Origin of the sequence: Halobellus sp. LT62, from assembly GCF_037031285.1 — an archaeon.
Classification (GTDB): Archaea; Halobacteriota; Halobacteria; order Halobacteriales; family Haloferacaceae; genus Haloquadratum; species Haloquadratum salinisoli.
In genome coordinates, this window is the sequence record NZ_JAYEZO010000001.1 from 508,808 (window position 1) to 563,915 (window position 55,108).

Annotated in this window: 59 protein-coding genes, 1 tRNA gene and 1 pseudogene (2 of these 61 cut by a window edge); 36 read left to right on the forward strand and 25 right to left on the reverse strand. The window is 66.2% G+C overall.

Annotated features, from left to right (window positions below; genetic code table 11):
• On the reverse strand, window positions 1-506 hold the 5' end (the start) of the coding sequence (locus U5919_RS02495) for a monovalent cation/H+ antiporter subunit E (protein WP_336021934.1). Its footprint begins 592 nt before the window's first position; 506 of the gene's 1,098 nt are visible here — the first part of the coding sequence; its start codon is at window positions 504-506; the stop codon falls past the left edge of the window.
• A 250-nt stretch (window positions 507-756) separates the two neighbouring features.
• Between U5919_RS02495 and U5919_RS02500 the strand changes: the two genes are divergently transcribed.
• The 8 genes and pseudogenes from U5919_RS02500 to U5919_RS02535 all read left to right on the forward strand — a co-directional run bounded on the left by U5919_RS02500 (window position 757) and on the right by U5919_RS02535 (window position 9,474).
• Entirely contained in the window at window positions 757-1,188 is a 432-nt protein-coding gene (locus U5919_RS02500; RefSeq protein ID WP_336021935.1) for a type IV pilin domain-containing protein, read from the forward strand.
• A gap of 139 nt (window positions 1,189-1,327) precedes the next feature.
• Complete coding sequence (gene hpt, locus U5919_RS02505) at window positions 1,328-1,894, forward strand: hypoxanthine/guanine phosphoribosyltransferase (protein WP_336021936.1); 567 nt, start codon at window positions 1,328-1,330, stop codon at window positions 1,892-1,894.
• Between the two features lie 157 nt (window positions 1,895-2,051).
• The gene (locus tag U5919_RS02510) at window positions 2,052-3,917 is read left to right on the forward strand and encodes an ABC transporter substrate-binding protein (RefSeq protein ID WP_336021937.1); all 1,866 of its coding nucleotides are present in this window, start codon (window positions 2,052-2,054) and stop codon (window positions 3,915-3,917) included.
• A gap of 36 nt (window positions 3,918-3,953) precedes the next feature.
• On the forward strand, window positions 3,954-4,937 hold the full coding sequence (locus U5919_RS02515; RefSeq protein ID WP_336021938.1) for an ABC transporter permease: 984 nt from the start codon (window positions 3,954-3,956) through the stop codon (window positions 4,935-4,937).
• Window positions 4,937-6,247, forward strand: coding sequence for an ABC transporter permease (locus U5919_RS02520; protein WP_336021939.1), 1,311 nt, complete (start codon window positions 4,937-4,939; stop codon window positions 6,245-6,247). Before U5919_RS02515 ends, U5919_RS02520 begins: the two co-directional genes overlap by 1 nt.
• Window positions 6,248-6,250: 3 nt before the next feature.
• A pseudogene (locus tag U5919_RS02525) lies at window positions 6,251-7,105 on the forward strand (ABC transporter ATP-binding protein); the annotation flags it as partial.
• A 35-nt stretch (window positions 7,106-7,140) separates the two neighbouring features.
• Window positions 7,141-8,499, forward strand: a complete 1,359-nt coding sequence (locus tag U5919_RS02530) for an ABC transporter ATP-binding protein (protein ID WP_336021940.1) — start codon at window positions 7,141-7,143, stop codon at window positions 8,497-8,499.
• Between the two features lie 147 nt (window positions 8,500-8,646).
• A complete protein-coding gene (locus U5919_RS02535) occupies window positions 8,647-9,474 on the forward strand; it encodes an alpha/beta fold hydrolase (protein ID WP_336021941.1) in 828 nt (275 codons plus the stop codon).
• Between the two features lie 41 nt (window positions 9,475-9,515).
• Here U5919_RS02535 and U5919_RS02540 read toward each other — a convergent pair whose 3' ends face one another.
• Window positions 9,516-9,818 (reverse strand): transcriptional regulator, encoded by a 303-nt coding sequence (locus U5919_RS02540; RefSeq protein ID WP_336021942.1) that lies wholly within the window; start codon window positions 9,816-9,818, stop codon window positions 9,516-9,518.
• A 154-nt stretch (window positions 9,819-9,972) separates the two neighbouring features.
• On the opposite strand from U5919_RS02540, the gene U5919_RS02545 reads away from it, so the two are divergent.
• Complete coding sequence (locus tag U5919_RS02545) at window positions 9,973-10,932, forward strand: nucleotidyltransferase family protein (RefSeq protein WP_336021943.1); 960 nt, start codon at window positions 9,973-9,975, stop codon at window positions 10,930-10,932.
• Between the two features lie 41 nt (window positions 10,933-10,973).
• Here U5919_RS02545 and U5919_RS02550 read toward each other — a convergent pair whose 3' ends face one another.
• From U5919_RS02550 to U5919_RS02565, 4 genes are all read right to left on the reverse strand, one after another.
• Window positions 10,974-11,705, reverse strand: coding sequence for a diphthine--ammonia ligase (locus U5919_RS02550; RefSeq protein WP_336021944.1), 732 nt, complete (start codon window positions 11,703-11,705; stop codon window positions 10,974-10,976).
• Window positions 11,706-11,779: 74 nt separating this feature from the next.
• Window positions 11,780-12,136: a DUF8066 domain-containing protein gene (locus U5919_RS02555; RefSeq protein WP_336021945.1), complete on the reverse strand. Its 357-nt coding sequence runs from the start codon at window positions 12,134-12,136 to the stop codon at window positions 11,780-11,782.
• A gap of 98 nt (window positions 12,137-12,234) precedes the next feature.
• Window positions 12,235-12,966, reverse strand: coding sequence for an HD domain-containing protein (locus U5919_RS02560; RefSeq protein WP_336021946.1), 732 nt, complete (start codon window positions 12,964-12,966; stop codon window positions 12,235-12,237).
• A gap of 290 nt (window positions 12,967-13,256) precedes the next feature.
• Window positions 13,257-15,719 carry a BGTF surface domain-containing protein gene (locus tag U5919_RS02565; protein WP_336021947.1) on the reverse strand — a complete coding sequence of 821 codons (2,463 nt, stop codon included), beginning with the start codon at window positions 15,717-15,719 and terminating at the stop codon, window positions 13,257-13,259.
• A gap of 1,169 nt (window positions 15,720-16,888) precedes the next feature.
• Here U5919_RS02565 and U5919_RS02570 point away from each other — a divergent pair.
• From U5919_RS02570 to U5919_RS02580, 3 genes are all read left to right on the forward strand, one after another.
• Complete coding sequence (locus tag U5919_RS02570) at window positions 16,889-17,200, forward strand: DUF7344 domain-containing protein (protein WP_336021948.1); 312 nt, start codon at window positions 16,889-16,891, stop codon at window positions 17,198-17,200.
• A 134-nt stretch (window positions 17,201-17,334) separates the two neighbouring features.
• A complete protein-coding gene (locus U5919_RS02575) occupies window positions 17,335-18,501 on the forward strand; it encodes an NAD(P)/FAD-dependent oxidoreductase (RefSeq protein WP_336021949.1) in 1,167 nt (388 codons plus the stop codon).
• 64 nt (window positions 18,502-18,565) lie between these two features.
• Window positions 18,566-19,831 (forward strand): metal-dependent hydrolase family protein, encoded by a 1,266-nt coding sequence (locus U5919_RS02580; protein WP_336021951.1) that lies wholly within the window; start codon window positions 18,566-18,568, stop codon window positions 19,829-19,831.
• Here the strand turns inward: U5919_RS02580 and U5919_RS02585 are convergent.
• On the reverse strand, window positions 19,828-20,688 hold the full coding sequence (locus tag U5919_RS02585; RefSeq protein ID WP_336021952.1) for a VOC family protein: 861 nt from the start codon (window positions 20,686-20,688) through the stop codon (window positions 19,828-19,830). The two genes, U5919_RS02580 and U5919_RS02585, sit on opposite strands and share 4 nt — an antisense overlap.
• A gap of 154 nt (window positions 20,689-20,842) precedes the next feature.
• Between U5919_RS02585 and U5919_RS02590 the strand changes: the two genes are divergently transcribed.
• From U5919_RS02590 to U5919_RS02600, 3 genes are all read left to right on the forward strand, one after another.
• Window positions 20,843-21,307 (forward strand): hypothetical protein, encoded by a 465-nt coding sequence (locus U5919_RS02590; RefSeq protein ID WP_336021953.1) that lies wholly within the window; start codon window positions 20,843-20,845, stop codon window positions 21,305-21,307.
• A 90-nt stretch (window positions 21,308-21,397) separates the two neighbouring features.
• The gene (locus U5919_RS02595) at window positions 21,398-21,655 is read left to right on the forward strand and encodes a hypothetical protein (protein ID WP_336021954.1); all 258 of its coding nucleotides are present in this window, start codon (window positions 21,398-21,400) and stop codon (window positions 21,653-21,655) included.
• Window positions 21,656-21,657: 2 nt separating this feature from the next.
• Window positions 21,658-23,073 carry a sodium:solute symporter family protein gene (locus tag U5919_RS02600; RefSeq protein WP_336021955.1) on the forward strand — a complete coding sequence of 472 codons (1,416 nt, stop codon included), beginning with the start codon at window positions 21,658-21,660 and terminating at the stop codon, window positions 23,071-23,073.
• Window positions 23,074-23,225: 152 nt separating this feature from the next.
• Here U5919_RS02600 and U5919_RS02605 read toward each other — a convergent pair.
• The 4 genes from U5919_RS02605 to U5919_RS02620 all read right to left on the reverse strand — a co-directional run bounded on the left by U5919_RS02605 (window position 23,226) and on the right by U5919_RS02620 (window position 24,641).
• Window positions 23,226-23,298: transfer RNA gene (locus tag U5919_RS02605), tRNA-Gln, on the reverse strand.
• 68 nt (window positions 23,299-23,366) lie between these two features.
• Entirely contained in the window at window positions 23,367-23,600 is a 234-nt protein-coding gene (locus U5919_RS02610; RefSeq protein ID WP_336021956.1) for a hypothetical protein, read from the reverse strand.
• Window positions 23,601-23,665: 65 nt separating this feature from the next.
• A complete protein-coding gene (locus U5919_RS02615) occupies window positions 23,666-24,115 on the reverse strand; it encodes a metal-dependent transcriptional regulator (protein WP_336021957.1) in 450 nt (149 codons plus the stop codon).
• 31 nt (window positions 24,116-24,146) lie between these two features.
• Window positions 24,147-24,641, reverse strand: coding sequence for a ferritin-like domain-containing protein (locus U5919_RS02620; RefSeq protein ID WP_336021958.1), 495 nt, complete (start codon window positions 24,639-24,641; stop codon window positions 24,147-24,149).
• A gap of 174 nt (window positions 24,642-24,815) precedes the next feature.
• Here U5919_RS02620 and U5919_RS02625 point away from each other — a divergent pair, with 174 nt between their 5' ends.
• The 4 genes from U5919_RS02625 (at window position 24,816) to U5919_RS02640 (ending at window position 28,653) form a co-directional block, all read left to right on the forward strand.
• Window positions 24,816-25,247 carry a DUF5791 family protein gene (locus U5919_RS02625; RefSeq protein ID WP_336021959.1) on the forward strand — a complete coding sequence of 144 codons (432 nt, stop codon included), beginning with the start codon at window positions 24,816-24,818 and terminating at the stop codon, window positions 25,245-25,247.
• Entirely contained in the window at window positions 25,247-26,158 is a 912-nt protein-coding gene (locus U5919_RS02630; RefSeq protein WP_336021960.1) for an SDR family oxidoreductase, read from the forward strand. The genes U5919_RS02625 and U5919_RS02630 overlap by 1 nt, the downstream gene beginning before the upstream one ends.
• Window positions 26,159-26,295: 137 nt before the next feature.
• Window positions 26,296-27,489: a DHH family phosphoesterase gene (locus U5919_RS02635; RefSeq protein ID WP_336021961.1), complete on the forward strand. Its 1,194-nt coding sequence runs from the start codon at window positions 26,296-26,298 to the stop codon at window positions 27,487-27,489.
• A 69-nt stretch (window positions 27,490-27,558) separates the two neighbouring features.
• On the forward strand, window positions 27,559-28,653 hold the full coding sequence (locus tag U5919_RS02640; RefSeq protein ID WP_336021962.1) for an aldo/keto reductase: 1,095 nt from the start codon (window positions 27,559-27,561) through the stop codon (window positions 28,651-28,653).
• A 98-nt stretch (window positions 28,654-28,751) separates the two neighbouring features.
• On the opposite strand, the gene U5919_RS02645 is transcribed toward U5919_RS02640, so the two are convergent.
• Window positions 28,752-28,922, reverse strand: coding sequence for an HVO_0758 family zinc finger protein (locus U5919_RS02645; protein ID WP_336021963.1), 171 nt, complete (start codon window positions 28,920-28,922; stop codon window positions 28,752-28,754).
• Between the two features lie 159 nt (window positions 28,923-29,081).
• Between U5919_RS02645 and U5919_RS02650 the strand changes: the two genes are divergently transcribed.
• The 4 genes from U5919_RS02650 (at window position 29,082) to U5919_RS02665 (ending at window position 32,925) form a co-directional block, all read left to right on the forward strand.
• On the forward strand, window positions 29,082-30,209 hold the full coding sequence (locus U5919_RS02650; RefSeq protein ID WP_336023853.1) for an MFS transporter: 1,128 nt from the start codon (window positions 29,082-29,084) through the stop codon (window positions 30,207-30,209).
• 400 nt (window positions 30,210-30,609) lie between these two features.
• Window positions 30,610-31,755 carry a glycosyltransferase family protein gene (locus tag U5919_RS02655; protein WP_336021964.1) on the forward strand — a complete coding sequence of 382 codons (1,146 nt, stop codon included), beginning with the start codon at window positions 30,610-30,612 and terminating at the stop codon, window positions 31,753-31,755.
• Window positions 31,752-32,228 (forward strand): DUF7109 family protein, encoded by a 477-nt coding sequence (locus U5919_RS02660; protein ID WP_336021965.1) that lies wholly within the window; start codon window positions 31,752-31,754, stop codon window positions 32,226-32,228. Before U5919_RS02655 ends, U5919_RS02660 begins: the two co-directional genes overlap by 4 nt.
• 97 nt (window positions 32,229-32,325) lie before the next feature.
• Window positions 32,326-32,925 carry an NUDIX hydrolase gene (locus U5919_RS02665; RefSeq protein WP_336021966.1) on the forward strand — a complete coding sequence of 200 codons (600 nt, stop codon included), beginning with the start codon at window positions 32,326-32,328 and terminating at the stop codon, window positions 32,923-32,925.
• 30 nt (window positions 32,926-32,955) lie between these two features.
• Here the strand turns inward: U5919_RS02665 and U5919_RS02670 are convergent, their stop codons facing one another.
• From U5919_RS02670 to trpC, 6 genes are read right to left on the reverse strand one after another with little or no spacing between them, the layout of a single operon-like run.
• The gene (locus tag U5919_RS02670) at window positions 32,956-33,384 is read right to left on the reverse strand and encodes an Hsp20/alpha crystallin family protein (RefSeq protein WP_336021967.1); all 429 of its coding nucleotides are present in this window, start codon (window positions 33,382-33,384) and stop codon (window positions 32,956-32,958) included.
• Window positions 33,381-33,539, reverse strand: a complete 159-nt coding sequence (locus tag U5919_RS02675) for a DUF7559 family protein (protein ID WP_336021968.1) — start codon at window positions 33,537-33,539, stop codon at window positions 33,381-33,383. The genes U5919_RS02670 and U5919_RS02675 overlap by 4 nt, the downstream gene beginning before the upstream one ends.
• A gap of 57 nt (window positions 33,540-33,596) precedes the next feature.
• The gene (locus U5919_RS02680; RefSeq protein WP_336021969.1) at window positions 33,597-34,391 is read right to left on the reverse strand and encodes a 2-amino-3,7-dideoxy-D-threo-hept-6-ulosonate synthase; all 795 of its coding nucleotides are present in this window, start codon (window positions 34,389-34,391) and stop codon (window positions 33,597-33,599) included.
• A 27-nt stretch (window positions 34,392-34,418) separates the two neighbouring features.
• A complete protein-coding gene (trpA, locus tag U5919_RS02685; protein WP_336021970.1) occupies window positions 34,419-35,297 on the reverse strand; it encodes a tryptophan synthase subunit alpha in 879 nt (292 codons plus the stop codon).
• Between the two features lies 1 nt (window position 35,298).
• Window positions 35,299-36,597 (reverse strand): tryptophan synthase subunit beta, encoded by a 1,299-nt coding sequence (trpB, locus tag U5919_RS02690; RefSeq protein WP_336021971.1) that lies wholly within the window; start codon window positions 36,595-36,597, stop codon window positions 35,299-35,301.
• A gap of 38 nt (window positions 36,598-36,635) precedes the next feature.
• Window positions 36,636-37,451 (reverse strand): indole-3-glycerol phosphate synthase, encoded by an 816-nt coding sequence (gene trpC / locus U5919_RS02695; protein ID WP_336021972.1) that lies wholly within the window; start codon window positions 37,449-37,451, stop codon window positions 36,636-36,638.
• Window positions 37,452-37,566: 115 nt separating this feature from the next.
• Between trpC and U5919_RS02700 the strand changes: the two genes are divergently transcribed.
• A complete protein-coding gene (locus U5919_RS02700; protein ID WP_336021973.1) occupies window positions 37,567-38,028 on the forward strand; it encodes an MGMT family protein in 462 nt (153 codons plus the stop codon).
• Between the two features lie 38 nt (window positions 38,029-38,066).
• Here the strand turns inward: U5919_RS02700 and U5919_RS02705 are convergent, their stop codons facing one another.
• From U5919_RS02705 to lonB, 3 genes are read right to left on the reverse strand one after another with little or no spacing between them, the layout of a single operon-like run.
• Window positions 38,067-38,414 carry a hypothetical protein gene (locus U5919_RS02705; RefSeq protein ID WP_336021974.1) on the reverse strand — a complete coding sequence of 116 codons (348 nt, stop codon included), beginning with the start codon at window positions 38,412-38,414 and terminating at the stop codon, window positions 38,067-38,069.
• Between the two features lie 54 nt (window positions 38,415-38,468).
• Window positions 38,469-39,497 (reverse strand): CPBP family intramembrane glutamic endopeptidase, encoded by a 1,029-nt coding sequence (locus tag U5919_RS02710; protein ID WP_336021975.1) that lies wholly within the window; start codon window positions 39,495-39,497, stop codon window positions 38,469-38,471.
• A 6-nt stretch (window positions 39,498-39,503) separates the two neighbouring features.
• Window positions 39,504-41,672 carry an ATP-dependent protease LonB gene (lonB, locus tag U5919_RS02715; protein ID WP_336021976.1) on the reverse strand — a complete coding sequence of 723 codons (2,169 nt, stop codon included), beginning with the start codon at window positions 41,670-41,672 and terminating at the stop codon, window positions 39,504-39,506.
• 166 nt (window positions 41,673-41,838) lie between these two features.
• Between lonB and U5919_RS02720 the strand changes: the two genes are divergently transcribed.
• From U5919_RS02720 to U5919_RS02735, 4 genes are all read left to right on the forward strand, one after another.
• Entirely contained in the window at window positions 41,839-42,366 is a 528-nt protein-coding gene (locus tag U5919_RS02720) for a nicotinamide-nucleotide adenylyltransferase (protein ID WP_336021977.1), read from the forward strand.
• Window positions 42,367-42,379: 13 nt separating this feature from the next.
• A complete protein-coding gene (locus U5919_RS02725) occupies window positions 42,380-43,213 on the forward strand; it encodes an SAM hydrolase/SAM-dependent halogenase family protein (protein WP_336021978.1) in 834 nt (277 codons plus the stop codon).
• Between the two features lie 151 nt (window positions 43,214-43,364).
• Entirely contained in the window at window positions 43,365-44,438 is a 1,074-nt protein-coding gene (pdhA, locus tag U5919_RS02730; protein ID WP_336021979.1) for a pyruvate dehydrogenase (acetyl-transferring) E1 component subunit alpha, read from the forward strand.
• A complete protein-coding gene (locus U5919_RS02735) occupies window positions 44,431-45,402 on the forward strand; it encodes an alpha-ketoacid dehydrogenase subunit beta (RefSeq protein WP_336021980.1) in 972 nt (323 codons plus the stop codon). The genes pdhA and U5919_RS02735 overlap by 8 nt, the downstream gene beginning before the upstream one ends.
• Before the next feature lie 48 nt (window positions 45,403-45,450).
• On the opposite strand, the gene thsA is transcribed toward U5919_RS02735, so the two are convergent.
• Window positions 45,451-47,019, reverse strand: coding sequence for a thermosome subunit alpha (gene thsA, locus U5919_RS02740; RefSeq protein WP_336021981.1), 1,569 nt, complete (start codon window positions 47,017-47,019; stop codon window positions 45,451-45,453).
• Window positions 47,020-47,197: 178 nt separating this feature from the next.
• Between thsA and U5919_RS02745 the strand changes: the two genes are divergently transcribed.
• The gene (locus U5919_RS02745) at window positions 47,198-48,031 is read left to right on the forward strand and encodes an amidohydrolase family protein (protein WP_336021982.1); all 834 of its coding nucleotides are present in this window, start codon (window positions 47,198-47,200) and stop codon (window positions 48,029-48,031) included.
• A gap of 24 nt (window positions 48,032-48,055) precedes the next feature.
• Here the strand turns inward: U5919_RS02745 and U5919_RS02750 are convergent, their stop codons facing one another.
• Both U5919_RS02750 and U5919_RS02755 read right to left on the reverse strand, forming a co-directional pair.
• Complete coding sequence (locus tag U5919_RS02750; protein ID WP_336021984.1) at window positions 48,056-48,958, reverse strand: glycosyltransferase family 2 protein; 903 nt, start codon at window positions 48,956-48,958, stop codon at window positions 48,056-48,058.
• A gap of 103 nt (window positions 48,959-49,061) precedes the next feature.
• Complete coding sequence (locus U5919_RS02755; protein ID WP_336021985.1) at window positions 49,062-49,784, reverse strand: class I SAM-dependent methyltransferase; 723 nt, start codon at window positions 49,782-49,784, stop codon at window positions 49,062-49,064.
• 225 nt (window positions 49,785-50,009) lie between these two features.
• On the opposite strand from U5919_RS02755, the gene U5919_RS02760 reads away from it, so the two are divergent.
• The 5 genes from U5919_RS02760 (at window position 50,010) to U5919_RS02780 (ending at window position 53,122) form a co-directional block, all read left to right on the forward strand.
• Complete coding sequence (locus U5919_RS02760) at window positions 50,010-50,282, forward strand: MarR family transcriptional regulator (protein WP_336021986.1); 273 nt, start codon at window positions 50,010-50,012, stop codon at window positions 50,280-50,282.
• Between the two features lie 123 nt (window positions 50,283-50,405).
• Entirely contained in the window at window positions 50,406-51,209 is an 804-nt protein-coding gene (locus U5919_RS02765) for an MBL fold metallo-hydrolase (protein ID WP_336021987.1), read from the forward strand.
• A 70-nt stretch (window positions 51,210-51,279) separates the two neighbouring features.
• Window positions 51,280-52,083: a YkgJ family cysteine cluster protein gene (locus U5919_RS02770; RefSeq protein WP_336021988.1), complete on the forward strand. Its 804-nt coding sequence runs from the start codon at window positions 51,280-51,282 to the stop codon at window positions 52,081-52,083.
• A gap of 111 nt (window positions 52,084-52,194) precedes the next feature.
• Window positions 52,195-52,584 (forward strand): hypothetical protein, encoded by a 390-nt coding sequence (locus tag U5919_RS02775; RefSeq protein ID WP_336021989.1) that lies wholly within the window; start codon window positions 52,195-52,197, stop codon window positions 52,582-52,584.
• A gap of 94 nt (window positions 52,585-52,678) precedes the next feature.
• A complete protein-coding gene (locus tag U5919_RS02780; protein ID WP_336021990.1) occupies window positions 52,679-53,122 on the forward strand; it encodes a TIGR00725 family protein in 444 nt (147 codons plus the stop codon).
• A gap of 27 nt (window positions 53,123-53,149) precedes the next feature.
• Here the strand turns inward: U5919_RS02780 and dph2 are convergent, their stop codons facing one another.
• On the reverse strand, window positions 53,150-54,184 hold the full coding sequence (dph2, locus tag U5919_RS02785) for a diphthamide biosynthesis enzyme Dph2 (protein WP_336021991.1): 1,035 nt from the start codon (window positions 54,182-54,184) through the stop codon (window positions 53,150-53,152).
• 168 nt (window positions 54,185-54,352) lie between these two features.
• On the opposite strand from dph2, the gene U5919_RS02790 reads away from it, so the two are divergent.
• Window positions 54,353-54,727: a YlbF/YmcA family competence regulator gene (locus U5919_RS02790; protein ID WP_336021992.1), complete on the forward strand. Its 375-nt coding sequence runs from the start codon at window positions 54,353-54,355 to the stop codon at window positions 54,725-54,727.
• A gap of 252 nt (window positions 54,728-54,979) precedes the next feature.
• Window positions 54,980-55,108, forward strand: partial view of a nucleotide-binding protein gene (locus tag U5919_RS02795; RefSeq protein ID WP_336021993.1) — the start only. The gene runs 636 nt beyond the window's last position; the window shows 129 of its 765 coding nt (coding positions 1-129); it begins with the start codon at window positions 54,980-54,982; its stop codon lies beyond the right edge, outside the window.

The window sequence follows — 55,108 nt, forward strand, 5'->3', positions numbered from 1 at the left end:
CGCGCAACGAGGCGCGTGCGCGTCGTCTGCCGCTCGACGGGTGCCTCTTCGACGGCGAGCTCCGAGCGGGTCAGTTCGACCTCGAACGAGCGGAGCATCGGGGCGTTGCCGCCGGGCTGAAACTCGGGGTCGACGACGACGCGGTCGAGATCGTTCCGCCTCGCGTACTCGGCGAGTTCGTCGGCGAAGTCGCCGGGACTGAACAGGTAGCGATCCGCGCCGACGATCGCGGTCTCGACCTCGACGTCGGTCTCCTCTTCGTCGTCGTATTCGAGGTCCTCTTCGGCCCACACGGACACCCGTTCGAGGAGGTCAGTCGCGGCCGCAGACTCGTCGACCGCGTTGCCGTCGAGGGCGCGCCACCGCGCGGGGTAGACGAAGTGGACGGCGGCGGGTTCGCCCGCCTCCGCGCCGGCCTGCGCCTCTCGCAACGCGTATGCCACCGTGTTGCGGAACGTGGAGGATTCGCCGACTGGAACGAGAATGCGAGAACTGTCGGCCCCCATCAGCCACCACTCACCTCGATAGATACCGAGCGATACCCGTCTGACTCACGACTCATACGTTACTGTATCGTTTACTAAGGGGGTCAAATACGTCTTCCGCTCTCGCGTTACGGCGCTCTCGAAGCGAGACTCCACTTTTAAGGGGAACTGACGATCTGTCCGCATATTCGCGGAATCGATAGCGGGAAGCGTGCGCTATGCTACGTTACCTCTAAATACTATTATACCCTCATAAATTGTATAACTTACTATGAAGATAATTCGATTATTCAACGACGAGAAGGCGGTGTCTCCGGTTATCGGTGTCATCCTGATGGTCGCGATAACCGTCATCCTCGCGGCCGTCATCGCTGCGTTCGTTCTCAACCTCGGACAGGGGCTCCAGCAGATCACCCCGCAGGCGAGCTTCGGGTTCGATTACAACAGCGACACCAACGTCACGATCACCCACGAGAGCGGTGACTCGATCGACGCCGCGCGCCTGAGCACGAGCGGCCTCGAAGCCGGATCGGCCGAGTGGGACGGGCACAACGGCCTGACCGGAACGGTTTCGGCGGGAACGAGCGCGGAGTTCAACAACACGGCGGACTGGAACGGTGAAACCGTCCGCGTCGTCTGGGAATCCGCCGACGGATCGTCCTCGGCGACGCTGAGCCGATCGACCGCGCCCACGATCAACTGATCGTAGCGAGCGGTGAACCGACGCTGATTTTTCGCGGTAACCACTCGCAAGTGCGACCCGATGACGCACACCGTGCGCCGCCGTGTACAGCCGCGCGCCGAACCGCCAGTTTTTATTTTCGACCCGGAGAACCGTCGACATGGATAAACTGCGGCAGTCGCTCCTCGAAGCGCCGATCATCGAGAAGGGCGAGTACGAGTACTTCGTCCACCCGATCAGTGACGGCGTCCCGATGCTCCGGCCGGAACTCCTTCGCGAGATCGTCATCAAGATCATTCGAAAGGCCGAGATCGACGACGTCGACAAGATCGTCACCCCCGCGGCGATGGGGATTCACATTTCGACTGCCGTCTCACTGATGACCGACATCCCGCTGGTCGTCATCCGCAAGCGGCAGTACGGGCTGGAGGGCGAACAGCCGCTGAGTCAACAGACCGGCTACTCGGAGAACGAGATGTACATCAACGACGTCGAGGCGGGCGACCGCGTGCTCGTCCTTGACGACGTGCTCTCGACGGGCGGCACGATGCGCGCCGTGCTCGACGCGCTCGATCACATCGACGCGGACATCGTCGACACCGTCGCCGTCATCAAGAAGGCCGGTCCCAACGAACTCGACGACAGCGGACACCACGTCAAGACGCTGATCAACGTCCGCGTCGAGGACGGCGAGGTCGTCATCGTCGACGAGAACGGCGACGACTGAGACGGACGAACAGCCAACGACACCGTAGCCCGCTATCAAAATTGCGACCGCGAAGTCTGCGATGCTGTCCCGATATCCGCCCGATACGACCGGTATTGTCCGCGATTTTCACTGTATGATCGAAGAGTATTTCAGCGGATAGTCGCACGTAGACGCTATGCCATCCGGTACCAATCTCGACGGCCTTCGGTCGACCGCGCGGGGTCGGTCCCGACGGTCGTTTCTCGAACTCCTCGGTGTCGGCGGGGCGGCCTCGCTGGCGGGCTGTAACGCCCCCAATGAGACTGACGCATCCACCGTGACTGAAGACCCTTCTGGCGGTGACGGTGCGTCTACAGACCGCGCGGAGTACGTCGAAGGGACGGCGACGGGCACGCGGACGCTGAATTTTCTGAGCGTCGACGACACCCCGTCGATCAACCGAGTACAGTTGGCGCTCGACGGCGCGTACGCGATCACGCCCGAACAGGAGGTGTTCCCGCTGTGGGCCGACATCTCCACCGACGAGGGGCGGGTCTACACGGTCGAACTCAGAGAGTCTCTCGAATGGGGTGCCGATTACGGATCGATGACGGCCGAGGACTGGGTCTATATGATCACTGAGGTCTTCCAAGCCGAATCCAACTGGGCGGGCTTTCCGAACGCGGGTGACTGGCAGCAGAACGGAGAGCCGATTCCCGTGGAGAAGACCGGACCGCGGTCGTTCGAGATCCGGTTGCAGTCTGTCGACCCCGCGTTTCCGCTTCGTCCGATTATGTGGGGCGCGTTCTGTATGCCGAAGGCGCTTATCGAGCAGTACAGACCCGACGAGGACCAATCCGGTCTCCAACAGGACGAGGAAGTGCAGACGCTCGCGTACGCGGGGAACCTCGGGCCGTATCGCTTCGAGCGGTGGAACCGCGAGTCGGAGTTCGTCGCCGTCAGAAACGACGAGTACTACCTCCGCGACGTCGACGATGTCCCCGAGCAGTGGCGGGACGCGCCCTATTTCGACTCCTACACCTACGAGGTCGTCCCCGAGGAGAGCACGCGGCTGTCGGCGTTGCGAACGGGAGAACTCACGGCGACGGACGTTCCCGAGACCCAAGTCGAGCAGTTCGAGGGCCTCGACGACGTCGACGTGAAGGTGTTCCCGCAGCCGTATATGACGTCGCTCATCTACAACCAGCGGGCGAACGGGGCGTTCTACGAGGCGCTGCGCACGCCCGCGGTCAGACGTGGACTCGCACACGCCGTCGACAAGCGGGCCATCGTCGACGACATCCTTCGCGGGTACGGGAACGTCGCGCACACGTTCCAGCCGACGTTCTCGAAGTGGTACGACGACAGCGAGGTGACCGAGTACGGCGTCGGTGACGCCTACAGCCACGAACGGGCGCGTGAACTCCTCGATTCGGGGCTCGACTCGACCCCGTACGGATACGACGGCGACCGCGTCGTCGACGCGGACGGCGAACAAGTGACGCTGCGCCTCGTGTTCGCACAGGGGGCGCAGTCCGTGCAGACGACGGCGCAGTTCGTCGCCCAAGAGTACGACGCGATCGGGCTGGACGTCGAACTGGTCGGCAAAGAGTACGGCACGCTCGTCGAGCACCACCTGTTCAACAGTTGGCAGGGCGACGGTGACCCGCCGTGGTCTGCCGGGCCGTACAACAGCGGCCCACGAGACGGCGCGGTGAGCCAAGAGCCGTGGGATCTGATACTCGGCGTCACGTTCAACACGTACCCGCGGACGCCCTCGGCGACGCGAGGGTTCACGATCGAGCGCGGCGGTATCAACTTCTACGGGTACGTCCCGGAGACGGATTTCGCGTCGCTGTTCGAGACGGCCACAAGCACCGTCGACGAGACCGAGCGCAGGGAGACGCTCGCCGAAATCTTTGGGGCGCTCTCGGCGGAACAGCCGTTCAACTTCCTCAATATGGGGGTCGATATCGTCGGCTACGACAGCGCGGTCCGCGGTCCCGAGGAAGTGTTCGGGTATACGTGGGACCGAAACACGTGGCGGCTCGGAACGCCGTGACTCGCGGGTCGAACACCTGAGGTGCACCACTCATAGATGGGGCTGAAACGGTACACTGCGAGCCGGGTCGCGTGGGCGGGAGTCGTCGCTGGCGTGATTTTGACGGTCACCTTCGTCCTCCTCGAACTCGCCCCCGACGCGCAGCTGGCGCGAGTGCAGTTCCAAGCGGCCGCGAGCGGTGGGAACGCGGAGGCCGCCGCGGAGGCGTACGCGCAGCGGCGCGGGCTCGACGGACCGCTCTGGGAGCGTTACCTCGACTACCTCGCGAACCTCGCGACGGGCGATTGGGGGTGGTCCGACACCCGTTCACAGCCGGTCAGCGAGGCGATCCTGACCGCGCTTCCGTACTCGCTGCTGTACACCGTTCCGGCGGTCCTCGTGTCGACGGTCCTCGGCGTCGCGATCGGCCTGTACTCGGCGTTCAACCAGTACACGAAGACCGACTACGCCGCCACGTTCGTCGCGTTCTTCGGGATCAGTATCCCCAACTTCTGGTTTGGGATCGTACTCCTGCTCCTGTTCGCGGTGCATCTCGGCTGGGTCCCCGTGCTGTTCGACGCGGAGTTGGCACGGACGCGCACGTTCTCGCTTGCGAACGCTCGCCAACTCGTGCTCCCGGTGTTCGTCCTCGCGACGAGCGCCATCGCGGGCACGATGCGCTACACGCGCGCGGAGGCGCTGGAGTACGTCCGCGCGACGTTCGTCAAGACCGCGAGAGCGAAGGGGGCGAGCGAGCGTCGCATCCTCGCTCGGCACGTCTTACGTCCGACGCTCGTCCCGCTCTCGACGATCCTCGTGGGCGACCTCCTCGGCGTGGTCCTCTCGGCATCCTACCTCGTCGAAGTCGTCTTCGGGATCCCCGGACTCGGCCGCCTCAGCCTCGATGCCATCCGGCGGCAGGACACCGCCTTGGTGCTCGGCACGACGCTCGTGCCGGTGTTCGTCGCCGTGATCGGAAACCTCCTGCAGGACCTCGCGTACGCGGTTCTCGACCCCCGAATCGACTACGGTGATCGCTGATGGTCGGCGAACGCGACCCGAACGGCGACGGGCAAGGAGGACACCGAACCGACGGGGCGGGACGGGGTCGAGGCGGGACCGATGGCGACGACCGAGAACGAGCCCAAACCGACGGCGAAACGGAGGAACGAGAACGCTTCGAGGACGTCGACTGGGACGCGATCGACGCGGACGGGAAGCGACTGACGCTGACCCGACTCGCGGCACTCGCGGTCGGCGTCGTCTACGCCCTCGCGCTCGCTTTCGATCTCTTCGTCGCGGGCGACGATCCGACGGTCGACGTCGCTCTCGACGTCCCGTGGCAGCCCGCGGCCTCGACCGTCGTCTGGGACGTGACGGCCGTCGACTGGCTGTTCGTCGCGACGCTTCTGGTCGGCGGGTTCGCGCTCGTTCCGCTGGCACGAAACAGCCGACTCCGCGAGTACTACTGGCGTCGGTTCCGACGCCACACGCCCGCGGTACTCAGCGTCTGGTACCTCCTCGGTATCTTCCTGTTCGGTACGGTCGGCACGCTCTTCGTCGAGCAGCCGGGACTGAATCTCGCGGCCGCCTACCAGCCGCCGGTCTTCGCGAGCGTCGACGCGTCGGTCCCGACGGAGTGCGTCGGCCCCGTCGTCGATGGACGGTGCCACGGCACGTGGGAGTATCCGCTGGGAACCACAGGAGAGGGCAAGGGGCTCTTGACGCTCGCGATGTTCGGGATGCGCGTCAGTATGCAGGTCGGCCTGATCGCCACGCTGCTGTCGATCGCGATCGCGACGTTCGTCGGGACGACTGCCGCCTACGCCGGCGGATGGATCGACGAGGCGCTGATGCGCTACGTCGATGTCCAGCAGACGTTTCCGACGTTCTTCCTCTTTCTCTTTCTCGCGTATCTCTACGGCGGGAGCCTGTTCGTTCTCATCGTGATCTTCGGCGTGACCGGCTGGGGCGGGATCGCCCGCATCGTGCGGAGCGAGGCGCTCCAGCGTCGCGAGGAACTGTACGTCGAGGCCGCGCGGGCCTCCGGCGCGTCGACGCTGTCGGTCGTCCGGCGGCACGTCGTCCCGAACGTCTCGAACTCGATCGTCACCGCGGCGACGCTGAACATCCCCTTTCTCGTCCTCTCGGAGGCCGCGTTGTCGTTCATCGGACTCGGCGACGTGACGCTGCCGTCGTGGGGGCAGACGATCGCGGCGGGGCGCGGCGACCTCGCCACCGCGTGGTGGATCTCGACGGTCCCGGGGCTGTTCCTCTTCGCGACGATTCTCGCGTTCAACTTCCTCGGCGACGCGCTCAGGGACGCGCTCGACCCGAGACAGGAGGTGTGATCGATGGGGAATCGAGACGCCGACGCGACGAATGTTTCGACCGGCGACGCCACGGATGCTTCGACCACCGGAGAGCCGCTGCTCCGCGTCGAAAACCTGCAGACGCGGTTCCACACCGAGGCCGGAACGATTCGCGCGGTCGACGGCGTCTCCTTCGCAGTCGATCGCGGCGAGACGGTCTGTCTCGTCGGCGAATCCGGAAGCGGGAAAACCGCCGTCTGCGAGTCGATCACGCGGCTGCTCTCGGAGCCGCCGGGGGAGATCGCCGGTGGATCCGTCGTGTACGACGGACGTGACTTGCTCTCGCTCTCGGCGTCGGGGCTGCGGGAGATCCGCGGGAACAGGATCGCCCATATCTTCCAGAACCCCCAGGGCGCGTTCAACCCCGTCTACTCCGTCGGCTGGCAGCTGATAGAGGCGATTCGGCTCCACGGCGAGTACTCGAAGTCGGAGGCGCGGGCGCGCGCGATCGACCTCCTCGATCGGGTGGGGATTCCGAACCCGGGACATCGAATCGACGACTACCCGCACGAACTCTCCGGCGGGCAGAAACAGCGCGTCGCGATCGCGATGGCGCTGGCGGGCGAACCCGACCTCCTGATCGCCGACGAGCCGACGACCGCGCTCGACGTCACGATCCAAGCGCAAGTGTTGGACCTTCTCGACGCCGTGCAGTCGGAGTTCGAGATGGGTGTGCTCTTCGTGACGCACGACCTCGGCGTCGTCGCGTCCGTCGCCGAGCGCGTCGTCGTGCTGCGCGAGGGCCGAGTGGTCGAACGCGGTGACGTCGAAGCGATCTTCGAGCGGCCGTCGCACCCGTACACGCGGCATCTCATCGATTCGATTCCCGGTGGGACGAAGCGGTTCGCTTCCGATTCGACGGGTGAAGAGCGATGACCGGCGACTCTCGGGACGACGCGGCGTCGGATCCGCCGCTCCTCGCGGTCCGGGGACTGGTGAAACACTACCCGGTCACCGAGGGGCTATTGAGGCGCGAAGTCGGCCGCGTCCGCGCCGTCGACGGGATCGACCTCACCGTCGAGCGCGGCGAGGTCGTCGCCCTCGTCGGCGAGTCCGGATGCGGGAAGTCGACGGCGGCCCGCGCGGCGCTTCGGCTCGACGAGCCGACCGAGGGGACGGTGCGCTTCGACGGCGAGGACGTCACGGCGTACGACCGAGCGGCGTTGAAGCGGTTCCGGCGACGGGCGCAACTGATCTTTCAGGATCCCGATTCGAGCTTCGACCCGCGGCTGTCGATCGGCGAGTCGGTCGCCGAACCGCTCTCGATCCACGGAATGGCCGACCGCAATCGTCGACGAGGACTCGTCGAGGGGACGCTCGAGCGCGTCGGCCTCGACGCGAGCGACGCCGACCGGTTCCCTCACGAGCTCTCGGGAGGTGAGAAACAGCGCGCCGCCTTGGCCCGCGCGCTCGTCACGGACCCCGACCTGCTCGTCGCCGACGAGCCGGTCTCCGCGCTCGATATGTCCATCCAAGCGGACGTGTTGTCCCTGCTGGACCGGCTCAGCGGGAACCTCGGTCTCGGCGTTCTCCTCGTCACCCACGACCTCGCAGTCGTCAGCGAGTTCTGCGATCGCGTCGCGGTGATGTACCTCGGTGAGATCGTCGAGTCGGGACCGGTCGACGCGGTGTTCGACGACCCGCGGCACCCCTACACCCGCGCGCTCCTCGCGTCCGTTCCCGTGCCCGATCCGAGCGTGCCTCGCAAGCCGGTCGACCTCGTCGGTGAGGTCCCCGACGCCGCCGACCCGCCCGCTGGCTGCCGATTCCACACGCGGTGTCCCGAGGTGATCCCACCCGATGCCTACGACCTCGAACAGGACGTCTGGCGGCGGCTCTTTCGGTTTCGACTGCGCCTCGAAGGGGACGCAAACGCCGATTGCGACGACCTCTTGGACCTCGCGTCGGCTGAACTCGACTCCGCGGTCGCCCCCGACGACGCCGGGGACGAAGCGCTCCACGAAGCGATCAGGCGCGCGTTCGATCTCCCCGAGCGGGTCTCCGACCCCGAGGCCGAGTCGGTTCTCTCCCGGGCCGTCGGGTTGCTCGTCGCGGACGAGCGCGACGCCGCGGCGGACTTGCTCGCAGCCGAGTTCCGGACCGTCTGCGAGCGCGACTCGCCGACGACCCGTCCGGTCGGTGCCGACCACGAGGCGGCGTGTCACTTCGTCGGCGAGGCGGGCTCCGCGTCGGACAACTCTCTCGGAGGAATCGGCGTCGGAGACGAATAGCGGGTGAGATGCGCGTCTCTGTGCGCGCGGATGAGCTATCGTAGCGTTTGCAACAGATTACACACCCGATCGTACGCTGTCTGTACGATCGAGTGCGTGAAGACTTGCAAACGCTACTATATCCCCGCGGCCGACGTAGGAGCGCGTATGCCGACTGTCAGGACCAACGGCATCGAGACGTACTACGAGCGTCGCGGCGAGGGGCCGCCGATCGTGTTCGTCCACGGCGCGGTGGTCGATCACGGTCAGTGGCTGCCGCAGGCCGAAGCGTTGAGCGACGCGTACACCACGATCGTCTACGACGTCCGCGGCCACGGCCGGACCGGCGGCTCGGCGATCGATCGGTACTCCTTCGACCTGTTCGTCGAGGATCTCGACGCGCTCATCGACGCGCTGGAGCTTTCCGCGCCCGTCCTGTGCGGGCTCTCCTTAGGCGGTTGTATCGCACAGGCCTACGCGACGACGTATCCGGACCGGATTTCGGGGCTCGTTCTCGCGGACACCTTTACACCCGGCGACTGGCGCTGGCCCGAGCGGTTGCAGTGGGGAGTGTTGGGAGCGACGATTCCGCTCGCTCGGGCCTTCGGCTACCAGCGGATCGAACGGGCGATGGTATGGGGACAAGAGCGGATTCGAGGGGACGAAGCCAGCGGCGACTACGAGGCGATCCGACGGCTCCGCAACACGGGGCCGACGATGTCGACCGACGAGTTCGCGAAAGTGATCCGGGCGCTTCGGAGCGTCCCCGAAATGCGAGTCGACTTCACGGCGCTCTCGGTGCCGACGCTGATCCTCTACGGCGAACACGAGATGGGATTCGTCAAGCGTCACGCGGCGAAACTCGCCTCTGAGATTGACGACGCGAACGTCGTCGAAGTTCCCGGCGGCGCGCACGCGTCGAATCTCGACGAGCCCGAGTTCGTGACCGAGGAACTCCGCCGGTTCCTCGCAGAGCGCGTCTTTCCCGGTCGGTGAGCGCACGGAACGGCACCGGAGGTCCAGGCGGTTCCGGCCGGCTATTCGATCAGAAACCGCGGCTCGGCGATCCGCTCGGAACGACAGTCCGGGCATCGCGAGGGGTCGTTCAGGGGGTCGTCGAAGCCGTCGAATCCGCACGCGCGGCACTCCGGCGGCGCGACCAGAAACTGCTCGTCGCTGCCGTCACTTCTGACCGTCTGCGCCACGTGATCGAGGTGCCGATACACCGCCGAGCGCGGGATCCCGACCGTCGTCGAGAGCTCCGCCGCATCGTGCGGTTCCGCCCGCAGAGCGTCCGTGATTCGCTGTCGCGCTGTCGAGTCCTTGCCCGATTCGGACATACTTCCAGCAGGCGTCGAATCCGTATATACCGTCCGCTCCGGCGCAGTCGTGGGCCGTTTGGTTCGATCACTCGGGCCGTTCGACAGCCGTCGGCAACTCTCAAATACCACGCGTTGGGAAACACACTTGAGACTCCGGTCAGACAGTACGAATATGAAGGCAGTCGTCCTCGCAGGCGGGTACGCGACGCGGATGTGGCCGATCACCAAACACCGGCCCAAGATGTTTCTCCCCGTCGGGGAGGGGACGGTCATCGACGTCATCTTCGAGGACCTCGAAGCCGACGACCGGATCGACGAGGTGTTCGTGAGCACGAACGAGCGCTTCGCGGAGACGTTCGAGACGTTCCTCGACGACGCGCCCTACGCGAAGCCGACGCTCTCGGTCGAAGAGACCGTCGAGGAAGACGAGAAGTTCGGCGTCGTGGGCGCGCTCGCCCAGCTCATCGAGCGCGAGGGCGTCGACGACGACCTCGTCGTGATCGCGGGTGACAACCTCCTCTCGTTCGACGTCGGAGAGTTCGTCGACTTCTTCGAGTCGAAGGGGACTCCCTGTCTCGCCGCCTACGACGTCGGATCGAGAGAGCGCGCGAAGTCCTACGGGCTCGTCCAGCTGGACGGCGACCGCGTCGTCGACTTCCAAGAGAAGCCCGACGACCCCCAGAGCACGCTCGTCTCGATCGCGTGCTACGCCTTCCCCGCGGAGACGCTCCCGGACTTCGAGACGTATCTGGCCGACGGCAACAACCCCGACGAGCCGGGGTGGTTTATGCAGTGGCTCCAAGACCGCGGCACCGTCCACGCGTTCACGTTCGACGGCGCGTGGTTCGACATCGGCACGCCCGAGAGCTACCTCGACGCCGTCTCGTGGTATCTCGACGGCGAGACGTACGTCCACGAGAATGCGACCGTCGAGAACTCCGATCTCGGAGAGAACGTCCACGTGATGGCGGACGCGTCGATCTCGAACTCCAGCCTCGAACGGTCGGTCGTCTTCGCGGACGCGGTCATCCGCAACGCCGACATCCGGAATACCATCGTCGACGAGGACACCCACGTCGAGAACCTCGATCTCTCGAACGCGCTGATCGGCGCGCACTCGCACCTCGAATAGCGGGGCCCGTCTCGGACGGGCGCAACACCCCTTCGACGTGCCTACGCAGCGTCGCCGAGCCACGCGTCGGTCACGCGGATGTGCCCCCGCGTTCCCTCCCAGACGGTCTCGTATTCCAACTCGATCGGGCGGGACATATGCGGACCGTCGGTGACGAGCGTCTCGAACTCGCCACCCTCCCCGAGGACGTGGACGCCGTATCTGTCGTTTAATTCGACCAGCTCCGCGACGGCGTCGGCGTCGAGCGTCCGGCCGAGCCACGACTCGTCGAGTCCGCGCGCGGCGACTTGAACGATCGTGATCTCGAAGCCCGCATCGAGCATCTCCGCGGCCAACTCGCGCGGATCGCGCTGCCACAGCGGCGCGAAGAGGTCGATTCCGAGTCGGTCGCACATCGCCCGGATTCGCGAGGTCTGAAACTCGCTCTCGACGGCACCCGCGGTCACGCCCGCGATGTCGCCGTCGAGGTCGGACTGGAGCTCCGAGAGCGCGGCTTCGAGCGGCTCCAGCTCGCGGTCGCCCTGCGCGCCCGCGTCGTCGACGTCGTCGGCTCCGAGGTCGCCGGGTTCGACTTCGAGGAGCTCGATTCCGAGGCTCTCGGCGGCGAGCCCGGCGAGCCGTGTCTCGGGGACGTGATACATATACGAGTCGTCGCCGGGATGCACCGTCAGGAGGTGTGAAACGTCCAGCCCCTCAGCCAGCGCGCGATACAGCGCCCACGAGGAGTCTTTGCCGCCGGAGAAGAGGCTCACCCACGAACCGGACTCGGTCATTGGGGGCGCTACGTCGTCGTCGTACAAACGGCCACCGGTTCAGGCGTCGTCAGTGCTCACGTGACATCGGCAGGTTAGGCGTCATCGGAGCGAGTCGCTCCGTCCGCAGAGTGAGTTGGTCCATCATCGGATCGGGTCGCCTCGTCGACGGCGACGCTGTCGACATCGACTCGTTCCGTCTCGGTCGGTCGGTCACCGCGTCCGACCTCCGTCTCCTTCGCCGCGGCGAGGCGCTCGACCGCCTCGACGAGTCGGAACACCGCGAGCACGAGCAGCCACGCGATGTAGACCCCGGCGACGATTCCGACGAAGAGGAACCACAGCAGGAGCTGTCCGGCGATGACGAAACTGTACGCCATCGTTACGAGCAAGAGGACCGCGACGGCGACTTTCGTTCGACGTGACAGCGTTGGAGGGTATTCGGGGGGCACGTTCGGACCTCTCCAGCGGCAGTTGTAACTCTGTCGACGAACGCATCCGCCGTCTATCGGTCCGAGGGCTCACACCGGAGCGACGTTCGGGGCTCTCCTCAGTCGTCCTGACCGACGTCCGACTCGTCTCGGGCGATGTCGGATTCGTCGTCGATCGCGTGGTCCATCTCGGGGACCTCGCTTTCGAGCCACTCGCGGAACCACTTGACGCGCGTCAGCCGTTTGTGTGCGATGGTTTCGGCGGTGTCCGAGTTGACTCGGTCTGCGGCGTCGTGACCGCGCTCGAGGACTCGTTCGACCATCTCGGCGGCGTCCATATGCGTCCGGGCTTCGTACCCCATCCGAAGCAGCATCAGCGCCGTGCCGTTCGCGCCGACTTTGTCGAGGATGTCGGCCTCGATGAGGCTCTGGGTTTCGAGTGACACGTCCGAGAGCGGACCCTGATAGGAGTGGTCGGCGACGACCTGACACACCTGCTCGACGAACGACTGTGGGAAGTCCCCGTGGGCCGTCAGGTACTCGCGGGCGACGCGCGCGCCCTCCTCGGCGTGGACCTCTTGGTCGGCTTCGAGCTTCGAGATGTCGTGAAAGAGCGAGGCGACGCGGACGACGTCCGTATCCGCCCCCTCGCGCGCTGCGATGTCCGTCGCGAGCTCGACGACGTTCAGGATGTGGTTGAACCGGTATTCGGCGCTGTGCCACGGGTACCACCGCATCCGACCGCCGTCGTCTTCGCCCTCGACGCTCGCCGCGAGGTAGTCGCGGACGAACCGCTTCATCTCTTCGAACTCCGCGTCGCTGACCGTCGATTCCTTGATCTCAACGCCCACGGAACCACCTCTCGTTTCCGTCGGTGGGGGGCCCAACGACGTCCGCGTTCGACTTCGAATTCATTACCTGATAGAATGGTTCTCCGGTTCTTAGGCGTTACGACGGCCGAGGCGATACCGCGTCGGCGGAAACCGTCCGACGCCTCGGCCCCTCCGATTTCGCGTCGAATCTATCGTAGCGTTTGCAAGTCTTCACTCACCCGATCGAACGCTGTCGTGCGATCAGGTGAGCAATCCGTTGCAAACACTACGATATGCGCGCCGACTCCGTGCGCGTCGTCGATGCGCTCTCACTCCCGCCGAGCGGCGAACAGCGCGACCGTCGTCAGCGCACCCAACGACACGAGCACGTCGAATCCGAGCAATCGGCTCCGGAGCGATTCCTCGTCGGAATCGTCGATGAACGTCCCGAGCACGCCACCGACGAAGTCCCTCGTCGAGTTGAGCACTGAATCGTCGGAGTCGGCGTTCGAATCCGGCGTTTCCGTCGGCGTTTGAGTGGTCTCTCGATCTGATCCCCCAGATCCGCTCTCGGCGCTGCCGCTCGCGCCAGTCTGGCCTCCTGCTCCGCCTTGTCCACCGGCACCACCGCCCGACGTATCTGTCGTTACGTTCACTGTAACGGGCGTCACCGCCGGAGCGACCGCGCGGACCGTCCCGTCCACGAGCAGTTCGTCAACCGGAGCCACCACGTCGACTGCGGACGTCACGACGAACTCGTCTCCGACGCGCTGCGCGTCGAAATCGACCGTCGCGGACCAACTCCCGTCGGAGTCGACGGTCGCGCTGGCGGTCTTGAGAAACGCCGGATCGGTCTCGTCCGTCGAGCGGAGTCGAAGGTCGAGTTCGGTTCCGGGCGCGGCGTTCGTCGTTCCCGTAATCGACTGGTTGGTCGCGTTTGCGACGACGACGGGGTCTGCAACCGTCGAAATCGCTCCCTCGACGAGCGCGTACTCGGCCGTGAGCGTTCGGACCTCCTCGTCGAGACCGTCGTACGCGCCGGTCTCGTTCGCCGCGAACGACGCGGTGATCGAATCGTCGGCCTCGAATCCGGACACGCCGTCACTGCCGTACGTGACGTAGTAGGTGTCGTTCGCGAAGTCCGCGACAACGGTGGCGTTTTCCTCCGTCAGTTCGAGTGAGTGACCCGCGTCGTTCTCGGCGTCCGATGCTGTGAGGTCGATCGCGTACCGCGAATCGGTCTCCACCCCGGCCAGCGCGAAGAACGCTTCGGTCGGCGTACCGGTCTGGTTGGCGAACGCGCCCGCGAGCCCGGGGCTCACGATCCGATGGACGACAACGTCGCCGACTGCGACCGTGGACGCCCTCGTCAGCCGTCCGGAGTCGAGCGCATCGACCAGGTCCTCGCGCGTCGAAACGTCGGTCTCCATCGGTGCGACCCAGTTTGTCAATTCGGTCGGTGCGGCCTCCCCGACAACGACCGATCCGGTGTGCTCGGCCGGGATCGTCGGGTCGTCGCCGGTGCGCACGGTGAGCGGATATTCGCCGGGGTCGATCGCCTCCGAGAGCGACTGCTCCCGGTCGATGTCGGCTGCGACGACCGCATTGTCGGAACCGTCGCCCGCTTCTCGTGGGTCGCCCACGCCGAAGACGTCGCCGCCGTCGGCCGGGAGGTCGCTCGCACCGACCGCCGCGGCGGTGTTGAACCACACGTCGACGGTCCCGTCGCCGCTCTCGTCTGCGACCGTCACGTTGGCGCGGAATCCCACGTCTGGGCTTCCGATGGTCACGGTCGCCGTGTCGGCGTACCGTAGATCGACGCCGAATCGCACGACGTCGCCGGCGTGTTCCTCGACGGTCGACGTTCGGAACGCCGCGGTCCGCTCGTCGGCGTCGACGGCGCGGATTCGCTCGGATTCGACCGCCGCGCCGCTCCCGGCGTCCGTGACGGTGACGGTGTAGTTTCCGGGACCGGCGGACGCGATGGTCGGCGAGGCGAACGCGAACGGCGTCTCCCCGTTGCCGTCGAGCGTGAGGTTCTCCCGTTCGACGACCTCGCCCTCCGCGTCCTGAAGCGCCGTTTCAACGACTCGCCCGCCCGTGTTCGCGGTGATCGTCCCCTCGATTTCGTCCGCTGTCGTGACGTTTCGATTCTCGACTTCTACGCCCAACGCCAGCGTTCGCATCGTCACGTCGAGCGTCCGATCGCGCGTCCCGTCGTCGAGCAGCGTCGTGAACACGTAGCCGTCGCTCCAGTTCCGCGCGGCGGTGTCGACGGCGAACACCTGACTTCCTTCCCCGGTCGCGCCGGCGAAGACGAACGATCCCGACTCGTCTTCGACCTCGAAGGACTGATCGAGGTCTGCGGATCCGTCGGTGGCGAGGAACGCCAGCGTCTCGCCCTCGTAGACGTTCGAGGCATCTTCGTCCTCTGGGACGGTCGCACTCGTGGTTGTCACGTCAACGACGCCCGGTTCGATCGTTTCGGTGTCGAGCGAGTCGTTCACGGCGTTGATCTCGACGCGGACCGTCGCTCGGGGGTCGACCGCGGTCGACGAACTCAACACCACCTGCCCGTCGTCCGATCCGTCGGCGTCGAGCGAATAGCGGTCGGTCACGTCCTCGCCGTCGACGGAGACGGTGACGTTCTCCGGCAGCGTCAGACCTCCGGATTCTCCGCCCGCCTTCGAGACGTCCTCGCTGAACGGGATTTCGATGACGCTCTCGCCGTGCGTCAGCGTCGTTCCGGCGATTGCGTCGGCTTCGAATTCTGTGAGCGGGCCGAGCGTCAATGGTTCGGGGTCTTGATCGACAAGTGCAGATTCCGTTCTTATTGAGTTTGAACTCTGATCAAAATACTCTGAAATAACTGTGTCTCCATCCGCGACTTGTAATCTCCCTATCTTATCGTTACCGCTGATTTGCTTTGTGCCTGTAAATATTGAACCAGAATTGTGTGTTAATAAAACAGTTTCTCCTCTCGTATAATACAGTGCATCTTTCGATGCGGGTGGATTTTCGAATATTATCGTAACTGTCCCATTCTCATTTCGTTGTAAACTTTCTATTTTGTTGTCCCCTCCGTCACTATCTCTGTATTCAATATCTGATTCTGTAATTCGATTATCTGAATCTTCATCGGCAACACTCGTGTTTGTAGTGTACGTAGTTGAGGTGCCTGGACGTTCTCCAAAGACAGATAATTGTGACTCCGTATCCGACTCAATATTGACGACGTAGTCCTCGCTCGTCGCTAGATCATCGTCATCGACGGTGACCGTAACCGTGTCTTCCTCTTCATACGTTGATGCATCAAAAGAGATCGACCCCTGTGTCGCCACGACAGGCGTTACTCCTGTGCCCGCGAGAAGGCTGAGTAGGAGAAGTACTACGAGAGAGACCGCTCGGACGTGGGTTGTATCGTCTATCATAGAGCAAGTGGTAGAAAATCAGCAGTTCGCGGATCGAACTATCGTGCGCAGCATCGAAAGCAAGTGACCGTTCGAGCTGATCGCTTCGTCTGAACGGGACGTTTGGACCGTCACACCGCTTTCGCTCGTGTGCCGTAACTCGAGAGTGAGTCTGTCGCCGAGATCTCTGCGGGTGATTCCGCAGCAGTCTACCGATCTTCAACCTACGTATGACGTGCGAAATTTGTTATAAGTATCCTTGTGTTCAATTCTCAACACAGATAATTCCACAATATTTTTCACTATTTTAACATTAGTTTTATTGAAATTATCACTGAGGTCAGAGGTCGACGAGTTCTCGTACAGTCGAGGAACGGGACTTCAGCAGAGCGTAGTAATTCGTAATGATCTACAAATAACGTGGCCCATAGTTATGTAGCTGCAAAAACATTAGCAAGACTATGACTCGATCCCCGAGAGAGTACGGTTCGAATGTCGTCGAACGGTGGAACTGCATCTTCAGGTGCGTCTCTGCGGAACCTCGACGACAGGTGATCACTTCGCTATTGGACATCGCACCGGGCGAGTCCGTGTCGCTTCCCGAGGCGGCCGTCAACCCGAACACCGCCACCGACCGTGATTCGCTACGAATTTCACTCTGTCATCAGCACCTTCCGCTGATGGCGGAGATGGGGTTCATCGAGTGGGAGAAGGATCCACTAACCGCGACTCACGGCCCACAGTTCGAGGAAATCGGCGTCCTGTTCGAGGCGCTGTTCGAGTATGCGGAGCAGTTGCCTACTCCGCTCGTCAACGGTTGTCAGCGACTCGAAGTCGAGCGACAGCCCTCATCATCTGACTGATCGATCCTTCGCAGCGATAGTTCCTAGTCGCGTTCGACGTCGAATGTTCGAATCTCGTCGTCCGAGGGCCGTCGTCCGGGAGATAGTTTAGCGTTAGTCGACAGAATATTTTATCGATAGTTCGTAATCCGACTATGGGGAGCCCTCATTTCGAGGTCGGAATCGTCGGTGGCGGCGCGATCGGCGTGAACCTCGCGTATTTTCTCGCCGAGAGAGGGATCAGCGTGGGACTGTTCGAGGCCGACCGTCTGGGTGGTGGATCGACCGTCCGCTCGGCGGGCGGGATCCGACAGCAGTTCGGGAGCGAGCGGAAAATCAGGCTCGCGATGAAGAGTCGGGAGCACTTGGGCGAGTATGCCGCCGAGAGCGATTCCGTGGAAATCCGAGAGAACGGCTATCTCTTTCTCGCCCGTACGGAGTCGGAAGCAACGGGGTTCGAGACCGACGCGGAACGGCAGCGCGACCTCGGGCTCGACGTGGAACTCCTCGACCCCGAAGAGTGCGAGCGCTTCGTACCCGACCTCGTCACTGACGATCTCGTCCTCGGTAAGTACTGTCCGACGGACTGCCTCGTCGATCCGGCCGCGGTCACGGATTGGCTCGGGGACCGCGCAGCCGCGATGGGCGCACAGATCTCCGAGGGCGAACCGGTGACCGACGTTCGCGTATCCGACGGTGCAGTGACTGGAATCGAAACCGAGCAGGGGACGTACGACTGCGACGTCGTCGTCGATGCCGCCGGCGTCTGGGCCCCGACTGTCGCGGCGACCGTCGACGTCTCGCTCCCGATCACGCCGTCGCGAATCCAACTGTTGTTCACCGAGGAGGCGCACGTCCCCACGGACGCCCCGTTCGTCGTCGATATTCACGAACGGAGGTACTTCCGACCGGCCGACGGCCCCGGGGCGACGATGTTCGGCGGCGCGAACGTCGACGACGACGACACGGCAGATCCCGATTCCTACGACACGGACTACGACGATGCTTTCGTCGACCAGACTGTCGATTTCGCTCGGAAGCGGCTTGGAACCACCGACCTGTCGGTCATCGATGGGTGGGCCGGCCTAAAGGGACTCACCCCGGACGGCAATCCGCTCGTCGGCGAGGTAGACGGTGTCAACGGGTTCTACGTCGCTGCCGGGTGCAACGGACACGGACTTATACTCGCGCCAGCCATCGGCGAGATACTCGCGGGCTATCTCGACACCGGATCGTGGGGCGAGATCAGCCTCGCACCGTACGATCCCGACCGCTTCGATGGGGACGAGACCAACGCCGCTGGGTTTATGGATGTCTCCTGACGTAGCCTTCTTGACCTCGCGCGTCCCATCGCGGGTATGGATCGCACACGCCTCGTGATGACCCGTGTCTGACTCGATAGCATTCACCGACGCTCGACTCGTCGATGGGACCGGAGACGACCCGGTCACCGACGCGACGGTCGTCGTCGAGGGCGGCGAAATCACGGCCTCGGGCCCGAGTGAGGGGATCTCCCCGGATGCCGATCGAACCGTCTCCTTGGGCGGACGGACCATTATGCCGGGGCTCATCGACGCGCATCTCCACCTCACGCTGCCGGAGACGCTCCCGTTCCACTTGGAGTGGGCGGATATGTCGCCGGCCGAACACGCGCTGCGCGCCGCCGACGCTGCGCAGCGATGCGTTCAGGCCGGATTCACGACCGTCCGAGACGTCGGTGCGACAAGCTACATCGACGTCGACGTCCGCGAGTCCATCGCTCGCGGCGATCTGGTCGGCCCTCGGGTGCTCGCGAGCGGGCCGGGGATCTGTCAGACGGGCGGTCACGGGAACTACGAACCGCCGTGGCTCACCCTCCCGGCCGGCAGTATCTCCGAACCGGCGGACGGAACCGATGGCATTCGCGTCGCCGTCCGCGAGCGCCTCGAACGTCACGTCGACAACGTCAAGACGTTTCTGACGGGCGGTGCCTCGGACGCCGCCGAGAAGCTCGATACGCGGGAGTTCACCGACGAGGAGATCGCCGCGCTCTACGACGAGAGCCACGCGGCGAACAAGCCCGTGGCCGCCCACTGTATGACCCCGGACCCCTGTCGACGAGCGATGCAACAGGGGCTGTCCGGCGAGCACGGCGACACGGTCGAGCACGGGATCTTCTTCCATCGCGACACCGAAGTCCTCGATCTGCTCGCCGAGAACGACGTGCCGCTGATCCCGACGCTCACGGTTTATCGATGTATGGCTGACGGGCTCGGATCAGGCGTCCCGGAGGAGGCTGCACTGAACGCGAAAGAGAGCCGCGAAGATCACGTGAAGTCGGTGCAGGCTGCGCTGGACGCGGGCGTTACGGTCGCCTGCGGGACCGATATGGGCGGTCCGCAGGCCTACCACGGCGAGAACGCGCAGGAACTCGTCGAGTTCGTCGAGGCGGGGATGTCACCGCTGCAGGCGATCACCGCCGCCACGCGCGACACCGCGCGCGCGCTCGGCATCGAAGATACCGTCGGGACGCTCGAACCCGGAAAGGAGGCCGACCTCCTCGTCGTCGACGGCGACCCCACCGACGACGTTCGCGTCCTGCGGCGGACGGACGCCATCGAGCTCGTGATGCGGGGCGGCGATCCTGTCAGCGGCCACTTGGAACTGCTCTAACCATCAACCTCGACGATTCCGAAGCGCCCGCCGATGTCGTCGGCGACCGGGAACCAGCCGACGCGCTGGTCCCGCCACACCTCCGTCTCGGCGATCCCACACCGATCGACGCTCGCGTCGAAGTCGGTCGTCCCGATGAGAAACGCACACACGAGGTCGCCGAAACGACGGGTTCGCTCGGAAAGCCAGCCGGTTTCGGCCGTCGCGATCACCAGCGGTGTTTCGGGGAACACCGCGACCGTCGCCTCTAACGCTTCGGAACGCTCGCGGACGGGCTCAGGAAGCGCGAACGCTCGCCTGAAAGTCGAGATCGCTCCCGACGGGTCGGCGGAACCGACGATGACGCGATCGATGCCCGTGAGTTCGGTGCCGGTGATGCCTTCCGTCGGTTGGATGCGAGTCGAGCGCGGCGTCACGTCCTCGATGAGAAACGGGAGCGCCGCGCCGGGTTCGCCCGTCCCGAGGTAGACGAGGTTCCACTCCGTCCTCGTCCCGTCCGGTCGCTCGCGACCGAGACTGACCGGCCCCTCGACCGTCACGCCACGACCCCTGAACCGGTCGGCGGCCTCCTCGGCGTCGGCGGTCTCCAGCGCCCAGCCGCAGGGTCCGACGTTCGACCGGAGGTACGCGTTTCGGCGCGGCGACTCCCGTTCGGCATCGTAGAGGGCCAACAGTTCGGCATACGAGCCGTCGTCGAATCCGACGACGGCGTTGTGGGTGACGCGGTTCCCGTGAACGCCGCCGTAGTCGGGGGGCAGTTCGACCGACTCGAAGATCGCTTCGAGCCGATCGAGGTCCCGACCGGCGTACAGCACGTGATCGAGTCGGATCCCGTCGAGTCGCACTCGCTCGGTCATAGCTCCCATTCGACGCCGTGGATAACGACTCTTGCCCTCCGGTGCAGTATCGGAGTCCCGCCTCGCGGCAACGACACGTCTTTGTCCTGATCGGTTCAGTATCTAGTATGAGCGGAACGGGTAGCTGGCGGCGCGCGGCGGTGGTGGTTGCGTGATGAGCCTCCTCTCCTCCGCCAAGACGTGGAGTGCCTTCTGCGGCGTGAGCCAGTCTGTGTTCGAGACGCACCTCTCGAACGCCTTGCAAGCGACGGAGTATGCCCACCGACGAAGCGAGGGGGACGGATCGTTTATGCTCGGACAGGAGCCGTCGGTGATCTACGCCGTCGACACCCCCGATGGGGAGGCCACGATCACCGTGTTCTTCGCCTCGGGCGACCCGATGCTTCGATTTTTCTCCTCGTTTCGGACCGGTGGAGAGGAGTCGCTCGGGAACGTCTGCGTGGTGAAAGTGCGGTACGAGGATCCCGACGTCGAACGACACATCCGCGACGTCTTCGCGCGGACCGCCGAGTCGCTCCCGAAGGACCCCGCGGCCGTCGGACACCATCCTCGATTCCGACTGGCACCGATCGCCCGCTGGCGGACGAAGCGGAAGTGGCGACGGTGGCTCGATAACTAATCAATATTTGACAGTATTTCGTCATAGTTACCGGCATTATAGCGGGCGAATGCGCATTTTTATGCGTGTTCTATGAAATTTCCACCGACTATGACAGCAGATGACACTACCGATCGATTCGCGGCGATGGAGGACGTCCGTGTCTCGAAGTTCGGCTTGATCAACTTCTTGGTTGTTCACGCGATCGTCCTGGCCATTTTCGGCTTCTGGTACGTCAGCAGAGGCGGCGCGGAGTTCGCCGGCCTCTCGGTATCGGTGTGGGCGATGCTACTGGCGCTTCCGATCGTGTGGCTTCAGTTCTGGTACTTCATCCGCAACTCCGAAGCCCGACTCGGCGGAGGTGCGTGACAGTGGTCCGTTGGCTCGAATTCTCCGTGGTCCTGGCCTATATGCTGGGAATGCTTGCGATCGGAGCGTACATCTCACAGCGCGCTCGCGAGTCGGAGGCGATGTTCTGGGTAGCCGACCGCTTCTTGGGGAAGTTCGGCGGTGCGTTCGCCATCTTCGCGGTCATCGGGAGCACGAGTACGGTGCTGGGTGCGGCCGGACTCACCTACGCGCTCGGGATCCCGGTAATGGCGATGGTCGCCCTCGGATTCTCCCTGCAGTTCCCCATCTTGGGATACGTCATCCTCAATCCGATGATCCGCGGGAAGTACTTCACGCTCGGCGACTTCTTCAAGCGCCGCGGCGGACTCGATTCGACAGTTGCCGTCTACTCGGTTCTGACAGCCGTCTTTATGACGGCGTACGTGATTCCGCAGTTCGTCGCGACCGGACTGCTCGGACAGCGCGTCCTCGGCATTACCACGACGCAGGCGATCGTTCTCACCGGCATTATCATCGTCCTCTACGGCGCTTTCGGCGGGATGTGGGCGATCACGTGGACGGACATCATCCAAGGCGTCCTTATGATTCTCCTCCCGGGGATGCTCGCCGTTGCCGCCATCGTCAGCAGCGGCGGGCCGATCGGACTCCTCCAAGAGGGACTGGAAGCGAACTCCGCGATGGCGACATCCGCGTGGACCGCTCCCTCTGTCCTCGGACTCGCGCTTACGTGGGCGTGGTTCTCGATGGGTAACCCTCAGTCGATGCTCCGCGTCTTCACCTTCGAGAACGACGAGTCGGGGCGACGGTCGCTCTTACTGGCATCGATCCTCGCCGGTCTATCGGTCGTCATCGCCATTATCATCGCCCTCGTCGCCGCGTCGGCGACGCCAAGCGGACTCGACAACCCCGACCGGGCCTTCCTCGTCGCTATGGACGCCCTCTTCCCGCCGATCGTCCGCGGCGTCGCCGTCGCCGCGCTCTTTGCCGCCGCGATGTCGACGACTGACTCGCTTCTCATCACCGCGAGTTCGGCGATCTCTCACGACGTGTACAAGAACATCTACAATCCCGACGCCCCCGAGAAGCGCGTCACTCGACTCGGATCCGCGTCGATCCTCGTCCTCGGCGCGATCACCGTCGCGATCGCCGTCACGCCCGGTCTCCCCCTCATCTCTATTCTCACCGGCATCGCCGCGGGTGCTATCATCTCGGCGTTCAGCGGCCCCGTCGTCCTCGCGCTCCACTGGCGCGCGGTGACGAGCCACGGGATGACTGGCGGGATGATTGCGGGCGCTGGCGTCTACATCCTGCTGTTCCTGTTCGGCAACCTCCCGCCGCTCTCGCCGATTCTCATCGGCGTCCCCGCGTCGTTCCTCGGCACGGCGCTGGTGAGTCTCGCCACGGATCACGTCAGCGCCGAATCCGTGCCTGCGTAGCTCCTCGTCCGTTTTCGCGTTGACGCCGGAGATTGGAGGAGCCGGAACCTATTCTCGTCCCGTGTAGATTTGGCCCGCGAAGGCTCGAATCCGCTCGTCTTCTGGGCTCGACTCCGAGGGATATCTCTCGCTCACCTACGTTCGCGAGAAGATAGTCCCGGGCGGATTCGAACCGCCGTCATAGGCTCCAAAGGCCCATATGATTGGCCACTACACCACGGGACTGCATACGTTACTCTCGTCGCGGTGTTTGAAAACCCATCGGGTTGCGACGCCGACCGCTCGCGACGACCTCACTCGGCGGTGGCGTCGTCGTCGGTTCCCGGTTCAGCGCGTTCGAGTCCGTCGGCCGCGCGTCGTTCGACCGAGAAGCCGCCACAGTCCGGACAGACGTGGTACTGCACGGCGTAGATCGATTCACAGCCCAGACACTGGTATCGAGTCGGTCGGTCGACCGCGGCCACTGATTCGCGAGGTCCCACTCCCGCGAATTCGAGGAGACGGCTAATCGCCGCTGTCCCATCCATACGCGCCTCTGTTTCGGAGGGGCCTTGAAGATATAGGCTTCGGCGTCGACGTGGACGAGGCTCGTTTAATCGGCGCGCTGTTCGGTCTCGGGGTTTTCGGAAGCAAGCTGGAGGTGACAGCACGCGTCGGTCTCGGGGTCGAAGCAGTCCGGACACTCGTCGTTCCGGTCGATGATGGTGTCGAGTCGCTCTGCGACCAGATCGTCGATGACCGGTTCGAGCTCGCGCGCTTCCGTGCGAAACTCCGAGACCGACAGGACGTTCGCGAGGAAGCGCTCGATGATGCAGTACGTCTGGAGCGCGTCGCGGGCCTGAACGATCCCCTCGTCGGTGAGTGCGACGCCCTTGTACTTCTCGTGCTCGGCGAGTCCTCGGGCTTCGAGTTTGCCGATCATCTCGTTGGCGCTCGCGGGACTCACGTCCAGTCGATCCGCCAGCGCGCCCGTCGATGCGGGGCCGTTCTCCATCTGCTGGAGGAGATAGATCTCCTTGACGTACTGGTCTGCCGTGTTCATCTCCGTCCTCCGTGTCGCGTCGTGTCTCGTCTCATTGGCGGGTGTTCATCAGTTTCGTGACCTCTTCGACGCCGTCGGCCTCCTCCTCGCGGATCTCGACGAGCGTCTCGATGAGGCGGTCGCGATCGATTCCGAACGCCTCATCCGACGCTCGCAGCGCGCCGATGAGATCGTCGTAGAACTTGTATGCGGTCTCTTCGTTGCACAGCTGATCGTAGAGGATGTCGTCGAAGTCCTCGGGCTCGGTTCCGCCGTACTGCGCCTCGACGAGCGTCTCGATTTCCTCGAACGGGATACTCTCGGCGTCGAGTTCGTCGACGAGGGTTTCGAGCCGTTTGCGGTGTTCGGCTGACTCCGCGGCGGCGTGCTCTAAGAGCGATTCGATCTCCGGGTCCAGCGTCGGCGCGTCGTCGAGCGACTGGTAGTGGTGGTACGACCGGGCCTCGACGACCTCCTCGAGGACGATACCGATTTGGAGGAGCCGCGCGAGTTGGTGATCGGAGGTGACGCGGTGGCCGACGCTCACGGGCACACCTCCCGGTTCGCGGGCGACACACGGTTCATAGTCGTTCGGTAGGTAGTGACCGACTTAAGCGGTTCCCTCGTCGGGCCGAGATCCTTCCTTGACTCGGCGTCTCTCGTATTTCGGGGCGCGCGTCGCGTCGGAAACCGTTTTGCCGGCAGCGTCCCGAGTACGAGTATGTTGTACGACGCGGCCGGAGAGCCCGCATCGCTGACGCCCGCGGAGGTACGCGAGGCGTACGAAGCCCAACTCAGAGCCGTCGTGACGGATCTCGGCGTCGACGCCGTGACGGCCGAGACCGACGTCGATCCCGAGTCGATCGAAACGGTCGCTGGGGGTCCCGTCCCCCGACTTCGCGTCGAAGACGCGGCGTCGATTCTCGCGCTCGACGACGACCGCCCCGACGCGGAGTCGATCGTCCTCGAACTCCGCGATCACCTCCTGATGGCGATGACCACCGGCGTCGTCGACGTCGACGCCATCGCCTCGAACGTCGACCTCGACCTCACCGGCCAAGAGGTCCAGCAGGCCCTCGAAGGCAGGACGGCGATGACGCTCGAACAGCTCGCGGCGATCCAGCAGTACCTCGCCGAGCGGAACGACCGCTGATGGCTCGGGTCGTCATCGTCGGCTGCGGCTACGTCGGCCTCGAACTCGGTCGACAGCTCCGCGAAGCCGGACACGAGGTGGTCGGCGTCCGCCGGTCCAACGCGGGTCTCGACGCCGTCGCGGCCGCCGGGCTCGACCCCCAGCAAACGGACGCGACGGAGCCCGACACGCTCGCGGCCCTTCCCGACGCCGACTGGGTCGTCTTCGCGGCCAGCTCCGGCGGTCGCGGTGCCGACGCCGCGCGCCGGGTCTACGTCGAGGGGCTCCGGAACGTCGTCGAGGAGTACGCCGCGCGCGAGTTGCCCCCGGACCGTCTCGTGTACACCTCTTCGACGGGCGTTTACGGGGATCACGACGGCGATTTCGTCGACGAGGAGACGCCGATCGAACCCACGACCGAGAAGACCCGCGTCCTCGCGACGGCCGAACGCGTCGCGCTCGAAGAGGCGAGCGACGCCGGAATCGACGGCACAGTCGCGCGGTTCGCCGGACTCTACGGCCCGGATCGCTACCGACTCGGTCGCTACCTCGACGGACCGGTGACCGAGGGCTACCTGAATATGATCCACCGCGACGACGCCGCCGGCGCGGTCGCCTTCCTCCTCGAAGCCGACGTCGCGCGCGAGGAGGTCGTACTCGTCGCCGACGACGAGCCGGCTGACAAGTGGGCGTTCGCCGACTGGCTGGCCGAGGAGTGCGACGTTTCCTCGCCGCCGAAACGCACGATCGAAGAACGTCTCGAGGACCCCGAACTCTCGTCGGCCGCGCGGCGTCGGCTCCGGACGAGCAAACGCTGCTCGAACGATCGGCTGCGGGAACTCGGGTACGAACTGCGTTTTCCGACGTATCGGGAGGGATATCGGGCGGCAGTCGAGTTGTTCCGCTCGGGGGCCGATCCCGGCGAAATCTGAGAGCGGAGCGGTAACTGACGAACCCGATCGGGCGTTCTCGCCCAGTTCAATTGGGCCCCTGCTCTCGGTTCCTCCTCGTCCAATTCCCTCGACAGTTCGAGGGAATCTTCTTGGGGGTGCACCGTAACTCGGGACGTATGGGTCTCTCACGCTCCGGCCTCGCGCAGGTCTCCGGCCCGGAGCTCGTCGACTCGATCTCCTCGCTCATCCTCGCGCATCCAGCGCTCGCGCTGGCTCTCGTTGTCGGTCTGTTCGCCAGCGCCGTCGGGCTGTACGCGATCCGGCGGTTCAAGAGACCGATGGGAACGCGGTTCTTGGAGGCGGTCGCGGGACTCGACGAGATCGCGGTGCTGCTGCATCCCAACCCCGACCCCGACGCGATGGCGACCGGCGTCGCGCTCGCGAGTCTGGCCGAACAGGCCGGAGCCGACGCCTCGGTCCAGTATTCGGGGCAGATCCGCCACCAAGAGAACCGGGCGTTCCACAACGTGCTCGATCTCGATATCGAGCAGATCGACCACGTGAGCGACATCGCCGCCGAACACGTCGTGCTCGTCGATCACAACCACCCGCGCGGGTTCGCCGGCTCCGACAGCGTGCTCCCGTTCGCCGTCGTGGATCACCACCCCGGCGACGGCACCGGCGAGGCGTTCACCGACGTCCGAACCGACTACGGGGCGGCGTCGAGCATCGTCGCCGAGTACTTCGAGGACGTGAACGGCGAGCCGGTCCCGCCGGCCAAGCACGCCAGCGAGGTCGACGCGCCCTACACCGTCCCGTCGGGGGTCGCGACCGGACTGCTCTACGGTATCCTGACGGACACGAAGCGACTCACGTCCGGCTGTTCGGCCGCTGACTTCGACGCCGCGGGGTACCTGTACACCGGCGTCGACGAGGATCAACTGGACCGGATCGCCAACCCGGAGGTCTCGACGGAGGTCTTAGAGCTCAAAGCCCGCGCGATCGCCGGACGAGACGTCCGCGGGCCGTTCGCCGTCAGCGACGTCGGGCGGGTCTCGAACGCCGACGCGATCCCGCAGGCCGCCGACGAACTCGTCCAGTTGGAGGGCGTCACCGCGGTCGTCGTGCTCGGCGAACGAAACGGCACCGTTCATCTCTCGGGGCGCTCTCGCGACGACCGAGTCCATATGGGTCACACGCTCGAAGCGGTGCTCGAAGACCTCCGAGACGGCTCCGGTGGCGGCCACGCGCGGATGGGCGGCGGGCAGGTCTCGCTGTCGGACGGCGCGATCTACACCGAGTTCGGCGGAACGATCTCCCGGGACGGCCTCCGCGAACGGCTCTTCGAGTCGCTGTCGGGCGACGTGTGAGGGCGGCCGGGTCATCTGTTCGGCCCCCGATCCGACGCCGGTTTACCCGACGATCCCGTACGGCCCGCTATGGCGACGAGTCAGGGGACGTGGGCCTACCGCGACCGCTTCGGCGACGCCTTCGCGCGGACGTACTTCCGGCGGTTCGGCCCGGGCGTCGCCTCCAGCGTCGGCGTCGGGACGTATCTCGGCGAGCCGACCGACGCGATCGACGAGCGCTACCGTGAATGTATCACCGAGGCGCTTTCTTCGGGCGTCAACGTCGTCGATACCGCGATCAACTACCGCTGTCAGCGCAGCGAGCGCGTCGTCGGCGACGCGCTCCGACGCGCGGACGTCGACCGCGAGGAGGTGGTCGTCGCGACGAAGGGCGGATTCGTCCCCTTCGACGGCTCTCGACCGGACGATCCCGCCGAGTACGTACGCGAGCGGTTCCTCGACACCGGGATCCTCGATCCGATCGATCTCGCGCGCGGGAGCCACGCGATCGCTCCCGGCTTCCTCGATGCGATGCTCGACCGGTCGCTGTCGAACCTCGGCGTCGACGCCGTCGACTGCTACTACGTTCACAACCCCGAGACGCAACTGCTGGCGAGAGGCCGGGACGCGGTCTACGATGCACTCGAAGCGGCGTTCGAGCGCCTCGAACGACGTCGCGCCGCGGGCGACATCGACGGGTACGGCGTCGCGACGTGGGAGGCGTTCCGGGTGCCGCGCGACCACGACGCGTACCTGTCGCTCCCCGAGGTCGTCGCCCGCGCCGAGTCGGCGGCCGAAACCGTCGGCGTCGACGACGTCGGCCTCACTGCGATTCAGCTCCCGTTCAACGTTGCGATGGCCGACGCGTTCACCGTTTCCGCGCATCGTCATCCGACCGAAGACAGAGACGTCAGCGCGCTCGAATACGCGCAGGCCACTGGAATCGACGTCGTCGCGAGCGCAACGCTCGCACAGGGTGATCTCGCGTCGTCGATTCCGGAGGCCGTCGACGCCGAGTTGACGGGTGACACCGCCGCACAACGAGCGATCAATTTCGCGCGGAGCGCGCCGGGCGTCACGACGGCGCTCGTGGGCACGAGTTCCCCCCGTCACGTGCCGGAGAACGTCGCCGCCGGGACGTTCGAACCGCTCGGCGCGCGCGCGTTCGATAGCGTGTTCGAATAGCGGTGCGTGTTTACGACCGGTGCGTGTCGTCTGATCGGTGCGTGTCGTCTGATCAGTACGTGCCGTCTGAGCGGTGCCTCATCGTCTGTTTTCGGCGGCTAGCGGAGTTCTTTCCACTCCCGCTCGCAGTTGGCACAGCGTCGAACCGTGTAGACCTCGTCGGGATCGTTCTTCGTCTTCAGCGACTCGCCGCAGTCCTTGCAGTTCAACCGGCCATAGGTGTCCTTCTCCAGCTCCCCCTCTCGAAGCCCCTTCCGCGTCGTCTTCATATTCGGCCCCTAGTGCCCACGGGGTAAAAAGATCGGTATCTCCCGCACCCCGTCCGTGATCGAGACGCGCGCGACGGGCACCTGAACAGTCACGATGAAGTCCCCCGACGGCGAAGCATCCCCGTGTCCCGGCGACGGCTCTTCGGTACGCTGTGTCTGCTGATCTTCCTCGTCAATCTGGGGAGAGTCATTTTCGCGCCGCTGCTCGGGGAGTTCATCGCCGTGTTTCGGATCGGCGAGGGGACGGCGGGGCTGATCGCGACGCTCGCGTGGTTGGGCAGTGCGCTCCCGCGCGTTCCGACGGGATGGCTTCTCACCCGCGTCCCGCGTCACCGCGTGATCTTAGCCACGGGCGGCGTTCTCACGGGCGCGTCGGTGTTCATCGCCAGCGCGACGTCGGTCGCGATGGTCGCCGTCGGCGCGCTCTTGATGGGACTCGCCGCGGGCGCGTACTTCGTCGCCGCCAACCCGCTCGTCAGCGAACTCTATCCCGAGCGGGTCGGCTGGGCGATCGGAATTCACGGGATGACGAGTCAGATCGCCGCGGCCGCGGCCGCACCGCTTGTCACGCTCGTCCTCGCGCTCTTCGTCGACTGGCGGTTCGTCTTCGCCGCGATCGCGGTCGCGGCCGCGGCCGTGACGACGCTGCTGTTCTTCGTGGCCCGGTCGACGACGCTCCCCGACGCCGGGTCGGCCGACCGCGACGTGATCGCGGCAATCCGTTCGGAGTGGCGAGCCGTCCTCCTCGGCGTCGTCGTCGTCGGCACGACGGGGTTCCTCTGGCAGGGACTGTTCAACTTCTACGAACTGTATATGATCACGAAGGGGCTCTCGGAGACGACGGCGAAGAATCTCTTGACGGTGATCTTCGCTGCTGGCGTCCCCGCTTTCGTCGTCTCCGGTAAGCTCGCGGATACGCTTCCCCGCGTCCCGTACATTCTCGCGATCATCACGGCCTTCACCGCCTGTGTGCTCGCGCTGACGGTCTCCTCCGGACTCGTCGGTATCGTCGCGCTTACGGCGGTGATCGGGTACGTCCTCCACAGCCTGTTTCCGGCGGTCGACACCTACCTGCTCGATACGCTCCCCGACGAGTCGCGAGCGAGCGCGTACGCGTGGTACTCCGGCGGGATGATGGTCATCCAAGCCACGGGCTCGTCGGCCGTCGGGGCGCTCCGCGAGGCGGGACTCGCGTACGACGCCATTTTCACCCAGTTGTCACTCGGGCTCCTCGTCGTCGCCGCCGGACTCCTCGTGCTCCAGCGCGCCGGTCGACTCCCGCAGTGACGGGCCCGGCCGTCGTCCCTCGGTCGGGTTCGATCCGTTCTCGATGGCGTACAGTCGGCACCCGCAGCGGCCGCGACGTCCCGTCTCAGCGCCCCGTTTCGGTCGCCCGGACGTCTGACCGCGCTCGTCCCCGCGTCGACGTGCCGAGCCTCACCGCGTTTGCAAGGCTGCAGCCATCGGTCGCACGCTGACGTTCGATCAGATGCAACAACAGTTGCAAACGCGGTGAGACCGCGGCCCGACGCGGAGTGATCCTCACGTCACGGGGGCGTTGGCCGCGGGTTGGTACATAAACGTTCGTCGCCGGTGCGGTCGTCGCCGCTTTCGACCCGGTTCGACGTTCCGGGGGAGGCCGCCGGAACCCCCGCGCTTTTGCTCGTGCCGTCCCGAGGGGACCCCGATGGAGTACGTGCAATCGCGGGTGACGACGCTCCACGACCTCGTCGACCCGCTGCCGACCGCGCCGACCGACCGGACGGCGGTCGTCGTGCCGGTAGCCGAGCGCGAGTTCGAGACGCCCGCCGCAACCCGGGTGTTCCGCGTTCTGGAAGGTCTCGACCCCGCTCGGGTCGTCGTTCCGCTTCGTGCGACTCCCGACCGTATCGGGCCCGTCCACGAGTGGCTCTCCGGGTTCGACCTCGACCTCGATCTGCTGTGGTGTGACGGATCGCGAGTCGCGTCGCTGCTGTCTGACGTCGGTCTCGACGGCGAACGCGGCAAGGGTCGCGACGTGTGGCTCGGTCTCGGTCGCGCGGCCGACGAGGAGTTCGTGGTCGTTCACGACGCCGACACGGTGACGTACGACGAGTCGTTCGTTCGACGGCTGCTGTTTCCCCTCACGCGCGGCTACGACTTCTCGAAGGGCTACTACGCCCGGGTCGAGGACGGCCGCCTCTACGGGCGGCTCTTCCGACTCTTCTACGCCCCGCTGGTCCGAGCGCTCGTCGACGCCAACCCCGATCCGTACCTCAAATACCTCGACGCGTTCCGATACGCGCTCGCGGGGGAGTTCGCGGCGACGGCCGAGACCGCCCGCCGTCTCCGCCCGCCTCGGAAGTGGGGGCTCGAAGTCGGGACGCTCGGCGACGCGTTCGACGTTGCCGGCTTCGACGGCACCGCACAGGTCGACCTCGGCGTCTACGAACACGACCACCGCGCGGTCGGCGGGTCGACGGGGCTCTCGGATATGAGCCGCTCCGTCGGTGAAACGCTTCTACGAGGCGTCCTCGAACACGGCGTCGACGTCGACTTCGCGACGCTCCGAGAGCGCTATCGGGACGCGGCGGAGACCCTCGTCGAGCAGTACGCGCTGGACGCGGCGTTCAACGACCTCGAATTCGATCGGGAGCACGAACGCTCACAGGTGGCGGCGTACGCCGATGCGATCACGAAGCCGTCGCCGACTGACAATCGACTGCCGGCGTGGAACGAGACGCCGCTCTCGGCGGACGCGCTCGCGGCCGCGGCCGCGGCCGACGTCGACGAAGCGACGAATACGAGACACGGCGGCATCGCCGCCGCCGACGCGGGGGGCTTCGGCGAATGACGACGGAACTCCAGACCGACGAACTGGCGGGCGTCGTCGGCCTCTTCGGCACGCTCACGCCCGAGGAGACGGCGCGGGCGCTCGACGAACTGGCGTTCAAGCAGGGCGGGGGAATCGACGAGTCGGTGTCCTCGGCGGCCATCGCGGACGCGATCGACGCCTACGCGCTCGTCAGGTACGAACGCGACGGCGAGACGCTTCTCGCCCCCGGTCCGACGGCGTTCCCGACGCTGCCCGAGAACGCCGAGGACCTACCGCACATCCTCGATATCCCCGAGCGCGATGTCGACCGGGAGGCCGCGGCCGACGCGGTCGCGAAGCGACTCAGAGCGGAGGCGGCACGCGCCGTCGACGCGGGCGACGAGTCGTCGATGCGGGACCTCCTCGACGTGACGTACGACGTGGCGGTGTGGTCCGATGCGGTCGCCGTCGACGACGTGCGATCTCGGCTGGCTGACGCGCTCGAAGCGTGACTCCTCGTTCTCTCGGCGTGAACTCCCGCGCTCTCGAATCCTTCACGAACCCTCAGCACACAGTATAAGCCCCTTCAGGTCCTACGTCTCCGCGAATATGGATCTCTCGCGGGTGGCAACCCACGCACCGAACGCGGTCGACGGTGCGGGCCAGCAGGCGGCGGTTCTCGCGCCCATCCTCGAACGGGGCGGTGAGCCGTATATCCTCTTTACGCGCCGCGCCGACCACCTCGGCGAGCATCCGGGGCAGATGAGCTTTCCGGGCGGGTCGCGAGAATCCGTCGACGCCGATCTGTGCGCGACGGCGCTCCGCGAGGCCGACGAGGAGATCGGGCTGCGGGCCGATGAGGCGCGGGTCATCGGTCGCATCGATGACATCCAAACGGTCACCGATTACGCCGTTCGCCCGTACGTCGCGCGCGTCCCCGACCGCGAGTACGATCCCGACGAGCGCGAGGTCGCAGAAGTCGTCGCGCTCTCGGTGGCCGAACTCACGGACCTCGACAACTACGAGTCCGAGCGGCGCGAGCACCCGACCTACGGCGCGCGCCGGATCCACTTCTTCCACGTCGACGGCTACACCGTCTGGGGCGCGACGGGCGTGATGCTGCTGCAACTGCTCGAGCTGACGACCGACTGGGCCGTTCCCGACGAGCCGGACCGCGTGGTCGACCCCGACGCGGAACTGCCGGTGTGAAGGGGCGATCGCTGCCTACCCGTCGGCTACCTATTCGTCGTCGCCGCGCTTGGGGATCTCCACTTCGAGCGTTCCGGACTCGGTGACCGTCGCCGAAGCGTGTTCGGGGTCGACCGCGACGCCCTCCGGAAGCGGCACCGCGCCGTCTAGGGAGAGCCCGCGGCCGGGAAATCGCATCTCGAACCCCTCGTGGAACTCGCGGAAGCGATCGACTATCACGCGTACCTCGTTGTCGACGAAACGCACCTGCACGTCCTTCTGGCGCACGCCCGGCGCGTCGAAGACGACGAGGAACGCCTCGTCGCTCTCCAGTAAGTCGTACGGCAGCGGTGTCCGTTCTTGGAACCGCGCGACGCCGCGGCCGACGCGTTCGAGTGCGTTGTTCGCGATCGTCTCGCCGAGCTCCTTCAGTCGGCGCGGGGCGTCTTCGGGGGCGATGATCTGGTCGTGCTTGGTCATAGCTCGATTGCCTCCAAACTCTCCGTCCCCCGGCAGTACGGGCAGACGAAGTCCGCGACGCCGACGTCCTCGGGCATATCGTAGGTGTAGTGCAACTCGAACATATCCATCTCGCACTCGTCGTCGGTGCAGCGTACTTCGAGCGTCGTGGGCATATCCGCGGGTTGGCCCGCCACGCTCATAAGCGCGCGGGCTCGGGACAAAGAGGAGTGTTAGGCTTCGAGTCCGAGGCCCGCCGTGCCGATCGCGGCGTCGACGTCGTCGTCGTCGTGGACGATGGCGCTGACCGCGCGGGTGATCGCCTCGGGCTCTTCGTGCTGGAAGATCGATCGACCCATCGAGACGCCGGCGGCCCCGGCGTCCATCGCGCCGCGGACCATCTCGACGGTATCGCGGTCGGTGCCGCGGCTGCCGCCGGCGATGACGACCGGCAGGCGGGTCGCCGCACAGACGCGCTCGAAGGAGTCGGCGTCGCCGGAGTAGGCGGTCTTGACGACGTCCGCACCGAGTTCCTCGGCGATGCGGACGGCGTGAGCGAGGCTGTCGGCGTCGTGTTCGTCGATGCCCGGACCGCGCGCGTAGCTCATCGCGAGCACCGGAACCCCGAATTGGTGGGCGGTCTCGGTCAGATCGCCGAGCTCGGTCAACTGGTCGGGCTCGTGGTCACTGCCGACGTTGATGTGGAACGAGACGGCGTCCGCGCCCGCCCGCAGCGCCTCCTCTACTGTCCCCGTCCGCCGCTTGTCGTTCGAGTCGGGGCCGATCGAGGTCGATCCGTTGAGGTGGACGATGTAGCCCTTGTCGTTCTTGTTCGGGTGCACGCGCGGAGCGACGCCCTTCTGCGTGAGGACGGCGTCCGCGCCGCCGCGGGTGATCGAGTCGACGGTCGATTCGATGTCGACGAGCCCCGTTACGGGCCCGAGTGTGATGCCGTGGTCCATCGGGACGACGAGGTATCGCCCCCCTGTCGAGATGCGGCGGAGCCGCGCGGAGAGTCCTGCGTTCATCGTGTGTTATCCTGTGGCAATCGGTGGTTATGTGCGTTCCGCTTGGGGCACACGTTGTTCGTACCCGCGCAGCGCTCCCCCCTTCAGCTCCCGGGCCTTCGATTCGAGGCGTGAGGCGACGGTGTCCGCCGATTCGCCCGCCTCGGCTCCCTCGGCCACGATGTCGACGAGCGCGCTCCCGACGATGATCCCGTCCGCGCCGCCGGCGACGATTCGCTCGGCGTGCTCGCCCGTCTTGATCCCGAAGCCCACCGCCTTCGGCACGTCGTAGTCGGCGAGGCGGTCGAGACTCGCTTCGGTCTGCCCGGACACGTCGTCCTGTGCGCCGGTGACGCCCAAGCGCGCCTGCACGTAGACGTACCCCGACACCTGCGACATAATCCGCTCCAGCCGCTCCCCGCGCGTCGTCGGCGCGACGATGAACACGAGGTCGAGGCCGAACTCGTCGCAGGCCTCGCGGAGCGGGTCCGCCTCCTCGGCCGGGAGGTCGGGGACGACGAACCCCGAGAGGCCGACCTCGGCGGCGCGCTCGACGAACGGACGCGGGCCGGGCTCCGAGCCGAATTGGTAGATGAGGTTGTAGTAGGTCATACAGACCAGCGGCACGTCGACGTCGAGGTCCTCGACGAACTCGAAGAACCGCTCGGGCGTCATTCCGCCCTCCAGCGCCCGCACGACGGCGCTCTGGATCGTCGGCCCCTCGGCGATCGGCTCCGAGAAGGGCAGCCCGAGTTCGATCACGTCGGCACCGCCGCGTTCGAGCGCTTCGACGTATTTCAACGAGGACTCGTAGTCGGGATCGCCCGCAGCGAGGTAGGGGACGAACGCCGGACCATCGGCAAAGGCCTCGGCGAGTTCCGGGTTTGCAGCCGTCCCGTTCGCGGCCGTCTCGTTCGCGTCGCCCATCTCAGAACCCCCCCGAGAACTCCGAGAGCGACGGTGCGGCCTCGATGTCGCGCTTCTCGGTCTCCTCGATCACGGTTTCGAGGTCCTTGTCGCCGCGCCCGGAGACGTTCACGAGGACGACGTCGCCGAGGTCCTCGTAGTTGTTCTCCAAGTAGCCGAACGCGTGCGCCGACTCCAGCGCGGGGATGATTCCCTCTAACTGTGAGAGCCGGTGGAACGCTTCCAACGCGCCGTCGTCGTCGACGTTGACCGCGTTTACCCGGCCGTCGTCGACGAGCTGTGCGAGCTCGGGGCCGACGCCCGCGTAGTCGAGTCCGGCGGAGACGCTGTGGCTCTCCATAATCTGGCCGTCGGCGTCTTGGAGGATCTTGGTGCGCGCGCCGTGGAGGACGCCCTCACCCCCGGTCGACAGCGACGCCGAGTTCGGTGCGACGCCCGCCTCCTCGTCGACCGACAGGCTGGAGCCGCCCGCTTCGACGGCGTAGAGGTCGACGCCCGCGTCGTCTCGCGGCTCGCCGCCGCTCGACCCGTCCGCGGAACGAGGTTCCGCGTCGTCGACGAAGTGCGCGAACGCGCCCATCGTGTTCGAGCCGCCCCCCGCGCACGCGAGAACGGAATCGGGCAGACCGCCCGTCTTCTCGCGGAGCTGCTCGCGGGCCTCCTCGGAGATGACCGCTTGGAAGTCCCGCACCATCGCCGGGAACGGGTGCGGCCCGACGACCGAGCCGATGACGTAGTGGGTGTCCTCGACGTTCGTCGCCCAGTCGCGCATCGTCTCCGAGATCGCCTCCTTCAGCGTGCCGCGGCCGGTCGTCACCGGATTTACCTCGGAGCCGTTGAGCCGCATCCGGAAGACGTTGGGACGCTGGCGGTTGATGTCGGTCTCGCCCATGTATATCTCACAGGGCATATCGAGGTGCGCCGCCGCCATCGCGGTCGCCGTGCCGTGCTGGCCCGCGCCCGTCTCGGCGACGATCCGCTCTTTGCCCATATATTTCGCCAAGAGCACCTGCCCGAGCGCGTTGTTGAGCTTGTGCGCGCCGCCGTGGACGAGGTCTTCGCGCTTCAGGTAGACGTCCGTCCCGTACCGGTCCGAGAGTCGCTCGGCGTACTGCGTCGGGGTCGGTCGCCCGCCGAAGTCACGGAGTCGCGCCCGAAAGTCGTCCATAAAGCCGTCTTCGTTCTCCAGTACGTATCGCTCGTAGGCGTCGGTCAGCTCCTCGATCGCCGGCATCAACGCCTCGGGTACGTACTGTCCGCCGTACTCGCCGAATTTCCCGTCCGCGTATGTCTGTGTCATCGTGTTGAGTCGGTGTGTTATCGTGTTGAGTCGGTGAGTTACCGTGTTGAATCGACGTGTTCCGCCTGTGGTTTCCCGTCTGCGGCCCCCGCCGTCAGTCGTTCGGTGTTCGATTCGACGTCGCCGTCCATAATCGCAGTCCCGATCAGGAGCGCGTCCGCGCCCGCCGCGCGCATCCGCCGGACGTCCTCGACCGTCGAGACGCCGCTCTCGGCGAGGAGGGTCACGTCGTCGGGGACGCCGGGAGCGATCTCCTCGAAGGTCGCGAGATCGACCTCCAGTTTCCCTAAGTCGCGGTTGTTGACGCCGATGATTTCGGCACCAACGTCGATCGCGCGCTCCAGTTCCTCGCGCGTGTGGACCTCGACGAGCGGTTGGAAGCCCCGTTCGCGGGCGGCCTCGTACAGCGTCGCCAGCGAGTCGGTCCCCGCCTCGTCGAGAAAGCGCGCGATGAGCAGGATCAGATCGGACTCGACCGCGTCGAGTTGCGCTTCGCGGACGACGAAATCCTTCCTGAGGACGGGGACGTCGACCGCCTCTCGGACCCGCCGCAGGTTCTCCGCCGACCCGCCGAAGTGCTCGGGTTCGGTGAGCACCGACAGCGCGGTCGCGCCGCCGGCGACCATCTGTTCGGCGAGATCGACCGCGTCGTCGGTCCGCTCGCCGTCGGTCGTCGGACTCGTCGGTTTCACTTCCGCGACGACTGGCACGCGACCCGCCGCCTCGGTCGCCGCGACGGCCTCGGGGAACGAGCGCGCGTCGACGTCGACCCGCGTCTCGCCGCCGGGTCGCTCGCGCGCCGCCGCGAGGATCGATCGCACCGCGGGGGCAAGTTCCCCCTCATTAGCGTTCATCTATGTTCATTAACGGACTCTTTTGCACATAAGGCTTGCGCGTCGAGATCGGAGGCAGCGGTGACACACCGTGCGCGCTGAGAAGGTTGAAGTCCGATCCGGCGGAAGCCGGAGTATGGACGCCTCTGACGTCGGCATCTTCGCTCGCGAGTCGGAGCTGTTGGATCGAGCGGTCGAAATCGGCGTGGCGAGCGGCCGCGTCGTCGGCGTGTCGTTTCCGGCGTCGCTACCGGCCGACGCCGAGACCGACCATCCGCTGCTCGATCGCGTTTTCGCGTATCTCGACGGCGAATCGGACCACTTCGACGACGTCGAGGTGGCGCTCACGGTCCCGACCGACCAGCGCCGCGTGCTGGACGCCGTCCGCAACGTTCCCTACGGCGAGACTGTCTCGCTCGACCGGGTGGCTCGAATGGCCGGACTCGACCCGGACGAGACTGGGGACGTCGAGACGGCGCGAAGGGCCCTCGCGGAGAATCCGATCCCGCTGTTCGTCCCCGATCACCGCGTCCGCGACGCGCCCGGCGGTGCACCGGACGCTGTGGCGAGACGGTTGCGAGCGCTCGAGGCTGACTGACCCCGGCTGCGACTCGGGGAGCGCTCGGACGTGAGCGATCAGCGCTGTTGCGGCCGGGAACCGCGACGCAGGTAGAAGTACCCGACGAAGCCGACGAGGAAGAACGCTGTCGCCGCCAGTGCGGCGGTACCAAAGCCAGGGAGCAACCCGAGCACCTGCGCGACGGCAGCGATGACGAACGCGCCGGCGGTCAGACGGACGATTCGCTCGTCGTCCGACGCCGAGCGGCTCGTGTAGACGACGTACCCGAAGACCGCTGAGACGATCGCGAATCCGAAGTCAGCGGCCCGGGAGACGATCGGGTTCCCGGTGAGGATCGACGCGACGAGCAACACGAGATAGCCGATGAGTACCGACTGGAGTATCGACCGCGAGCGAAATTCCATACGCTCTCAGGTCCCCGGAGCGGCAAAAAGCATCGGTTCGGCTTCCCACCGACCTCACCACTCGACGCCGAGGCCCTCGTGGACGACGAACTCTGCGGCGTTGATGACGTAGTGGGCCACGATGACGACGAACAGGCTCTCGGTCAGGATGAACGCCGCCGCGAGGGCGAAGCCGAGCGTCGCGGTCACAAGTATACCAATCCGCCCCTGCGCGCCGTGACCGACGCCGAACGCCGCCGAGGAGCCGAGCGCGAGAAGCCACGGGGAGACGTCGTAGCCCGCCGCGAGCGCGCCGACGAGCGCGCCGCGAAAGAGCAGTTCCTCGAAGGCGGCGATTATCGGGAGGACGACGAACAACAGCGCCGCCCACCCGAGAAGCGAGTCGGGGGCGAGCGCGCTCCGGAGGCGCTCGCCGTCGCCGAGACCGAACCGCGCGCCGACGGTCGCCCCGGCCTCGTTGGCGACGTAGAGCCCGAGACCGACCCCGCCGCCGAGCAGCAGCGTTTCAAGTGTAATCGCGTCGCGAGCGACGCCGAACGCCCACGCGGGGATCTCGGCGTACCACGCTCCTGCTAGGAGCAGGAGGCCGAACAGCCCCTGCGATACGGCGACGTTCGCGAGCAGCGACGCGGTCGAGAGCTCCGGGATCGGCTCCGTCGCCGTCGAGTCTACCGGCTCCGCCGTCGCTGTCGAGTCTGCCGTCGCCGGCTCCGCCGTCGCGGTCGGTCCCGTCGGCGACACGTCGCTGCCGACCTTCCTCGACGGTTCTCTGTCGTTCGAATCCGGTTTCGGTTGCAGTCCCGGTTCCGATCCCCGTTCCAGTCTCGATTCCGGGCCCGTCTCGGCTTTCGGTCCGTCGGCGTCGCCGTCGTCGCCACTCGAATCGCGGACGCGCAGTTCGATACCGGATTTCGGGAGGACGATCGTCTCCTCGCGATCGGATCGCGTCTCGACGCCCGGACGCCCGCGGTCGTCGCTGTCGGGATTCCGTCCGTCGATGACGCCGCGCGACGCGTGCGAGAGAACAAGTAGGCCCGCGGTGACGACGATCGCGAGTCCCGCGAACGTCGCCCACTGGGGCATTCTCGATTACTGCGGGCTCGGGCTGGACGGGCCGGAGACGTTCTCGCCCTGTCCCTGTGAGAGCGCCGAGCCGGTGATGCTCTTGAGGCGGTCGACGAGCGAGTCTTTCTCGGGCTCGCCTTCGAGGGCGATGTCGAGGACCTCGCTGATGTGGCTGACGGGGATGATCTCGACCATCTCCTCGTACTCCTCTTCGATCATCACGTCCTGCATATTGGCCGCGGGGATGATGACCCGCGTGCAGCCGGACTTCGCGGCGGCCTCGATCTTGTGGGTGACGCCGCCGACCGGGAGGACGTCCCCGCGGACCGACAGCGAGCCGGTCATCGCAAGCGACTGGTCGACGCCGACGTCTTCCAGCGCGGAGATGACCGCGGTCGCGACCGTGATCGACGCGGAGTCGCCGTCGACGCCCTGCCCGCCCGTCTGGACGAACTGGATGTGGATGTCCTTCTCGGAGATGTTCTCGTCGGAGAACTTCTTGATGATCGCCGAGACGTTCGAGACGGCCTCCTGGGCCATCTCCTTTAACTGTCCGGTGGCGATGACCTCTCCGGGGCCCTGCGAGGGCGTCACCTCGGCCATCACGGGGAGCATAATCCCCGAATCCTCGCCCATCACGGCGAGGCCGTTGACGCGGCCGACTTGGTAGCCGTCGGAGACCTGCAGCTCGTAGTCCTTGCGGCGCTCGATGTAGTCGTCGGCGAGCTGCTGCTCGATCGAGCGACTGCGGCCCTTCGCCTGCAGCACGTGCTGTCTGGTGACGATGTCGACGTTCTCGTCGGCCCGCGCGATGTCGCCCGCGACGCGGACGAGTCCGCCGAGGTTGCGCAGTTTGAGGGTTAGGTGACCCTTCCGCCCGGCGCGACGCCGCGCTTCGAGGATGACTTCCTCGATGGCCTCCGCGGAGTACTCCGGCAGGCGGCCGTCCTTCGCGACCTCTTGGGCCACGAAGCGGGCGTATTTCCGGCGCATCTCGGGGGTGTCCTCGATGGTGTCGTCCATGTACACCTCGTAGCCGTAGCCCTTGATACGGGAGCGCAGCGCGGGGTGCATGTTCTCCATCGCGTCGAGGTTCCCCGCGGCGATCATGATGAAGTCCGTCGGGACGGGCTCGGTCTGGACCATCGCGCCCGAGGAGCGCTCGGACTGGCCGGTGATCGAGAACTCGCCCTCCTGGATCGCCGTCATCAGGTGCTGCTGGCTGCGGATGTCGAGCGTGTTGATCTCGTCGATGAACAGCACGCCCTTGTTCGCCTTGTGGATCGCGCCGGGTTCGACGCGGTCGTGGCTCGGCGTCTCCATTCCCCCTGATTGGAACGGGTCGTGGCGGACGTCGCCGAGCAGCGCGCCGGCGTGCGCGCCCGTCGAGTCCTCGAACGGTGCGGTCGTCGTCTCGGCGTTGTTGACGATGAGGTTCGGCACCATCGCGTCGCCGCCGCGCGAGCCGTAGCGGAACGCGAGGTAGATCACACCCGCGGCGAGGATCCCGAGGAGGACCTGCCCGGCGATGATAAAGGAGTAGCCGATGACGATCGCGATGATGATCCACATGAGGAACGAGCGCATCTGGTTGCGCTTTCTGGCCTCCTCCTTGTGGGCCTCGACGATCTGGTCGCCTTTCCCGGCCGGAACGGTCCGGACCTTCGGGTTGTTGCCGTCGTCGGGGTTGTGATAGACGAGGACGTCCTGCAACTCCTCCGGCGGGAGGAGCTCGGACATCGCCTTCGCCAGCATCGACTTGCCCGTCCCGGGCGAGCCGATCATCATCACGTGTCGCCGCTGTTTCGCGGCCTTCATCACCACGTCGCGGGCGTGTTCCTGCCCGATGACTTGGTCGACGAGTCGGTCCGGGACGTCGATCTCCTCGGTGGAATCGATCCGCAGACCGCCGAGGAGATCGTCCTCGTCGACGTCCTCGACGACTTCCGCGTCGACTTCGACGTCGCTCCCGAGATCGTCGATCGTCGGCTCGGCGGGCTCTCCGGACTGTCCGTTCTGGCTGCCGGGGGCCTCGCCGCGCTCGTCGGGTCCGACGGGTGCGTCGGACGGTTCGTCAGCGCCGTCGCGAGGGACCTCGTCACCGTCGTCTGACGGCGGCGACTCGGGGGCCTCGTCGGTGACGCCACCCCCCGTTTCGGGGGCGTTCTCGTCGGCTTCCGTGTCGTTACTCATAGAATTGTTCGCTACCGTAACGGAAGGCCGCGCGACTGATATACTTTCTCCTCGCGTGTGTTGGGGCTGCATCTACGAAATCAGGCACCTCGACCCGTTTATACTGCGTTTTCGGAAATAATTAAAACTCGGGGTATTTATAAACGAAGCGACCGATCGGTGAGGTATGCGGGGGTTCTACATCGGCCGGTTTCAGCCCTATCACAACGGGCACCACCGGATGGTCGAGGAGATCGCAGACGAGGTCGACGAGCTCGTCCTCGGGATCGGATCGGCGGGGGACTCACACAGTCCCCGGAATCCGTTCACGGCCGGCGAGCGCGTGATGATGGTGACGAAGTCCGTCGTCGATCTCGACGTCACCACCTACGCCGTGCCGATCGAGGACCTCGACCGGAACTCGGTGTGGGTGAGCCACGTTCAAAGCATGTCCCCGGCGTTCGACGTCGCGTACTCGAACAACCCGCTCGTCATCCAGCTGTTCTCGGAGGCGGGCGTCGAGGTCCGGCAGTCGCCGATGTTCAACCGCGACGTCCTCGAAGGAACCGAACTGCGGGCGCGGATGATCCACGACGACGACTGGCGGCACCTCGTTCCGGACGCCGTCGTCGACGTCGTCGAGGAGATCGACGGCATCGAGCGCATCCAGCGCGTCAGCGCGAGCGACGCCAACGGCGACGCGACAGACGAGTGAGGGTGCGACGGCGATGATCACACTCGCCTCCGACTTCGGCTCGCCCTACCCGGCCGCGATGAAGGGCGTCATCCTCCGCCGTTCCGACGCGCGCCTCGTCGACATCGCCCACGACCTCCCCCGTCAAGACGTTCGCGCGGCCGCGTTCTGGTGTCGCGAGACGCTCCCGTACTTCCCCCCTGCGACGCATCTCGTCGTGGTCGACCCCGGCGTTGGGACCGACCGCGACGCGCTCGTCGTCCGCGTCGGCGAGCACGCCCTCGTCGGCCCCGACAACGGCGTGTTGCTCCCGGCGGCCCGCCGGATCGCCGACTGGGACGACGATGAACCACAAATCGAGTGCTTCGTCTACGAGTACGACGATCCCGCGTCGTCGACGTTCCACGGCCGCGACGTGTTCGCGCCCGCGGCCGCCGCGGTCCACGAGGTCGGCGTCGACTCGCTGGAGTCGCTCGCTGCCGTCTCCTCGGTCGAGTCGTTCGCGGCGGCGGACGACCACGATTCGCTCGCGACGGGCGACGGTCCCGACTCGGTCGTCGACTGCCGGTTTCCCGAGCCCGCCGTTGATGACGACACTGCGACGGCCCGCGGCGAGGTGCTCGTCGTCGACGACTTCGGGAACGCGATCACGAACGTCCCCGGCTCGTTCCTCGACGGTCGCGAGGGCGAGACGCTCGACGTGAACGGCGTCTCAGCCCCGGTCGCGAGCGCCTTTGCGGACGTCGCGGCGGGCGAACGGCTGCTCACCGTCGGCAGTCACGGCTACGTGGAATGCGACGTCAACCGCGGCCGCGGCGACGACGCGTTCGGGCTCGCGGTCGGCGACGAGGTCGTCATCTCGGCGTAACCCGAGGCTGTAGCGGTCGGCGTACGCCGTCGAGGTACCGGGACCGAGATATTACTGACAGACGGCCGTCGCGGGGGAATAGGGCCAGTATGCTCCGATTACGGCGGGTAGGAGAACCCGACTAATACGCCTGTCCGCATACTCTACCGGTATGGTCCGCGAGCAAATCGCCGAGTTCACCGTCGACTCGATTCGGGTTCTCGCCGAGGACGGCTCCGTCGACGAAGCGCTCTTCCCGTCGCTAGACGACGAGCAACTGCTGGAACTGTACGAGTCGATGAAGCGGGCCCGTCGGTTCGACGAGCGCGCCATCGCGCTCCAACGGCGCGGCGAGATCGGGACCCACGCGCCCGCCATCGGACAGGAGGCCGCACAGGTCGGGAGTGTGCTCGCATTGGAGCCGGACGACTGGGTCGTGCCGTCGTTTCGCGAACAGGGTGCGGCACTCGCACGCGGGGTCCCGGCGTACCGCCTCCTCCAGTACCTGATGGGAATGGAGGAGGGGGCCGAAATCCCGCCCGACGGGACGATGCTGCCGCCCTCCGTTCCGGTCGGTTCACAGACGCTTCACGCCGCCGGAATCGGATGGGCGAAGGCGATTCGGAACGATCCGGCCGTGGCGCTCACCTACTTCGGCGACGGCGCGACGAGTCAGGGGGACGTGGCCGAGGCGCTCAACTTCGCGGGCGTCTACGACGCGCAGACCGTCTTCTTCTGTCAGAACAACCAGTACGCCATCTCGACGCCCCGCAGCGAGCAGACCGACGCCGAGACGCTCGCGCAGAAGGCCGTCGCCGCCGGGATCGACGGCGTGCAGGTCGACGGAAACGACGTCCTCGGCGTCTACGCCGTTACGCGAGACGCGTTGCGGAAGGCCCGCGAGGGCTCGCCCGTCCTCGTCGAGGCGCTCACGTATCGCCGGTCGATGCACACGACGTCGGACGATCCCTCGGTGTATCGAACGGATGCCGAAGAAGCGGAGTGGGAGCAGCGCGATCCGATCGCGAGATACGAGACCTATCTCGAAGACACGGGGCTCCTGACGGCTGAGCGCGTCGACGAGATCGAGGATCGGATCGAACGGGAACTCGACGAGGCGGTCGATCGGGCGACGGCGGATCGCGAGCGGATCGATCCGCTCGACGTGTTCGAGCACGCGTACGCCGAACTACCGCTGGCGCTCCGCGAACAACTGGCCGAACTCCGAGGTGAGGTCGATGACTAGCAGTAACGACCTTCGGATCGTCGGGGCCGTTCGCGAGACGCTGCGAGCCGAACTGGAACGCGACGACCGAATCATCGTCTACGGCGAGGACGTCGGCCGCGACGGCGGGGTGTTTCGGGCGACGGAGGACCTACAAGACCGGTTCCCCGAGCAAGTGTACGACGCACCGCTGGCCGAGGCGGGAATCATCGGCGTCGGTGTCGGACTCGCGGCGGCGGGGTTGGTCCCGGTCCCCGAAATCCAGTTCCAGGGCTTTATCTACCAAGCGTTCCATCAGCTCCAGCAGCACGTCTCGCGGATTCGCAGTCGGTCGCGCGGGACCGTCACCTGTCCGATGACGATCCGAACGCCCTACGGCGGCGGCATCAACGCGCTGGAGCACCACGGGGAAAGTTACGAGGCCGGGTTCGCCCACATTCCCGGGCTGAAAGTCGTGATACCCTCGTCGCCGGTGGAAACCGCGGGACTCCTGCGCGCGTCGATACGGGATCCCGACCCCGTCGTGTTTATGGAACCGACGCGGCTGTATCGCACGTTCCGCGAGTCCGTTCCGGACGAACACGTGATTCCGCTTGGGGAGGGCCGGATCGTCGAAGCCGGAAGTGATCTGACGGTCGTGAGCTGGGGTTCGATGCTCAGAGAAACGCTGGACGCGGTCGAGTCGGTCGACGCCGACGTCGAAGTGATCGATCCCCGGACGATCACACCGTTCGACACCGAACTCGTCGCCTCCTCGGTGAAGAAGACCGGCCGGTGCGTGGTCGTTCACGAGGCACCGCGGACGGGCGGGTTCGCGGCCGAAATCGCCGCTCGAATCAACGAAGAAGCCCTCCATTACCTCGAAGCCCCTGTGGGACGGGTGACCGCGTACGACGTCCCCCAGCCGTTTTTCGCCCGCGAGGACGCGTACCGTCCGGACGCGGCCCGGATCGCACGGACGATTCGAGAGACGATGCAGGACTGAGAGGCTCGGAGGCCAAGAAGGGCCTACTCGGAAGCGAAGGCGGACCCCTTACTTCGCGGCGATGACGTCGTCGATGCGGACGATCATTGTCGCCGCCTCCGTCGCCGCAGTGACGGCTTCGCGCTTCACCGCCGCGGGGTCGAAGACGCCAGCCGCTATGGGGTCACCGATCGCGCCCGCTTTGCCCTCGGAGATGATGCCCGCGATGCCCTCGCGGTCGAACGTCGCGCGGAGTTCGACGACGGCATCGATCGGGTCCATTCCAGTGTTCGTCGCGAGCGTGCGCGGGATGGCCTCGACCGCGTCGGCGAACGCCTCGACGGCGAGTTGCTTGCGCCCCTCGACACCGCCCGCATTCGAGCGGACGTACTCGGCGATGGCGACTTCGACCGCACCAGCGCCGGGCACGACGCCGCCGGAGTCGATCGCGGCGACCGTCACGTCCACCGCGTCGTTGATCGCGCGTTCGAGTTCGTCGACGACGTGCTCGGTGCCGCCGCGGAGCAGGAGCGTGACCGTCTTCGCCGCCTCCCCGCCCTCGACGAAGGTGAGTTCGTCCTCGCCGAACCGTCGGATCGAGACGCGCTCGGCGCGCCCGAAGTCGGAGGCGTCGAGATCGTTCACGTCGCCCAGCTGTTTCGCGCCGGTCGCGCGGGCGATTGCACGCGCGTCGGAGGTCTTGAGGCTCTCGAAGGCGACGATGCCGTGTTTCGCGAGGCGGTTCTGCACGCGGTCGGAGATCTTCTTCGTGCAGAAGAGCACGTCGACGCCCGCGTCAGCCAGCGCGTCGGCGTAGCGTCGGAGTTCCGAGTCCTCGGCCTCGATAGCCGCTTCGAGCTGGTCGACCGAGGAGATGGTGTATTCCGCGTCGGTCTCGCCCTCGCGGACGTCGAGCTTCGTCGTGAGGACGGCGACCGTGGCGTCCTCGACGGAGCGGGGCATCCCGTCGTTGACGCGCTCTTTGTCGATGACGACGCCCTCGACCAGTTCGGTGGCCGACGACGACGCGCCGGTGCGCGTCAGGACGCGAACGTCGTCGGGATCGAAGCGGTCACTGCCGTCGTGAACCGCGCGAACGGCGTCGACGACGTGCCGCGCCAGCGCGTCGGCGGTGACGTCGCCGGTTCCCTTCCCGGTCATCGACGACTCGGCGACCGACGCGAGTACGTCGTCGTCGAGTGCGACGTCGAGGACCTGCTCGTCGATCGCCTCCTGCGCCAGCCGCGCGGCCTCGTTGTACCCCTCGACGATGACCGTCGGGTGGAGGTCGTCGTCGAGGAGGTCCTCCGCGTGCGAGAGGAGTTCGCCGGTCAGGACCGACGCCGTCGTGGTGCCGTCGCCGACGCTGTCCTCCTGCGTCTGGGCGACCTCGACGATCATCTGCGCGGCGGGGTGCTCGATGTCCATCTCCTCGAGAATTGTCGCGCCGTCGTTGGTCACGACGACGTTGCCCGAGGAATCGACGAGCATCTTGTCCATCCCGCGCGGCCCGAGTGTCGTCCGTACGGCGCTCGCGACGGCTTTGCCCGCTCGAATGTTCGAGCGCTGGGCGTCGTCGCCGTGGGTCCGCTCGCTGCTCCCGGAAAGAACGTACAGTGGCTGCATACGTGTCGACATAGTTATGAATCCTCACGGAAAATGACGTTAGCAGTTCTATATATAGATTTCGGATATTGTGGCCTTAGATAGTCTTAGAGAACCGCTAACACGAGTACTGGCCGTCTAGTTCCTCTCTTTGCGGGAATCCGACCGATGTCGACAAGGTATATTTAGGTCGGCGCGACAGTCTTTGACGATGCTGGAGTTGAACCACGGGTTCCGGGTCGTCGACTTCCACGCCCAGTTGGAACCGAGCGACCAGGCGGAGGTCGCGAGCCGGGGGCGCGAGACGACGCCGGAGGCGCTCGAACGTGAGCTCCACCAAGCGGGCGTCGTCAGGGCCGTCGTCTCGCCGGGCGAGCGCCCCGAGGGCGAGGGCTACCTCCGCGCCAACAACGCCGTCGCTCGTCTGAGCGTCGACCGCCCGTTCCTCGCGTTCGCCCGAATCGACGGGCCGCGCGATCCGGGGTCCCGTGCCGCGTCCCGACTCCGAAACCTCACCGCGTCGCGCGCGCCGCATCACGTCAGCCCGGGAGACGTCGAGCAGTACGCCTACGACGACCGGTTCCACGGGTTCACGCTCGCGCCCGAGCGCGACGGCCTCCCGGACGCGGAGACGCTGGATCAACTCGACGACGTCGGCCTCCCGGTCGTCGTCCGCGCCGGGCGGTCGTTCCCGCCGGCGGCCGTCGCCGAGACGCTCCTCGGGCGGGACTTCCCGGTCGTCCTCGCGGGGTTCGGCGGCTACCCGCTCGACCGCGAGCTGATGTCGGCGTCGATCGATCTCCTCGACGAGCACGACCAGCTGTATCTGGACACGCGGTACGTCCGGTTCCGGAGCGTGTTAGAGCGCGCGCTCTTAGAACATCCCGACAGGGTGCTGTTCGGCAGCGGCGCGCCGGAGACGCACCCGAACGTCGGCGTGATGGAGATCCTGACGCTCGACGTGAGCGAGGACGCGATGCGCCGGGCGTTCTCGACGAACCCGGCGCGGGTGGTTCCCGCGCTCGCCCCCGGCGAGACGTCGTGACCCCGTGGCTCACCGACGTCCGACTCACCGCCAGTCGTACTTCGCGACCGCTCGGTCCGCCCGCTTCGAGCAGCCGTGCGGGTTGCGCGCTGGCGTCCGGTCTCGCGCGCGCGCCACGAGGCCATCCGACCAACCGGCCGCGACGCCCGAGACGACGTCGCGGCCGGTTCCGACCCACCCAGTCGGCGTCGCGTCGCCGGCGACGACGTCGCGGGCGGCCGAGATCGCGTCCGCGCCCGCGTGAGAGGCGATCCGACGGACGACCGTCGGTCGCAGTCCGTAGTTCTTGATCAGCCGGTACGTCAACGCGCGATACTTCCAGCCGTGGCTCCGCTCGTCGACGCCCCCATCGGCCTCGTACTCGGTCCGCACGCAGAGTCCGGATTCCCAGCCGACGTCGTGGTCGAGGGCGGCCAAGCGGTGGGCGGCGTCGCGCGCGCCGCCGGTTTCGAGGTACTCGTCGAAGCCGTCGAGGTCGTCTAACACCTCGGCCCGGAAGGCCACGTTGCCGCCGTTGAAGTACGTCACCGCTCTGTTTTGGATCCGACGCGTCTCCGGTGATGTCGTCGTCATTCCCGCGGGCAGCGTCTCGTGAACGGGGCCGGTGACGACCGGCGCGCGCTCGATGCCCGCTTCGATGGCGTCGCGCCACGTCTCTTCGACGGCGAGGTCGTGTCGAAGGAACGCGACGACGTCGCCCGAGGCCGCGCGGATTCCGGCGTTACGCGAGACGTTCAGCGTTCGGTCCGATATCTCGACGAGCACGTCGACGTCGTCGCGCTCTCGGATCATTCCGGTCGTGCCGTCCGCCGACGGGCCGTTGACGACGACGACTTCGGCGTCGGGCGCGTTCGCGGCCAACCCGTCTAGCGTGGCCGCGAGGTGGTCCCGTCCGTTCAGCGTCGGGACCACTACCGAGAGCTCCATACCGGTCGGTTGCGATACGAGAACTTAAATGTCGCACCTCGGAGCGACCGCCGCCCAGCCGCCGCGGGCGACTCCCGAAGGCGGTCGTGCGCTCGCTAACGGATCACTGGGCGTCGTCGCCGTCGACGGTCGCGGTCCAGTACGACACCGACGCCAGCGCGTCCCCGATCGACGTCGCCCCGATCGAGGTGTCGACGTCGCGGAACTCCCTCGCGATCCCGTTGGGGATCTTCCGGTAGAACCCGTACGGGAGGAGGAAGTCGTGTTCGCCGTTCACCAGTCGTAATCCGGCGTCGTCGACCAATCGTTCGACTTGCGACCCCGAGTAGAGGTGCGACCCCATCGGAAGCAGCCAGTTGTACGCGACGCGCGCGCTGCGGCCGTTGAACGTGTCGAAGAAGACGATATCGTTCGAGACGCGGGCCATCTCGGCCATAAACTTCGCCGGCGTGTCCGCGAGGTGGAAAAACCGCATCGCGAAGACGGCGTCGAAGTGGTCGTCGGGGAACGGCAATCGGGCGGCGTCGCCGCGGAGGAACTCGATGTGGTCTGCGACGCCGGCCCGCCGGGCCTTCTCGCGGCCCTGCGCCAGCATCGCGTTGGAGATGTCCAGTCCGATGATCTCCGCCCCACGCTCGGCCAACATCGCGGTGAACCGTCCCGTCCCGCAGGCGATCTCGAGGACCTCCTTGTCCTCGACCGGTCCGAGCGCCTCGAGGACCGCGCGCTTTTCGCGGTCGTCGATGAGTCTCCCGCCGCGCGAGAACCGCTTCGAGTCGTACTCCTCGGCGACCTCATCGGCCTGGTACCACTCCTTTCCTTTCACGCTATCTCCCAGTGCTCACTCGCAGACTAAAACCGTACTGGATGCGCGCCGCATTGCGTGAGCGGGAGACCGCCGGCACTTGCCAGTCGATGCGGACGCACCCGACGGCGGTTTTCGCGACTGATCTTGTGACTCTGTCGCATCCTTGTATGTGTATAAGGTCTACGGATTGTATTGACACACTTGTAGGCAACCTTTACCAAGCGCGCCCCGGTTTCGGGTGGTATGAGCACCAGTACCGCAGAGCTCGACGGTGACCACCTGCTCTCGGAGTCGGAGTACCGCGAACGGCTTCGAGAGCTTCCACCGAGCGCAAAACTCGTCGCGAAAGTCCTCGAAAGCGACGCACCGCTGTCGCAGGGCCAACTCGCCGAAGAATCGCTGCTGCCGGATCGGACGGTCCGCTACGCACTCAACCGCCTCGAAGACGCCGACCTCGTGGGGTCGCGCTACAGTTTCAAAGACGCCCGCAAGCAGGTCTACTACCTGAACACGTAGTCGGCCGGAGGACCGTCGCCGCCGTCTGACGCGACTGCGACGAGTCACGCCTCAGCGGTATCCTCTCTCCCGTCTCACCCGAGCCTGCGGCAACGTTTTCTATCCCCGAATCGAGTTCCGAATGTGACCGCTGCGTCCGCCGATCTCGTCTCGATACGCCGCATCTCCGTCCCGCTCGATAAGCCCGTTCCGACCGGCGCGACCAACGCGTATCTCGTCGGCGACGACGAGGCACTGCTCCTCGACCCGGCGGCTCGGACGTCCGAACTCGACAAAGCCGTCGCCGAGAGCGACGTCGAACACGTCGCGCTCACGCACGCGCACCCGGACCACGTCGGCGGCGTCGCCGCGTACGCCGAGGAAACGGACGCGACCGTCTGGTGTCGCCGCGGCCGCGAGGACCGCTTCGCCGAGTACACCGGCGTCGAACCCGACCGGACGTTCGCCGAGGGATCGACGCTCCCCGTCGCGGGCGGCCTCGACGTCATCGACGTCCCCGGCCACGCCCCGGACCACGTCGCCTTCGAGGCCGACTTCGGCACGATCTGCGGCGACGTCGCCATCGCGGAGGGGAGCATCGCGGTCGCCGCGCCCGACGGCGACGTGCGCGCGTACCTCGTCGCGCTTCGGCGGCTCTACGCCCGCGATCCGCCGCGATTGTTCCCGGGCCACGGCCCGGTCATCGAGGAGCCGCGGGCGGCCTGCGAGCGGCTGCTCCGACACCGACTCGCCCGCGAGCGCGACGTCCTCGCGGCCGTCGAGGCCGGCGCGCGCGATATCGACGCCGTCGTCGACGCCGTCTACGACAGGGACCTCACCGGGGTCCGCAAGTTCGCGCGGGCGACGGTCGTCGCGCACGTGGAGACGCTCGCGGCGCACCGTCGCGTGCGCTTCGACCGCGAGGCCGAGACCGTCGCGCCGGCGTAATCCGCGCCTGTTCATCCGAACCAACTCTCTCGACCGAGAGCGTTTTGTCCGCGTCGGTTCGAAAGTCGCTGTGAACGACACTCGCTCGCTCGAAACCGAGCTCGAACGCGCCCGCGAGCTGTCGGTCGCGGAGCTGGCCGACGCCATCGAGTCGATCGGCTTCGAGTGCACGCGCTGCGGCGCGTGCTGCAAGGGCCACGAGGGCGCGGACGGCGAGGGGACGGAACCGCACACGGCGACGGTCTTTCCCGACGAGATTCGGACGTTGCAGTCGGCCGAAGACGGCCACACGGGATCGGTCGGAGACGGCCACACGGAATCGGTCGGAGACGACCGCACCGGACCCGACGGAGACGCCGCGGCCTCTGAGAAGGCCTACGACTGGCGCGACGTCGCCCGGCCGATGCCGTACGGAATCGTCGAGGGCGACGACGGCCCAGAGGGCGAAACGTTCGAGTGGGCGCTCCAGACGGACGCCTGCGGTGATTGCGCGTTCTACGAGGAGCGCGAAAGCGGGGATGGTGCTGGCACCACGGGGGCGTGCCGCGTCCACGACGACCGGCCGCTGATCTGTGAGACGTATCCGTTCAGCGTCGCGCTCGGCGGGACCAGCCAGCCGATGGGCGAGGCCGTCGACGAGGCGGGGATGGTCCGCGCGCACGAGTGCGAGGGCCTCGGACGCGACATCTCCCGCGACGACGCCGAGGCGTTGGCGACGGCGCTCAAGGAACGCGCCGTCCGCGAGTTGACGGAGGCGATCGGCGTCCGCGACAACTACGGGCCGGTCGATCAGTCCGCTCAGGACGGGGTTGTCGTCTACGATTCCGAGGGGCCGAAGCGTCCGGACGGCACGGCGATTCGCGACGCGGAGTGAGGCGTTCGGGGGCCCGGCGTGGGCGCAACGGACGTCGCCAGTCGCGGACCGGTCTCCGACCCACGCGTCGGTTGCGAGCCTTCTTGACTGTCCCGACCTAACCGAGCGGCAATGACGGCTGACCTCTTCGAGCGGATCGCGAGCGCGACCGAGGGCGACGAGGTGACGATCACGCTCGCCGACGACTCCGTCACCGTCGGCGGCGTCGAATTCGAATCCCCGATCGGTACCCGCGTGGCCGCAGTCAGCGAGCAGACGGTGGACGCGCGACAGAAAGACGTCGACATCGACGGCATCGTCGACCGGCGGATCCTCCATCTCGCACCCGTCGCCGGCGACGATCGCCACGAGGCGTACGTCGTCGAGACGCGCAGCCCGGTCGTCGGCGACGAGACCGTCTGTCCGCTGCGGGCGCGCCCCAGATCGGGCTGCGGCCCCGCCGACGATCTCGGGTCGCTCCCGGTCGTCGGAGACATCGAGGCCCTCGACGTCCGATCCTAGCGTCGATCGGTCCGACTCTAGATCGACCGGTCCGACCGTTCGCGATCCCTCTCCGAGTCGAAATCACTACCCACTCCGCCGACGAGTCTCTGCTATGCGAGTCAGCGTCATCGGCGGAAGCGTCATCGACGAGGAAGAGGCGGAGACGGCGACTGCGTTGGGTCGGCTCCTCGGACAGCGCGGGCACACGGTCGTTTGCGGCGGGCTCGGCGGCGTGATGGAGGCCGTCTGTCGCGGCGCGGCCGAAGCGGGCGGGCACACCATCGGAATCCTCCCGACCGACCGCCGCGCGGACGCGAACGAGTACGTCGACGAGGCCATCGCGACCGGACTGGGCCACGCCCGCAACGCCGTGGTCGTGATGAACGGCGACGCGGTGGTCGCGGTCGACGGCGGCGGCGGGACGCTCTCGGAACTCGGCTACGCGTCGGTCTACGACCGGCCGACCGCCGGGATCGGAACGCACGACGCCGACCACGTCGAAGCGGTCGAGACGCCGGAGGCGGCGGTGAAGTACGTCGAAGAAACAGCAAACTGAGCCGTGTAGTCGACCGCGATCGTCAGTTCACCAGGTGCCGTGGAACGTGTCGAACTCCAGTGAATCGAGCGGCTCGTCGCCGACGGCGATTCGGTACTCGCCGGGCGTGAGCATCGGCTTGTGGAACCGCGGGCCGTCGTCGGTCGTGATCCGCGGACAGCCGGTGTTGACGAACGCGTCCATATCGAAGTTTCTGAGCCGGTCGGGGGTCACTTCGTCCATCGTGATGAGGTAGGCGTCGTCGTTGTCCTCGATGATCTCCTCGGCGATCTCCATCCGACCCTGCCCGATCTTCGTACAGAAGATGACGCCCCACTTCTCGGCGTCCATCGCGCGGTGGACCGCGCCATAGCGCTGCTTCAGGAATTTTTCGGTGTCGGCGACGGTCACGACGTTGTTGACCGGATCGGCGATCAGCACCTTCTTTTCGGGGTGCTCCATCGCGAGACCGAGCGGGTGGAACTTTCCGCCGCCGACGTACAGCACCTGATCGGCGTCGATGTCGGCGGAGGCGTAGTTGCAGCCGAGGACCTGCCCCTCGTAGGTGAGGCGGTCGTCGCCGCGGCGGGTGTGGACGTCGTAGCCGCGCTCTTCGAGCCACTCGACCATCTCCCCGAAGCGGTTCATGTGCTGGGCGGTCGTGACGAGCCCGACCTCCTCTTCGGGGAGGTCCTCGACGGCCTCTTCGAGGATCGGGAACGGATCGACGTTCGAGAAGAGAGGGACGTAAATGATCTTCTCGGACTCCTTCATCGGGGAGTGCCCGAAGTGGACGAACACGTCGGTTCGGCGCATCAGGTAGGTATCGAGATCGCACGCGCCGTAACAGGGTTGCCCGGAGAGCAGAAACGTCACGTCGTCGTCGCACAGCTCGCGGAGGTCGTCGGCGACGGCCGGGCCGCGGCGCTTCAGCCCCTCAGGGAACTGCAGGCCGACGCGGGTCGCGTCGCGCTCGTCGATCGCCTCGACGATCCGGTCTAACTCGTAGTCCCACTCGCGGTCGTGCTTCAGCGACATCCCGGTGTTTCGGAGGTCGCCCTCCGTGGCGGCGTCTTGGCTCATTGCACTCTCATAACTGGTCGACGCCCATAACGGCGGCGGTTCCGAGACGCCCGAAAACGAGCGTGTGAGTGTGTTTCGTGGCGGGTGGTGTCCGTCGAGCGTTCGCCCCTCTCGTGTCAACCGCCCCCGTCCGGCACCTTGAAACGCCTCGCGTCCGAACGGGCACTGATGAGCGTCCAGACAGATCGACTCGAAGCGCTCGGCCGCGAACTCGGCGAAGCGATCGCCGAGACTCCCGAGTACGAGGCGTTCGAGGAGAAGAAGGCGGCCGTCGAGGCCGACGACGACGTCCAAGAGCAGATCGCGGAGTTCCACGAGCGGCGCGATCACTTCATGCACGCCCGACAGATGGGAAACGCCACCGAGGAGAACCTCCAGCGGGTCCAAGCGGCCCAAGAGGAACTGCACTCGATGCCGAAGATGGCAGCCTACCTCGACGCCCAAGAGGAGCTCACAGAGCGCCTCGAAGCGGTCAACGAGGCGATCTCCGACCCGATCGCGGTCGACTTCGGCGGCGAGGCCGGCGGTTGCTGTCACGACTGACTACGACTGAACGACTGACTACGACTGAACGACTGACTACGACTGAACGACTGACTACGACTGAACGACTGATTCTGCGCCGTCAGCCGTCGGCGTCTGATCGTGTTTGGTTAAGCGATAGCGGGCAAAAAACCGCCACTGGGTGGGGCTTCCACGGTCTTTTCGCAACGACATCACCCGTTTCACTCCAAACTACACTGCACCCGGCGTCTCCTGCGAACGTTCAAATACCATACCGGGACCACGAGCGGTATGCTCGCGATCGCCGGCGGAAAGGGAGGCAGCGGCAAGACGACTACGACGCTCGGGGTGGCCCGCGCGATCGACGGCCCGAGCGTCGCGGTCGACGCCGACTGCGACCTTCCTAATCTCCACGCGCTC

What these genes read in the sequence shown, in the direction of transcription:
- U5919_RS02515 (WP_336021938.1), top strand. Translation starts at nt 3,954, where the DNA reads ATGGGGCTGAAACGGTACACTGCGAGCCGGGTCGCGTGGGCGGGAGTC.
- U5919_RS02510 (WP_336021937.1), top strand. Translation starts at nt 2,052, where the DNA reads ATGCCATCCGGTACCAATCTCGACGGCCTTCGGTCGACCGCGCGGGGT.
- pdhA (WP_336021979.1), top strand. Translation starts at nt 43,365, where the DNA reads ATGGTCCGCGAGCAAATCGCCGAGTTCACCGTCGACTCGATTCGGGTT.
- U5919_RS02665 (WP_336021966.1), top strand. Translation starts at nt 32,326, where the DNA reads ATGGATCTCTCGCGGGTGGCAACCCACGCACCGAACGCGGTCGACGGT.
- U5919_RS02630 (WP_336021960.1), top strand. Translation starts at nt 25,247, where the DNA reads ATGGCTCGGGTCGTCATCGTCGGCTGCGGCTACGTCGGCCTCGAACTC.
- U5919_RS02700 (WP_336021973.1), top strand. Translation starts at nt 37,567, where the DNA reads ATGGACGCCTCTGACGTCGGCATCTTCGCTCGCGAGTCGGAGCTGTTG.
- U5919_RS02660 (WP_336021965.1), top strand. Translation starts at nt 31,752, where the DNA reads ATGACGACGGAACTCCAGACCGACGAACTGGCGGGCGTCGTCGGCCTC.
- U5919_RS02780 (WP_336021990.1), top strand. Translation starts at nt 52,679, where the DNA reads ATGCGAGTCAGCGTCATCGGCGGAAGCGTCATCGACGAGGAAGAGGCG.
- U5919_RS02790 (WP_336021992.1), top strand. Translation starts at nt 54,353, where the DNA reads ATGAGCGTCCAGACAGATCGACTCGAAGCGCTCGGCCGCGAACTCGGC.
- U5919_RS02575 (WP_336021949.1), top strand. Translation starts at nt 17,335, where the DNA reads ATGGGGAGCCCTCATTTCGAGGTCGGAATCGTCGGTGGCGGCGCGATC.
- U5919_RS02735 (WP_336021980.1), top strand. Translation starts at nt 44,431, where the DNA reads ATGACTAGCAGTAACGACCTTCGGATCGTCGGGGCCGTTCGCGAGACG.
- U5919_RS02500 (WP_336021935.1), top strand. Translation starts at nt 757, where the DNA reads ATGAAGATAATTCGATTATTCAACGACGAGAAGGCGGTGTCTCCGGTT.
- U5919_RS02775 (WP_336021989.1), top strand. Translation starts at nt 52,195, where the DNA reads ATGACGGCTGACCTCTTCGAGCGGATCGCGAGCGCGACCGAGGGCGAC.
- trpB (WP_336021971.1), bottom strand. Translation starts at nt 36,597, where the DNA reads ATGACACAGACATACGCGGACGGGAAATTCGGCGAGTACGGCGGACAG.
- trpA (WP_336021970.1), bottom strand. Translation starts at nt 35,297, where the DNA reads ATGGGCGACGCGAACGAGACGGCCGCGAACGGGACGGCTGCAAACCCG.
- U5919_RS02750 (WP_336021984.1), bottom strand. Translation starts at nt 48,958, where the DNA reads ATGGAGCTCTCGGTAGTGGTCCCGACGCTGAACGGACGGGACCACCTC.
- U5919_RS02590 (WP_336021953.1), top strand. Translation starts at nt 20,843, where the DNA reads ATGAGCCTCCTCTCCTCCGCCAAGACGTGGAGTGCCTTCTGCGGCGTG.
- U5919_RS02535 (WP_336021941.1), top strand. Translation starts at nt 8,647, where the DNA reads ATGCCGACTGTCAGGACCAACGGCATCGAGACGTACTACGAGCGTCGC.
- U5919_RS02595 (WP_336021954.1), top strand. Translation starts at nt 21,398, where the DNA reads ATGACAGCAGATGACACTACCGATCGATTCGCGGCGATGGAGGACGTC.
- U5919_RS02585 (WP_336021952.1), bottom strand. Translation starts at nt 20,688, where the DNA reads ATGACCGAGCGAGTGCGACTCGACGGGATCCGACTCGATCACGTGCTG.
- U5919_RS02545 (WP_336021943.1), top strand. Translation starts at nt 9,973, where the DNA reads ATGAAGGCAGTCGTCCTCGCAGGCGGGTACGCGACGCGGATGTGGCCG.
- U5919_RS02615 (WP_336021957.1), bottom strand. Translation starts at nt 24,115, where the DNA reads ATGAACACGGCAGACCAGTACGTCAAGGAGATCTATCTCCTCCAGCAG.
- U5919_RS02530 (WP_336021940.1), top strand. Translation starts at nt 7,141, where the DNA reads ATGACCGGCGACTCTCGGGACGACGCGGCGTCGGATCCGCCGCTCCTC.
- U5919_RS02655 (WP_336021964.1), top strand. Translation starts at nt 30,610, where the DNA reads ATGGAGTACGTGCAATCGCGGGTGACGACGCTCCACGACCTCGTCGAC.
- U5919_RS02670 (WP_336021967.1), bottom strand. Translation starts at nt 33,384, where the DNA reads ATGACCAAGCACGACCAGATCATCGCCCCCGAAGACGCCCCGCGCCGA.
- U5919_RS02725 (WP_336021978.1), top strand. Translation starts at nt 42,380, where the DNA reads ATGATCACACTCGCCTCCGACTTCGGCTCGCCCTACCCGGCCGCGATG.
- U5919_RS02645 (WP_336021963.1), bottom strand. Translation starts at nt 28,922, where the DNA reads ATGAAGACGACGCGGAAGGGGCTTCGAGAGGGGGAGCTGGAGAAGGAC.
- U5919_RS02760 (WP_336021986.1), top strand. Translation starts at nt 50,010, where the DNA reads ATGAGCACCAGTACCGCAGAGCTCGACGGTGACCACCTGCTCTCGGAG.
- U5919_RS02640 (WP_336021962.1), top strand. Translation starts at nt 27,559, where the DNA reads ATGGCGACGAGTCAGGGGACGTGGGCCTACCGCGACCGCTTCGGCGAC.
- U5919_RS02625 (WP_336021959.1), top strand. Translation starts at nt 24,816, where the DNA reads ATGTTGTACGACGCGGCCGGAGAGCCCGCATCGCTGACGCCCGCGGAG.
- thsA (WP_336021981.1), bottom strand. Translation starts at nt 47,019, where the DNA reads ATGTCGACACGTATGCAGCCACTGTACGTTCTTTCCGGGAGCAGCGAG.
- U5919_RS02610 (WP_336021956.1), bottom strand. Translation starts at nt 23,600, where the DNA reads ATGGATGGGACAGCGGCGATTAGCCGTCTCCTCGAATTCGCGGGAGTG.
- U5919_RS02675 (WP_336021968.1), bottom strand. Translation starts at nt 33,539, where the DNA reads ATGCCCACGACGCTCGAAGTACGCTGCACCGACGACGAGTGCGAGATG.
- lonB (WP_336021976.1), bottom strand. Translation starts at nt 41,672, where the DNA reads ATGAGTAACGACACGGAAGCCGACGAGAACGCCCCCGAAACGGGGGGT.
- U5919_RS02680 (WP_336021969.1), bottom strand. Translation starts at nt 34,391, where the DNA reads ATGAACGCAGGACTCTCCGCGCGGCTCCGCCGCATCTCGACAGGGGGG.
- U5919_RS02635 (WP_336021961.1), top strand. Translation starts at nt 26,296, where the DNA reads ATGGGTCTCTCACGCTCCGGCCTCGCGCAGGTCTCCGGCCCGGAGCTC.
- U5919_RS02705 (WP_336021974.1), bottom strand. Translation starts at nt 38,414, where the DNA reads ATGGAATTTCGCTCGCGGTCGATACTCCAGTCGGTACTCATCGGCTAT.
- U5919_RS02520 (WP_336021939.1), top strand. Translation starts at nt 4,937, where the DNA reads ATGGTCGGCGAACGCGACCCGAACGGCGACGGGCAAGGAGGACACCGA.
- U5919_RS02540 (WP_336021942.1), bottom strand. Translation starts at nt 9,818, where the DNA reads ATGTCCGAATCGGGCAAGGACTCGACAGCGCGACAGCGAATCACGGAC.
- U5919_RS02710 (WP_336021975.1), bottom strand. Translation starts at nt 39,497, where the DNA reads ATGCCCCAGTGGGCGACGTTCGCGGGACTCGCGATCGTCGTCACCGCG.
- trpC (WP_336021972.1), bottom strand. Translation starts at nt 37,451, where the DNA reads ATGAACGCTAATGAGGGGGAACTTGCCCCCGCGGTGCGATCGATCCTC.
- hpt (WP_336021936.1), top strand. Translation starts at nt 1,328, where the DNA reads ATGGATAAACTGCGGCAGTCGCTCCTCGAAGCGCCGATCATCGAGAAG.
- U5919_RS02745 (WP_336021982.1), top strand. Translation starts at nt 47,198, where the DNA reads ATGCTGGAGTTGAACCACGGGTTCCGGGTCGTCGACTTCCACGCCCAG.
- U5919_RS02550 (WP_336021944.1), bottom strand. Translation starts at nt 11,705, where the DNA reads ATGACCGAGTCCGGTTCGTGGGTGAGCCTCTTCTCCGGCGGCAAAGAC.
- U5919_RS02720 (WP_336021977.1), top strand. Translation starts at nt 41,839, where the DNA reads ATGCGGGGGTTCTACATCGGCCGGTTTCAGCCCTATCACAACGGGCAC.
- dph2 (WP_336021991.1), bottom strand. Translation starts at nt 54,184, where the DNA reads ATGAGCCAAGACGCCGCCACGGAGGGCGACCTCCGAAACACCGGGATG.